This window comes from Marinomonas epiphytica, from assembly GCF_054780655.1.
The window spans coordinates 1-57,671 of sequence record NZ_BAAGVX010000039.1; the positions used below are offsets into that span (position 1 = coordinate 1).

At 43.7% G+C, this 57,671-nt stretch carries 59 protein-coding genes (1 of these 59 running past the window's edge); 18 read left to right on the plus strand and 41 right to left on the minus strand.

Features of this window, described 5'->3' with window-relative positions:
* Window positions 1–293: 293 nt before the first annotated feature.
* The 5 genes from ACYVGZ_RS14450 to ACYVGZ_RS14470 all read right to left on the minus strand — a co-directional run bounded on the left by ACYVGZ_RS14450 (window position 294) and on the right by ACYVGZ_RS14470 (window position 5,881).
* A complete protein-coding gene (locus ACYVGZ_RS14450; RefSeq protein WP_460757084.1) occupies window positions 294–896 on the minus strand; it encodes a protein-methionine-sulfoxide reductase heme-binding subunit MsrQ in 603 nt (200 codons plus the stop codon).
* Between the two features lies 1 nt (window position 897).
* Window positions 898–1,884: a protein-methionine-sulfoxide reductase catalytic subunit MsrP gene (msrP, locus tag ACYVGZ_RS14455; protein ID WP_460757087.1), complete on the minus strand. Its 987-nt coding sequence runs from the start codon at window positions 1,882–1,884 to the stop codon at window positions 898–900.
* A gap of 112 nt (window positions 1,885–1,996) precedes the next feature.
* Window positions 1,997–2,770, minus strand: a complete 774-nt coding sequence (gene pssA, locus ACYVGZ_RS14460) for a CDP-diacylglycerol--serine O-phosphatidyltransferase (RefSeq protein WP_460757089.1) — start codon at window positions 2,768–2,770, stop codon at window positions 1,997–1,999.
* Window positions 2,771–2,785: 15 nt separating this feature from the next.
* Complete coding sequence (hemL, locus tag ACYVGZ_RS14465) at window positions 2,786–4,081, minus strand: glutamate-1-semialdehyde 2,1-aminomutase (RefSeq protein ID WP_460757091.1); 1,296 nt, start codon at window positions 4,079–4,081, stop codon at window positions 2,786–2,788.
* Window positions 4,082–4,147: 66 nt separating this feature from the next.
* Complete coding sequence (locus ACYVGZ_RS14470) at window positions 4,148–5,881, minus strand: chloride channel protein (protein WP_460757093.1); 1,734 nt, start codon at window positions 5,879–5,881, stop codon at window positions 4,148–4,150.
* Window positions 5,882–6,005: 124 nt separating this feature from the next.
* Here ACYVGZ_RS14470 and argC point away from each other — a divergent pair, with 124 nt between their 5' ends.
* Window positions 6,006–7,037 carry an N-acetyl-gamma-glutamyl-phosphate reductase gene (gene argC, locus ACYVGZ_RS14475; protein WP_460757095.1) on the plus strand — a complete coding sequence of 344 codons (1,032 nt, stop codon included), beginning with the start codon at window positions 6,006–6,008 and terminating at the stop codon, window positions 7,035–7,037.
* 38 nt (window positions 7,038–7,075) lie between these two features.
* Here argC and ACYVGZ_RS14480 read toward each other — a convergent pair whose 3' ends face one another.
* Window positions 7,076–7,507, minus strand: coding sequence for an Lrp/AsnC family transcriptional regulator (locus ACYVGZ_RS14480; protein ID WP_460757098.1), 432 nt, complete (start codon window positions 7,505–7,507; stop codon window positions 7,076–7,078).
* Window positions 7,508–7,662: 155 nt separating this feature from the next.
* Here ACYVGZ_RS14480 and yjeH point away from each other — a divergent pair, with 155 nt between their 5' ends.
* Complete coding sequence (gene yjeH, locus ACYVGZ_RS14485; protein ID WP_460757101.1) at window positions 7,663–8,937, plus strand: L-methionine/branched-chain amino acid transporter; 1,275 nt, start codon at window positions 7,663–7,665, stop codon at window positions 8,935–8,937.
* Between the two features lie 70 nt (window positions 8,938–9,007).
* Window positions 9,008–9,520 (plus strand): S-ribosylhomocysteine lyase, encoded by a 513-nt coding sequence (luxS, locus tag ACYVGZ_RS14490; RefSeq protein WP_460757103.1) that lies wholly within the window; start codon window positions 9,008–9,010, stop codon window positions 9,518–9,520.
* A 76-nt stretch (window positions 9,521–9,596) separates the two neighbouring features.
* Here luxS and ACYVGZ_RS14495 read toward each other — a convergent pair whose 3' ends face one another.
* The 6 genes from ACYVGZ_RS14495 to ACYVGZ_RS14520 are packed head-to-tail and all read right to left on the minus strand — an operon-like array spanning window position 9,597 to window position 14,924.
* Window positions 9,597–10,232 (minus strand): LysE family translocator, encoded by a 636-nt coding sequence (locus ACYVGZ_RS14495; RefSeq protein WP_460757106.1) that lies wholly within the window; start codon window positions 10,230–10,232, stop codon window positions 9,597–9,599.
* 41 nt (window positions 10,233–10,273) lie between these two features.
* Window positions 10,274–11,485, minus strand: coding sequence for an MFS transporter (locus ACYVGZ_RS14500; RefSeq protein ID WP_460757108.1), 1,212 nt, complete (start codon window positions 11,483–11,485; stop codon window positions 10,274–10,276).
* Window positions 11,486–11,494: 9 nt separating this feature from the next.
* Window positions 11,495–11,935 carry a pseudoazurin gene (locus ACYVGZ_RS14505; RefSeq protein WP_460757111.1) on the minus strand — a complete coding sequence of 147 codons (441 nt, stop codon included), beginning with the start codon at window positions 11,933–11,935 and terminating at the stop codon, window positions 11,495–11,497.
* Window positions 11,936–11,946: 11 nt separating this feature from the next.
* A complete protein-coding gene (locus ACYVGZ_RS14510; protein WP_460757113.1) occupies window positions 11,947–12,765 on the minus strand; it encodes an ABC transporter ATP-binding protein in 819 nt (272 codons plus the stop codon).
* Between the two features lie 3 nt (window positions 12,766–12,768).
* Window positions 12,769–13,824: a FecCD family ABC transporter permease gene (locus ACYVGZ_RS14515; RefSeq protein ID WP_460757116.1), complete on the minus strand. Its 1,056-nt coding sequence runs from the start codon at window positions 13,822–13,824 to the stop codon at window positions 12,769–12,771.
* On the minus strand, window positions 13,824–14,924 hold the full coding sequence (locus ACYVGZ_RS14520) for an ABC transporter substrate-binding protein (RefSeq protein ID WP_460757120.1): 1,101 nt from the start codon (window positions 14,922–14,924) through the stop codon (window positions 13,824–13,826). The genes ACYVGZ_RS14515 and ACYVGZ_RS14520 overlap by 1 nt, the downstream gene beginning before the upstream one ends.
* Before the next feature lie 146 nt (window positions 14,925–15,070).
* Here ACYVGZ_RS14520 and ACYVGZ_RS14525 point away from each other — a divergent pair, with 146 nt between their 5' ends.
* Window positions 15,071–16,153 carry an ABC transporter substrate-binding protein gene (locus tag ACYVGZ_RS14525; protein ID WP_460757123.1) on the plus strand — a complete coding sequence of 361 codons (1,083 nt, stop codon included), beginning with the start codon at window positions 15,071–15,073 and terminating at the stop codon, window positions 16,151–16,153.
* A gap of 177 nt (window positions 16,154–16,330) precedes the next feature.
* On the plus strand, window positions 16,331–16,768 hold the full coding sequence (locus tag ACYVGZ_RS14530) for a DUF417 family protein (protein WP_460757126.1): 438 nt from the start codon (window positions 16,331–16,333) through the stop codon (window positions 16,766–16,768).
* A 54-nt stretch (window positions 16,769–16,822) separates the two neighbouring features.
* On the opposite strand, the gene ACYVGZ_RS14535 is transcribed toward ACYVGZ_RS14530, so the two are convergent.
* Complete coding sequence (locus ACYVGZ_RS14535) at window positions 16,823–17,197, minus strand: DUF2306 domain-containing protein (RefSeq protein ID WP_460757129.1); 375 nt, start codon at window positions 17,195–17,197, stop codon at window positions 16,823–16,825.
* Between the two features lie 14 nt (window positions 17,198–17,211).
* Window positions 17,212–17,556, minus strand: coding sequence for a winged helix-turn-helix transcriptional regulator (locus tag ACYVGZ_RS14540; RefSeq protein ID WP_460757132.1), 345 nt, complete (start codon window positions 17,554–17,556; stop codon window positions 17,212–17,214).
* A 107-nt stretch (window positions 17,557–17,663) separates the two neighbouring features.
* On the opposite strand from ACYVGZ_RS14540, the gene ACYVGZ_RS14545 reads away from it, so the two are divergent.
* The 5 genes from ACYVGZ_RS14545 to ACYVGZ_RS14565 all read left to right on the plus strand — a co-directional run bounded on the left by ACYVGZ_RS14545 (window position 17,664) and on the right by ACYVGZ_RS14565 (window position 22,964).
* Entirely contained in the window at window positions 17,664–18,425 is a 762-nt protein-coding gene (locus ACYVGZ_RS14545; RefSeq protein ID WP_460757135.1) for an SDR family NAD(P)-dependent oxidoreductase, read from the plus strand.
* A 147-nt stretch (window positions 18,426–18,572) separates the two neighbouring features.
* Entirely contained in the window at window positions 18,573–20,747 is a 2,175-nt protein-coding gene (locus tag ACYVGZ_RS14550) for an esterase-like activity of phytase family protein (protein WP_460757137.1), read from the plus strand.
* 190 nt (window positions 20,748–20,937) lie between these two features.
* Window positions 20,938–21,447 carry a DUF2938 domain-containing protein gene (locus ACYVGZ_RS14555; protein WP_460757140.1) on the plus strand — a complete coding sequence of 170 codons (510 nt, stop codon included), beginning with the start codon at window positions 20,938–20,940 and terminating at the stop codon, window positions 21,445–21,447.
* A 159-nt stretch (window positions 21,448–21,606) separates the two neighbouring features.
* Entirely contained in the window at window positions 21,607–21,852 is a 246-nt protein-coding gene (locus ACYVGZ_RS14560; protein ID WP_460757142.1) for a type B 50S ribosomal protein L31, read from the plus strand.
* A 233-nt stretch (window positions 21,853–22,085) separates the two neighbouring features.
* On the plus strand, window positions 22,086–22,964 hold the full coding sequence (locus tag ACYVGZ_RS14565; protein ID WP_460757145.1) for a DMT family transporter: 879 nt from the start codon (window positions 22,086–22,088) through the stop codon (window positions 22,962–22,964).
* Here ACYVGZ_RS14565 and ACYVGZ_RS14570 read toward each other — a convergent pair.
* The 3 genes from ACYVGZ_RS14570 to ACYVGZ_RS14580 form a co-directional block, all read right to left on the minus strand.
* Window positions 22,959–23,402 (minus strand): Lrp/AsnC family transcriptional regulator, encoded by a 444-nt coding sequence (locus tag ACYVGZ_RS14570; protein WP_460757148.1) that lies wholly within the window; start codon window positions 23,400–23,402, stop codon window positions 22,959–22,961. The genes ACYVGZ_RS14565 and ACYVGZ_RS14570 overlap by 6 nt on opposite strands.
* 75 nt (window positions 23,403–23,477) lie before the next feature.
* Window positions 23,478–23,969, minus strand: a complete 492-nt coding sequence (gene ilvN / locus ACYVGZ_RS14575; RefSeq protein WP_460757150.1) for an acetolactate synthase small subunit — start codon at window positions 23,967–23,969, stop codon at window positions 23,478–23,480.
* Between the two features lies 1 nt (window position 23,970).
* Entirely contained in the window at window positions 23,971–25,683 is a 1,713-nt protein-coding gene (locus tag ACYVGZ_RS14580; RefSeq protein ID WP_460757153.1) for an acetolactate synthase 3 large subunit, read from the minus strand.
* Window positions 25,684–26,105: 422 nt separating this feature from the next.
* Here ACYVGZ_RS14580 and ACYVGZ_RS14585 point away from each other — a divergent pair, with 422 nt between their 5' ends.
* The 5 genes from ACYVGZ_RS14585 (at window position 26,106) to ACYVGZ_RS14605 (ending at window position 30,372) form a co-directional block, all read left to right on the plus strand.
* On the plus strand, window positions 26,106–26,366 hold the full coding sequence (locus ACYVGZ_RS14585) for a hypothetical protein (protein WP_460757155.1): 261 nt from the start codon (window positions 26,106–26,108) through the stop codon (window positions 26,364–26,366).
* Window positions 26,367–26,427: 61 nt separating this feature from the next.
* Window positions 26,428–27,507, plus strand: a complete 1,080-nt coding sequence (queG, locus tag ACYVGZ_RS14590; protein WP_460757692.1) for a tRNA epoxyqueuosine(34) reductase QueG — start codon at window positions 26,428–26,430, stop codon at window positions 27,505–27,507.
* Between the two features lie 122 nt (window positions 27,508–27,629).
* A complete protein-coding gene (moaA, locus tag ACYVGZ_RS14595) occupies window positions 27,630–28,622 on the plus strand; it encodes a GTP 3',8-cyclase MoaA (RefSeq protein WP_460757693.1) in 993 nt (330 codons plus the stop codon).
* A gap of 12 nt (window positions 28,623–28,634) precedes the next feature.
* Window positions 28,635–29,174, plus strand: a complete 540-nt coding sequence (moaB, locus tag ACYVGZ_RS14600) for a molybdenum cofactor biosynthesis protein B (RefSeq protein ID WP_460757158.1) — start codon at window positions 28,635–28,637, stop codon at window positions 29,172–29,174.
* Between the two features lies 1 nt (window position 29,175).
* Window positions 29,176–30,372: a molybdopterin molybdotransferase MoeA gene (locus tag ACYVGZ_RS14605; RefSeq protein ID WP_460757161.1), complete on the plus strand. Its 1,197-nt coding sequence runs from the start codon at window positions 29,176–29,178 to the stop codon at window positions 30,370–30,372.
* Window positions 30,373–30,391: 19 nt separating this feature from the next.
* Here the strand turns inward: ACYVGZ_RS14605 and ACYVGZ_RS14610 are convergent, their stop codons facing one another.
* Window positions 30,392–31,303, minus strand: coding sequence for a LysR family transcriptional regulator (locus ACYVGZ_RS14610; RefSeq protein ID WP_460757163.1), 912 nt, complete (start codon window positions 31,301–31,303; stop codon window positions 30,392–30,394).
* Between the two features lie 86 nt (window positions 31,304–31,389).
* On the minus strand, window positions 31,390–32,307 hold the full coding sequence (gene serB / locus ACYVGZ_RS14615; protein ID WP_460757166.1) for a phosphoserine phosphatase SerB: 918 nt from the start codon (window positions 32,305–32,307) through the stop codon (window positions 31,390–31,392).
* Window positions 32,308–32,491: 184 nt separating this feature from the next.
* Between serB and ACYVGZ_RS14620 the strand changes: the two genes are divergently transcribed.
* Window positions 32,492–33,919, plus strand: a complete 1,428-nt coding sequence (locus ACYVGZ_RS14620; RefSeq protein ID WP_460757168.1) for an AhpA/YtjB family protein — start codon at window positions 32,492–32,494, stop codon at window positions 33,917–33,919.
* Window positions 33,920–33,972: 53 nt separating this feature from the next.
* On the opposite strand, the gene rpoS is transcribed toward ACYVGZ_RS14620, so the two are convergent.
* The 13 genes from rpoS to ACYVGZ_RS14685 form a co-directional block, all read right to left on the minus strand.
* The gene (gene rpoS, locus ACYVGZ_RS14625) at window positions 33,973–34,956 is read right to left on the minus strand and encodes an RNA polymerase sigma factor RpoS (RefSeq protein WP_460757171.1); all 984 of its coding nucleotides are present in this window, start codon (window positions 34,954–34,956) and stop codon (window positions 33,973–33,975) included.
* Window positions 34,957–35,000: 44 nt separating this feature from the next.
* Window positions 35,001–35,801, minus strand: a complete 801-nt coding sequence (locus ACYVGZ_RS14630; RefSeq protein WP_460757174.1) for a peptidoglycan DD-metalloendopeptidase family protein — start codon at window positions 35,799–35,801, stop codon at window positions 35,001–35,003.
* A 65-nt stretch (window positions 35,802–35,866) separates the two neighbouring features.
* Window positions 35,867–36,796 (minus strand): DUF368 domain-containing protein, encoded by a 930-nt coding sequence (locus tag ACYVGZ_RS14635; protein WP_460757175.1) that lies wholly within the window; start codon window positions 36,794–36,796, stop codon window positions 35,867–35,869.
* Entirely contained in the window at window positions 36,789–37,454 is a 666-nt protein-coding gene (locus ACYVGZ_RS14640; protein WP_460757178.1) for a protein-L-isoaspartate(D-aspartate) O-methyltransferase, read from the minus strand. Before ACYVGZ_RS14640 ends, ACYVGZ_RS14635 begins: the two co-directional genes overlap by 8 nt.
* Complete coding sequence (surE, locus tag ACYVGZ_RS14645; protein WP_460757180.1) at window positions 37,454–38,197, minus strand: 5'/3'-nucleotidase SurE; 744 nt, start codon at window positions 38,195–38,197, stop codon at window positions 37,454–37,456. Before surE ends, ACYVGZ_RS14640 begins: the two co-directional genes overlap by 1 nt.
* Window positions 38,175–39,269 (minus strand): tRNA pseudouridine(13) synthase TruD, encoded by a 1,095-nt coding sequence (gene truD / locus ACYVGZ_RS14650; protein ID WP_460757182.1) that lies wholly within the window; start codon window positions 39,267–39,269, stop codon window positions 38,175–38,177. The genes surE and truD overlap by 23 nt, the downstream gene beginning before the upstream one ends.
* Window positions 39,266–39,757 (minus strand): 2-C-methyl-D-erythritol 2,4-cyclodiphosphate synthase, encoded by a 492-nt coding sequence (gene ispF, locus ACYVGZ_RS14655; RefSeq protein WP_460757185.1) that lies wholly within the window; start codon window positions 39,755–39,757, stop codon window positions 39,266–39,268. The genes truD and ispF overlap by 4 nt, the downstream gene beginning before the upstream one ends.
* Window positions 39,758–39,781: 24 nt before the next feature.
* On the minus strand, window positions 39,782–40,474 hold the full coding sequence (gene ispD / locus ACYVGZ_RS14660; protein WP_460757186.1) for a 2-C-methyl-D-erythritol 4-phosphate cytidylyltransferase: 693 nt from the start codon (window positions 40,472–40,474) through the stop codon (window positions 39,782–39,784).
* On the minus strand, window positions 40,467–40,745 hold the full coding sequence (locus tag ACYVGZ_RS14665) for a septum formation initiator family protein (RefSeq protein ID WP_460757189.1): 279 nt from the start codon (window positions 40,743–40,745) through the stop codon (window positions 40,467–40,469). The genes ispD and ACYVGZ_RS14665 overlap by 8 nt, the downstream gene beginning before the upstream one ends.
* Before the next feature lie 89 nt (window positions 40,746–40,834).
* Window positions 40,835–42,130 (minus strand): phosphopyruvate hydratase, encoded by a 1,296-nt coding sequence (gene eno, locus ACYVGZ_RS14670; protein ID WP_460757191.1) that lies wholly within the window; start codon window positions 42,128–42,130, stop codon window positions 40,835–40,837.
* 52 nt (window positions 42,131–42,182) lie between these two features.
* Window positions 42,183–43,817: a CTP synthase gene (locus ACYVGZ_RS14675; RefSeq protein WP_460757194.1), complete on the minus strand. Its 1,635-nt coding sequence runs from the start codon at window positions 43,815–43,817 to the stop codon at window positions 42,183–42,185.
* A 133-nt stretch (window positions 43,818–43,950) separates the two neighbouring features.
* Window positions 43,951–44,667, minus strand: a complete 717-nt coding sequence (locus ACYVGZ_RS14680) for a sulfite exporter TauE/SafE family protein (RefSeq protein ID WP_460757196.1) — start codon at window positions 44,665–44,667, stop codon at window positions 43,951–43,953.
* A gap of 185 nt (window positions 44,668–44,852) precedes the next feature.
* Window positions 44,853–45,107, minus strand: a complete 255-nt coding sequence (locus ACYVGZ_RS14685) for a type II toxin-antitoxin system Phd/YefM family antitoxin (protein ID WP_460757198.1) — start codon at window positions 45,105–45,107, stop codon at window positions 44,853–44,855.
* Window positions 45,108–45,505: 398 nt separating this feature from the next.
* Between ACYVGZ_RS14685 and ACYVGZ_RS14690 the strand changes: the two genes are divergently transcribed.
* On the plus strand, window positions 45,506–45,721 hold the full coding sequence (locus ACYVGZ_RS14690; protein ID WP_460757201.1) for a hypothetical protein: 216 nt from the start codon (window positions 45,506–45,508) through the stop codon (window positions 45,719–45,721).
* Window positions 45,722–45,770: 49 nt separating this feature from the next.
* Here ACYVGZ_RS14690 and ACYVGZ_RS14695 read toward each other — a convergent pair whose 3' ends face one another.
* The 3 genes from ACYVGZ_RS14695 to ACYVGZ_RS14705 form a co-directional block, all read right to left on the minus strand.
* Complete coding sequence (locus ACYVGZ_RS14695; protein ID WP_460757203.1) at window positions 45,771–46,229, minus strand: hypothetical protein; 459 nt, start codon at window positions 46,227–46,229, stop codon at window positions 45,771–45,773.
* 218 nt (window positions 46,230–46,447) lie between these two features.
* A complete protein-coding gene (locus tag ACYVGZ_RS14700) occupies window positions 46,448–47,044 on the minus strand; it encodes a hypothetical protein (RefSeq protein WP_460757206.1) in 597 nt (198 codons plus the stop codon).
* Window positions 47,045–47,126: 82 nt separating this feature from the next.
* Complete coding sequence (locus ACYVGZ_RS14705; RefSeq protein ID WP_460757209.1) at window positions 47,127–48,728, minus strand: RNA-directed DNA polymerase; 1,602 nt, start codon at window positions 48,726–48,728, stop codon at window positions 47,127–47,129.
* 702 nt (window positions 48,729–49,430) lie between these two features.
* On the opposite strand from ACYVGZ_RS14705, the gene ACYVGZ_RS14710 reads away from it, so the two are divergent.
* Window positions 49,431–49,586, plus strand: coding sequence for a hypothetical protein (locus ACYVGZ_RS14710; protein WP_460757212.1), 156 nt, complete (start codon window positions 49,431–49,433; stop codon window positions 49,584–49,586).
* Window positions 49,587–49,674: 88 nt separating this feature from the next.
* Here the strand turns inward: ACYVGZ_RS14710 and tilS are convergent, their stop codons facing one another.
* From tilS to lpxA, 6 genes are all read right to left on the minus strand, one after another.
* Window positions 49,675–50,967 (minus strand): tRNA lysidine(34) synthetase TilS, encoded by a 1,293-nt coding sequence (tilS, locus tag ACYVGZ_RS14715; RefSeq protein ID WP_460757214.1) that lies wholly within the window; start codon window positions 50,965–50,967, stop codon window positions 49,675–49,677.
* A gap of 72 nt (window positions 50,968–51,039) precedes the next feature.
* Complete coding sequence (gene accA, locus ACYVGZ_RS14720; protein ID WP_460757217.1) at window positions 51,040–51,987, minus strand: acetyl-CoA carboxylase carboxyl transferase subunit alpha; 948 nt, start codon at window positions 51,985–51,987, stop codon at window positions 51,040–51,042.
* 96 nt (window positions 51,988–52,083) lie between these two features.
* Window positions 52,084–55,560, minus strand: coding sequence for a DNA polymerase III subunit alpha (dnaE, locus tag ACYVGZ_RS14725; RefSeq protein ID WP_460757219.1), 3,477 nt, complete (start codon window positions 55,558–55,560; stop codon window positions 52,084–52,086).
* Between the two features lie 4 nt (window positions 55,561–55,564).
* Window positions 55,565–56,167 (minus strand): ribonuclease HII, encoded by a 603-nt coding sequence (gene rnhB / locus ACYVGZ_RS14730; RefSeq protein ID WP_460757222.1) that lies wholly within the window; start codon window positions 56,165–56,167, stop codon window positions 55,565–55,567.
* On the minus strand, window positions 56,161–57,330 hold the full coding sequence (lpxB, locus tag ACYVGZ_RS14735; RefSeq protein WP_460757225.1) for a lipid-A-disaccharide synthase: 1,170 nt from the start codon (window positions 57,328–57,330) through the stop codon (window positions 56,161–56,163). Before lpxB ends, rnhB begins: the two co-directional genes overlap by 7 nt.
* Before the next feature lie 74 nt (window positions 57,331–57,404).
* Window positions 57,405–57,671, minus strand: partial view of an acyl-ACP--UDP-N-acetylglucosamine O-acyltransferase gene (lpxA, locus tag ACYVGZ_RS14740; RefSeq protein ID WP_460757227.1) — the final stretch only. The gene runs 510 nt beyond the window's last position; 267 of the gene's 777 nt are visible here — the last part of the coding sequence; its start codon lies beyond the right edge, outside the window — the gene reads right to left on this strand; its stop codon occupies window positions 57,405–57,407.

Consider the following 57,671-nt stretch of genomic DNA (forward strand, 5'->3'; position numbering starts at 1 on the left):
CGCCAGCGTTCAATCTGAGCCATGATCAAACTCTTCAGTTAAAAAAGTTTGCTTACTCAAACATCGAAACACTAACAATTTACTTAATAAAGCGAATTGACGTGTTAGACGTCTCGTAAGACTTCAGTATTTTTTGAAGCCTCCAGCGAGCGCCCACACAAATTATCTGATTATCTATTTTAAAGAGCGTTGCCGTGCCACTTAAGCGTCTCAATCTCTGTAAGAGTTTAAAGCCCTGTCCGTGTCAGCGAGGGCGTATATTAAGGATCTACAGATTTAGTGCAAGTACTTTTTTAACTTTTTGTAAAAAAGATTTTAAGAAGGGGAATTTGCCGAATTCTCAGTATTAACAAGGGGGCTAAGAACACACTTACCCACAAGGCAATAGTAATGTCGCTTTTAATTTGCCACCACAAATGCGCCAGTACCGCCATACCGACATAGTAAACAAATTGATGTAGCTTTTTCCAACGCCCACCCAGCCGTTTCATCATACTTTTCGTGCTAGTTAAAGCCATTAGGGAAAGTATGGCAAAGGCGAAAGCTCCCACATACATGTAGGGACGTTGTAATAAGTCTTGAATAATCCATTGCCAGCTTAATCCGGCATGAAATACTAGGTAGATAACCAAATGCAAAAAACTATAAAAGTAGGCAAACAAACCAACAAAGCGTCGATAACGGTTTAACACTTTAATGCTTGCAAACTTAACCAAAGGAGAAACAGACAAAGATCCGATCAAAAACACACAAGCCCATATACCACTTACTGTCATTAAAGGCTCAGCAGGATCAGGAAAGTAGCGACCACTGAATAGTGAAAGCACCATCCAATACAAAGGTCCTAAAGCAAGGATTAGTATGTATGGTTTTTCTTTCCTATCCCAAAACATCATATTAATAGAACTTCCTTAGATCCATTCCTGAATATAAGCCTGCCACTTCCTCGTAGCCGTTAAACATTTCGGTGGGTACGACATTGGGAAAAATAACGCCACCTGGTAATCGACGTTCCTGACTTTGAGTCCAACGCGGGTGATCTACCGTTGGGTTTACATTCGCATAAAAACCATATTCTCCTGGCGCAAGCATATTCCAAGTTGTTTGAGGCATGGTTTCCATAAAGCGAATCTTAACAATGGATTTAATACTCTTAAAGCCGTACTTCCAAGGCAGTACTAAACGAATGGGGGCCCCATTTTGGTTTGGTAATACGCTTCCGTACATACCTACAGCCAAGAATGCGAGTGGATGCATTGCCTCATCAATACGTAATCCTTCGCGGTAAGGCCATTCAATATTGCCACCTTTTTGCCCGGGCATTTGTTGCGGATCATATAGAGTTTCGAAATACACATACTTGGCTTTCGATGTAGGCTTAAACTGCTTCAGAACATCTGCTAGAGAAATCCCAACCCATGGAATGACCATAGACCAAGCTTCAACACAGCGTAGGCGATAAATGCGTTCCTCTAATTGCGCAGTCTTAATAATATCCTCTAGGAAAAATTCTCCTGTACGCTCCGCTTCACCTTCTACACGAATGTTCCACGGCGTTGTTGTTAAGCCTGCCGCCCTCTCTGCTGGGTCGCCTTTACCATAGCCAAACTCATAGAAATTATTGTAACTACTAGCAACATCAAATGGTGCTACTTTTTCATCTTGGCCGTAGACCGTCTCCTTAATGTTAGAGAAGGCATTCACTAAATTGACTGGCGGTTTCAGCCCATTACCAGATTGAATAGCGGCAAGTGCATTACCCGTAAGGCCAACGCCTAGCGCAGCTCCAGAAGCTGATAAAAACTGACGCCGGTTTAAATATATTTTTTGATCTGTGACTTGATGCTCAAAACTATCAGAACGCTTTTTACTTCGAATTATCATGCTCTGCCTCCATTTAGGTTACAGCATAGACTATTCCCATAAAATTTAGTTCAAAAAAAACCCTAATCGAAATTAGGGCTTTATGGTTAATTTGTCGACTTGATTTGAGCCATTATCTAAAACGTTTGGACACCAATCCTAACAAGCCCCACCCACCATAGGCACAAAACAAAACCATTAACACTAGCGCAGGTTCTAAGGCAATCAGCACTAGGGAAAATACGGATATGAGCAATACAACAAAAGAGACACGACCTTTCAGATTCAAGTCTTTAAAACTACGATACTTCACATTGCTGACCATCAGTAGGCCAACGATAGGAACCAATAAAGCCATAAGGCTAGACAAGCTTTCTGCCGCCACGCCTTTATCATTTGCCACCCAAATAATACCAGCAACAATGGCAGCCGCCGCTGGACTCGGCAGTCCAGTGAAGTAACGTTTTTCTTCCACACCGACCATGGTATTAAAACGTGCTAAGCGTAGCGCCGCACCCACGGCATAAATAAAGGCGGCAATCCATCCAACTTTGCCTAAAGGCGCCAACGCCCAAGTAAAGGCAACCAGTGCAGGGGCAATACCAAAAGACACCATATCTGCAAGGGAATCGTACTCGGCTCCAAATGCACTTTGGGTACGAGTCATTCGCGCTACTCGACCATCCAATCCATCAAACACCATGGAAATAAAGATGGCGACAGCGGCGTTGGAAAATTCACCATTCATTGCCGCAATGATGGAATAGAACCCAGAAAATAATGCTGCCGTCGTAAAAAGGTTTGGAAGTAAATACACTTCACGTCGCGGTTGCTTTTTCATACTCTCGCAGCTTGAGCCAGACTCGGATTCACCTTCAATTTGTTTTTCTTCAGTCTCAGTCGACATAACATAAATCCTTAATTATTCGCTCTTGCTCACTAATTTCGCAAAAGCACGCTTCGCAGCAGCAATAGTATAATCAATATCGGCATGGGTATGCGCTTGAGAGATAAAACCCGCCTCAAATGAAGCCGGTGCTAAATACACACCCTCTTCTAGCATGTAGTGGAAAAATGCTTGAAATTGATCAAGACGACATTCTTGTACTTGTTCAAATCGAGTGACCGATTCCGCTTCTGTGAAAAAGAATCCAAACATTCCTCCCACGTTTGCTACACAAAGAGGCACACCGGCTTCGTCTGCGGCTTCTTTCAAGCCTGTTACTAAGCGTTGTGCTTTCTCTGCCAATTGTTCGTGAAAGTTTGGCTCACTGATTTTATTTAAAACACTCAGACCAGCAACCATGGCCACAGGGTTCCCAGACAGAGTACCAGCCTGATAAACAGGACCTAGTGGCGCGATATGTTCCATGATCTCACGCTTGCCTCCAAATGCGCCAACTGGCATACCAGCACCTATCACTTTACCTAAGGTGGTTAAATCTGGAGTAATTTTGTAATACTCTTGGGCGCCGCCTAGCGCAACTCGAAAACCTGTCATGACCTCGTCGAAAATCAGTACGGCCCCAGATTGATCACAGGCATCACGCAAAGCTTCTAAAAAACCATCAACGGGTGGAATGCAATTCATATTACCCGCAACCGGCTCAACGATAATACAAGCTATTTCACTGCCTAATTCAGCAAAACACTGCTTAACACCTTCAATATCATTGTACTGAAGAGTAATAGTATGTTGAGCAAGATCCGCAGGAACTCCCGGCGAATTTGGCACGCCTAAAGTAAGCGCTCCAGAACCAGCTTTTACCAATAATGAGTCCGAGTGGCCGTGATAACAACCTTCAAATTTTACTATTTTGTCTCGCGAGGTATAGCCTCTTGCCAAACGAATAGCACTCATGGTCGCTTCTGTGCCTGAATTCACCATGCGAACCATATCCATAGACGGCACAAGCTCACACACCTTCTCCGCCATAGTAATTTCAATTTCAGTAGGCGCACCAAAACTCAACCCAAAATTCAGTTGTTGACGCACTGCGGCCAAAACATCTGGATGAGAGTGTCCTAAAATCATTGGCCCCCATGAGCCAACATAATCAACGTATCTTTTATTGTCTTCGTCATAGATGTAGGCCCCTTCTCCTTTTTGGAAAAATACTGGGGAACCACCTACACCATTAAAAGCACGCACTGGGGAGTTTACTCCGCCTGGAATACGGTGCTGTGCTTTTTTATATAAATCTTCTGATCGAGTCATTTTGTCTCATCTTTTCTGTCACACGTTTAAAGAGCCTGCACTTTCACCTTGAAAAATACAACATCTCTACTTTCGATAAACACTGCCTTCTAATAACGCCTCGTCTAATTGACGTCGGGATAATAAGCACATTGTAGAGTCTTTCGACAAGATTAACACCTGTGCCGAGGCATGCTGCTGAAACCACGCCAGCATGGTTTCTAAAGACTCTGGTTCTTCTATACAGGTAATGGTCTGCACTTGCGTTGCGAGTCCAATATCAACACCTAAAGAGTCATCGACCGGCGCTAACCAAGGCTGAGGCCCGACCGCCAAGGATTCCAAGACCTCTAGCAAACTTGAGCGCTTAACGATGTGCCAACGCCCATCTTTTTCATAGGCACAATATTCTACCATAGTTGCCGCTAAACTTTTCATTCGCTCTAAGGGCAGCGGACACTTCAGTTTTTGTACAGGGTCAGAAAGAGGCGCAACGGCTTGATGCCTTAAGTAACGGCGAATAGACGTAAATGTACCTGATAACCCCATATAGGATAACCGAGATACAAAAATGGACTCTTGCTTCAACATGAGTTTGGACAATAAGCAGGAAAGGACGATAACAAACAAAGCGGGAGCAATCACTTCCGAAGTATGGGTCATTTCGACAACGGTAAGTAACGCAGTTAAGGGGGCCTGAAAACAGGTTGCCATCATGGCAGCCATACCTAGCAAGGCAAATAATACAACGCCACCTTCTACCGAGTCAGCCACATTAAAAAATAAAGCGACTTGAATTCCTGCTAGGGCCCCAATCACAAAAGCCGGTCCAATCATCCCCCCAGGAATACCCAACCCTAGCGTCAACGCAGATAAGCCCACTTTTACTAAGATGAGAATAAATAAAGAAGCCGCAATGGCTTCACCCGATAGCAGATGATCGAGGGAGTCAAAACTACTACCTAATGCTTCTGGTATATACACGGCGACCAAGACGGTTGCTAACATTACTAAGCTAAAGCGCAACCAGATTGGCAAACCTTCAAATAACCATAACTTTCGCTGTGTTTGTGAAAACACGCCCGCCACAAAAATAATAAAAACGACTAAAGATAGATAGGCTCCAAATAACTCAGGAGTAATAAAGGATAAGCTTAGGCCACTGACGGAAACAACGGCAATAGAGCCAATCAACAATTGACTTAAATGCGTAGCAACAACCGCAGACAATAAAATAGGGAGCACATAGCGAGTACGGTATTCCAATAAAATGACTTCAAAAGCAAACAGAACCCCCGCCAAGGGCGTTTGGAAACAAGCGGCAATACCACCCGCTACGCCACAGGCTAAAAGAGTTTCGACACCATGTTGCGGAAGCTTCTTCCAACCGGCTAATTTAGCACCAAGGGTTGCGCCTATATGAACGGTTGGCCCTTCTTTACCTATTGATAGTCCACCCACCAAACCAATAATGGCGCCAAAGAATTGCACCACGGCATTGCGCCAAGGTAAGTTGCCTTGGTGGTAATTAAACCTTTCTACCACGTAGGGGATGCCTACTTTTCGCACATGAGGCGGTATCTTGCTAAATAGCAACATTAGCAAGATACAAGAAGCAACGGGTAACGCAACTCGCCACTCAAGAGATAAGGATTCAAAATCCTCACCTCCCTTAATCATTATTTGCGACAGAGGTAGATACACTAGAAAATACAGCAATGCGATGAGGCAACTACTTACGACACCACAAACCGCACCAAGTAAGGACAGCAAATACAAGTCATCACTCTGATAAAAGCGGGAAGACCAGTAACCTTTCATTAAAATTCCTTTGCCAAGCTCACCTAAACTTTCAACCTAAGGCGAAATGGGGCACTATTAATAGATAGTTGAAACATAATCCCTAAAATTACCATTTAATTGGTCAAAACAGTAGGAAAAGAAAGTGTACAAGATAGGCATAGTTGGCGGAACAGGTTATACCGGAGCAGAGTTATTAAGGTTACTTGCAAATCACCCGGAAGCAGAAGTAGTTGCAATCACTTCACGTAGCGAAAAGGGCAAGCTTGTTGCTGATATTTACCCAAACCTTCGAGGCCACTATGACCTTCGCTTCACAACGCCCAGTGTTGAAGAACTTAGCCAATGCGATCTCGTTTTCTTCGCAACACCTCATGGTGTCGCTATGGATCAGGTGCCAGAGCTAATTGATCGTGGCGTCAAGGTTGTTGACCTAGGAGCTGACTTTAGAATTAAAGACACCGTTGAATGGTCTAAATGGTATGGCATGGAACATCGTACGCCAGACTATGTGGCACAAGCGGTTTATGGTTTACCAGAAATAAATCGTGCTGCAATTAAAGGCGCACAACTTGTTGCTAACCCGGGTTGCTACCCTACAGCTACCCAACTGGGTTTAATTCCCCTACTTGAAGCTGGAATAGTGGACCCTGCACACCTAATTGCTGACGCTAAATCAGGCGTCAGTGGTGCAGGACGAGGCGCCAATGTGGGAACGCTATTGTGCGAAACGAGCGAAAGCTTTAAAGCATACGGAGTAGCCGGACACCGGCATTTACCCGAAATTAAGCAAGGCCTTCAAGCCGTAAGTAATGAGCAGGTTGAGCTCACTTTTGTGCCGCATCTGGTACCTATGATTCGTGGGATCCACTCCACCATGTACGCGACCCTTACGGATACCAGTGTAGACTTACAAGCCTTGTTTGAAACCCGTTATAAAGATGAGTTTTTTGTTGATGTGATGCCCCCTGGCAGTTTACCAGAAACCCGCAGCACCAAAGGGGCAAACTTTTGTCGTATCGCCGTTTATCGCCCTCAAGGTGGCGATAAGGTGGTTATCTTATCTGTGATCGACAACTTGGTAAAAGGGGCCTCGGGACAAGCCATCCAAAACATGAATATCATGCTGGACTTACCTGAGAATCTGGGCCTTACTGCTTTAGGCATGATGCCCTAACCAAACAATCAAAGCGAGCCTAAACGGGCTCGCGCTTTTTATCCCAAACGATCAACGCGCTTTGTTAAGCACATATGAGTAACGACCTTATCAAGGTTAGGCCAAGACTCCATATTCTCTCTAATTTCATTCAAACGCTCCATTGAAGGGGCTTGTACTAACAAGAGTAAATCTAAATCCCCACTAATAGAATGCGCCAGTACCACTTCTGGAATCGCCTCAATAAGCGGCACAACAAGGTCGCAAGATAAGGGCCGAAAAGTCAAAGCGATATAAGCATCTACCCCACCCACTTTAGGAACAGCCAGTTTAGCGTGATAACCTGTAATCACACCTCGCTCTTCCAAACGTTTTATCCGTTCTGATACCGCAGAACGCGATAAATTAACCTGCCTGCTAATATCTGAAACAGACAAACGCGCCTCTTTTTGCAGTAGCGCTAAAATGCGCTGATCGTATTGATCTGCCAACTTACCTTCCCCATGTTAACCGAACCATCAATTTAACGGACAAACCGACAAAATGCATTATATTCCCGTCAGATTGTATAGAGCAATTAGCAACAGAGCATTTTATATTTAACTTTCTTGATCGTTAGTTACAACCCATTATTAAAGAGCTCACCATGTCTCAATACCAAAAAACACTTGGACCGATCCAAGGCATCGCCATGACTGTTACCACCTTTATTGGTACCGGTTTGATGATTCTCCCCGCTATCTCAGTAACTCAAGCTGGCTCCTTTGCTTTTTATGCTTGGCTGATCACCGCGGTTATGATTATCCCAATTGCCTTTATATTCGCCTTTCTTGGTGCCAAATACCCATCAGCGGGAGGCGCCTCTCACTATATCGGTAGAGCGTTCGGCCCACTCGCAGAGAAAGCCATCGGTTGGTTATTTTTGAGTATTTTATTATTTGGTCCTGCCGTTGCCATTAAAGTCGCTGCCGCCTATTTAGGCGTCATAATCAACCAGCCCGACGGTAACCTAGTCCTGCTGAGCATTGTTACCACCCTAGGCCTTGCTCTTTTTGCTGTGGCAGGTATTCAAGCTTCGGCCAATTTTCAAACTGGCGTCGTCATCGTAATGATCTTGACCATTATTTGGTTAAGCATCATTGGCGACCTTAACGCCAGCACTGGGGTCATTCGCCTGCCAGAAACACTCGCTCACTGGCAGACCACCCTCTATGCAACAGGAGTCATTTTTTGGTGTTTTCTTGGTATCGAGGTCATGGCTCATATGGGAGCCGAGTTTAAAAACCCTAACCGGGACTTTCCTATTGCTCTGCTCGGCGGCATTGCTCTTGTGATACTTGCCTATTTAAGCCTGGTTTTACTCATCGCCTTTCATCACACCTATGGAGACGAGATCACAAACAGCCAGTCTCTCGCCCTGCTGGTCAACAAATTTGTAGGCCACACTGGTAGCCGCGTGTTTGCCTTTGGTGCTTATATTATCGCCTTTGCAAATGTTGCTATTTACATACTCGGTTTTTCTAGAATGGTGCAGTCACTTGCACAACAGCATGCCCTGCCAAGCAAGCTGGCTGGTTTAAACAGCAAGGGGACCCCTGCCAATGCAGTCTTGTTTGTCTGCTCTCTGACTTTATTATCGATTCTGTTTTCAGAACTCTCAGAATGGGAAATGGCATGGTTCATTGAGATGACCAACAGTAATTTCTTGCTCATTTACACCCTAACTTGTATTGCCGCCTACAAGTTGCTCAACGCGGCTTTCAAAGTACTGGCTGTAATGGCTCTATTGAGTTGTCTGTGTATGGCATTTTTCATTGGTTTGAATATGCTGTTTGCCATCAGCATTCTATGTCTAGCCGTCATTTATGAAGCTTGGCAAAGCCATAAAATTGCCAGCAAACACAACAAACTTAATGTATAATGCCATCACTTTATAAAATATATTTTTCGGTGCCAGACTTAGTCAGCCTAGCACCCTGCAGGAGACCAATATGCCATTACTAGATAGCTTCCGTGTTGACCATACTCGCATGCATGCCCCAGCAGTACGTGTAGCCAAAACCATGTCGACGCCGAAAGGAGACGAGATCACAGTTTTTGATTTACGCTTTTGCATTCCTAACGAAGAAATTCTATCTGAAACTGGCATTCACACCCTAGAGCACTTATTCGCAGGTTTCATGCGTGACCATCTTAATAGCGACCAAGTTGAGATCATTGATATTTCCCCCATGGGCTGTCGCACAGGCTTCTATATGAGCTTGATCGGAACCCCTTCTGAAGACAAGGTGGCGGCGTCTTGGAAAGCGGCCATGTCTGATGTACTTAAAGTACAAGCAAAGAACGACATCCCAGAGCTGAATGAGTACCAATGCGGTACCTACGAAATGCACTCTTTAGAAGAAGCACAAAAGATTGCCGCCATGATTCTAGAGCGTGATGTGAAAATAAACAGCAATGAAGAACTTTACCTTAGCGAAGAGTTCCTAAAAGAACACAGCTAAGCATTACTCACAACGAGTTATAAAAAAGGTGGCTACGATGCCACCTTTTTTTTATAGCTAATTGATGACTGCTGCATTAACTGGCGCTTTTGACTCCAAACAGACTGATCCCCATACCCACAAATAAGCCTCCACTGATACGCTGGAACCATTGTACCCGCCTATTATCTGATAAAAAGTGTTTCGCTTTTTTGCCAAGATACCCATAGGTAAATAATGATAAGAAAGAAAACAGCATAAACATACCAGTCATGATCATAAACTGAGGAAGAATTGCTTGCTCGGTAGTCAAAAACTGTGGGAATAACGCCGCAAAGAAGATGATGGGTTTAGGGTTAGTCACTGCCACAACAAAGCCTTCTCTAAAGTAACGCCCCATAGAGTGACTCACCTGACATGGCGAAGACTGAACACCAAGCATTGCATTAGGCTTAGCACGAAATTGCTTTATGCCAAGATAAACGAGATAGACTGCTCCCACCACTTTGACCAGAGTAAACAAAGAGGAAGACGCCATTAACACAGCACTCAGACCACTGATCGATAAGCTAGACAATATGAGTAAGCCGAGAATATTACCTAGCGCCGCCGCCACGACACGTCGAGTACCGTGCAAAGCGCCATTGTAAATAGCCAGAAATACCGCAGGGCCTGGGCTAATAATATAGAAAAAGGCTACCGCGCAATAAACAATAAATATCTCTACACTCATGTCTACCTCCCTAATGACAACACTCAAGCATTAGCTTTACTTTAAGATAATTTTACGACTTGACGATACAAGCCCTGACCTGTGAAAAGACCAATAATTGCAAAACCACACCAAATCCATTGACTATTCAGTGAGTCTAATGAAAGTAACCAACCAACTCCTGAATTGCCGAAAAAAGCAGCCAAACCACCAACACAAGAATACAGCCCATAATAACTTCCTAGCTCTGCTTTACAGCAAAATTTTGCCACATGCGAACCAAGCAAGGGGAGCAGTATCATAGAGCCAAGACTAAAACATATGGCAAACAGAATAAAACGTCCCCATGCTAGTAATTCTGACTCTAACAAAAAGAATAGAAAGGACACTCCCATCAATATCATGCCCGCCCGCATTGCCTGCGCACTTCCAATGTTTTTCTCAATCCAACGAGAAATCGGCAGTTGCATGCTAATGGCTAGCACAGAAGATGTCATAAACACCCAAGTAATTACCTCAGCTCCTTGACCGCTCACTCTTACTTGATAAGGCAAAGCTAGGTATAACTGGTGAAAAAACAAATGAAAACCACAGGCAAAAGCAACAAATAGCATAAAGCTTCGATTAGCAAACATAGAGAGCCATTGTTGCCAAAACAAAGACTTTTTGCCCGTCCGTTTTTCTTGTTCAGACAGATCTGGCAAATACCGCCACTGAGTAACAAACAGAAGTAAAAACAAACCGGCAGCGAGAGTACCAACCCAGGCAAAGCTAATCGAAAAAAGTGCCACGCCCAGTAATGGACCTAAGAACATCCCTGCTTCACTAGTCCAGTTTTGCATTGAAAAAATTCGGTCACGAGCACGTTGATTTGGCGCTTCATGAGCCAAGTAAGCATTACTTGAGGGCGTAAATAGAGCCCCTGCAAACCCTGTTAAAAACGCACCTAACAGAATCATAGGAAGACTCGTCGCCACTCCCAAAGCTAAAAAGCCAGCGACTCGAACCAGACAACCAAGCAGGATCAAACGCTTATAGCCAAGGTAGTCACCTAAAGTGCCCCCCACTAGAAACAACCCTTGCTGACTAAGAACACGAAGACCGATTACTAAGCCTACGTGCCATGGACTTAGCCCTAGTGACTGTTGCAAGTGATCAGCCAAGTAGGGCAACAACATGTAAAAGCCCAGATTAAAGGTAAAACCGTTGATCACTAAGACTCTACTACCAGTAGAAAGGCTTGACCAATCTTTGATCAAATGGCGAACTTTCATAACTCTAACTTACAATTTATCTAAAATTTTATCCGCACGAGCTGGATTCAATGAAATTTTTGATCGCAGGCGGGGGTATTTTTGCTCGATAACCTGTTGGTTAAGGGCTTCCCCTACCTTGATAACACCTATCATCCCCATGATTAAATGCGGGGGGCAATAATACAAATGCACGCCTTGTTGATTAAGGCTCAAGGTATACTCTTGGTTTAATTTAGAAGACCAAGCTTGCTCTCCTTCTGGCACTACGTAAGATTTTGCATTATGTCCTGATTGGGCTGGTATAAAAGTTACCGTATCCCCTACTTGAGCTTCAATATAAGAAGGCTCAAATACCATAGACCCCTCTTCACCATAATTGAGCATTTTAATTTGCCAATCTTTAGCAAACACAACAGAAGGAACAAATACAGCCAGTAGTGCTGCCATCTTAATCATTTTTATCAACATGTTTAATGCCTTTATGCAGGGACTTTAACATTTAATGAGCCTGAACCCGTTACTTGTGTAGACAAAGAGTGTCTGTGAGTTCGTACAAATGGCACACCAGTAGCATCTAATTGCACATCGCCAGCCACACCATAAACATCTTGAACCAGTTGTGGAGTGAGAATATTTTTTGGGCGCCCCTGGGCAACCAACTGGCCATTTTTAAAAACCAAAAGGTTATCTGCATATTGCGCAGCCAAATTCAGATCATGCAAAATCATTAGCGAGACCCAGTTATTACTCTTAGTTTGCAGGTCTAAATGATTTAACATAACTTGCTGAAAGTGAAGATCTAAGGCACTGACAGGCTCGTCTAACATTAAAATACGTGGCTTTCTCATTAAGGCCTGTGCAAATAACACCATCTGGCACTGCCCGCCACTTAATGTTCTGACATCACGATTTGCAAGATGTAATAGCCCTATTTGCTCTAAGGCGTGTAGCGCTTCTTCTAGCAAGCTGTCACCAAGCTTTAAGGACAAAGCATTAAGTTGCCCTAATAACACTACCTCTAATACACTTAGCCCCACATCTAAACGAATGTCTTGGGGCATGTAACCGAAATGACTGCGCCACTCAGTGGTATTTTGCTTGGTAAGCGGTGTTCCAGAAAAAAGAATCTCACCTTGCTGGGGCCGAATATCGCCAAATATGGTTTTTAATAAGGAGCTTTTTCCTGTCCCATTAGGACCTATGATCACGTGAGTTTGACCTTGTGGCAGGGTAAAACTCATGTTGTCTGCCAGTACTAAATCATCAAAGGCTAATGTTAATCCTTTTACTTCTAACATATGTTATCTTCTCTTCCCAATAATCAGCCAAAAGAAAAAAGGCACACCAATGATGGCTGTAACAATGCCGATGGGAAACAAAGCTCCTGGAACGATTGATTTAGATAATACAGAGGCACTAGAAAGTAAGAACGCACCCACTAGAAACGATAGAGGCAAAAAGAACCTTTGATCCTCACCAACCAACATACGCGCTATGTTTGGCGCGACAATACCAATGAAACCAATAATTCCCACAAAACTTGTTGCGGTGGCTGTCATCACGGCGACAATAATCAAGGTTTTTAGCCTTAACCTTGTTACATTGACCCCTAAACTCTTAGCTCTCTCCTCTCCTAAGCGTAAAGCGGTTAACTTCCATGCGTCTTTTAATAAGATAGCGACGCACAGTAAAGTAACGACACAGGTAATAGCAACATTATTCCAGTTGGCTTTCGTTAAGCTACCAAACAACCAAAATAGTATTTGCTGGCTTAGCTCCGGAGAAGAAACAAACTGCACGAGAGATAATAAAGACTGGAACAAAAACAGTAGCGCAATCCCCGCGAGAATAAGTTGTCCGGAAGTAATATGCCTCATCATTGCAAGCCCAAACAGCAAGCTGGCGGACAACATACAGCAGAAAAACGCCCCTATCGGCACGGCAAGCTGAGCATTCAATCCTAAGCTTCCTAAATACAGCATTAATGCTGCACCAAAACCCGCCGCTGCAGCCATACCCAAAGTATATGGGCTAGCCATTGGGTTATTTAATAGGGTTTGCATTTCAGCTCCACCAACGCCTAATGATCCCCCAACCACGAGCGCCATAATAGCGATAGGCAACCTTAAATTGGTGACGATTACGTCCGTTGTTCTAGACACTTCGAAAGTCAATCCGACACGGTTTAATAACGCTTGGGATACCTCCCCAAGCCCTAACATAGACGGACCTGTTGCAATATCTAGTACGAAGGAAATCGCCAATAAAAAAAGTAGAATGCTCAATACAACCCAACGCCGCTTTTCATAGCGACGCTGGGCTTTAACGGCATCATTTATCAAAGTAGCTTGAGTCATTAGTCCGTGATTTTTACAGCGAAAGTGCCTTTCGGCGTTACTGGAAGGTATTTATGATAGAAGTTCAAGTAGTTTTGCTCTGGTTGCAAGTCTTTAAACAAGTTGGGGTACATAGCTTTAGCTACATATTGGAACATACTTACATCTAAAATAGAACGTGAGGCTCCTTGATAAATACCAAATACACGATCGTTTTGAACTGCTTCCAATTCGTCCCAGCCCGCCCGTTTGGCAAAGCCTTTAAGCCGTGCGATGGCATCTTGTCTATTTACCCCTTGCCCCATAATCATGGCATCGGATTTCTTACCTGTCTCGGTTCCAGAAATAAAAATTACTTGTGGATTGGAAGCCAGTACTTGCTCAGGGTTTATCGGCCCCCACCACTCAATAAATGGCGCAGCAATATTATCGCCACCAGCACTAGTGACCATAGCCCCCCACATATTTTTACCGTAGGTGAAAGAATATTCACTTGGCCCTTGATTACCAAACTCTACGTAAGCGCGGGGTTTAGGAAGGTTGGCCTTGGTGATGCTATCACGTATGTACATGACGGCCTCTTCATACTCTTTGGCGATAGTATTAGCACGCTCAACTTGACCTGTTAGCTCGCCAATTAGCTTGGTACTTTGTAAGTGGCGTTCCAGTGTTTGAGCATTATAGTCAACCACGACAATAGCAATACCAGCGTCTTCCAGTACGTCAGCATCCATCCCCAAGCCTTTGTATTGCCAGTCGGCCAACAACACGACACTTGGGTTCAAGTTAAGTACCTTTTCCACAGAGAAAGTTTGAGATTCTACATCTCCTACATCAGGAATATTTTTCAACGATGGGCGGTAATTCGTATACAAATTCCAGCTAGCAGGTCTCCATGCTTGCCAAGGGTCTTTTGAAATACCCACTACATGATCAAAAGCTTGCTCCGTTCCAATTGCCATATAGTCTTCAGCGTAAAAGCCCAGCACGACACGTTTGGCTGGTACCTCGACGTTTACTTCCCGGCCCAGCACATCGGTCAGAGTGACTTCATGAGCATAGCTCGGCAAGGCCATAATCATAAGGCTAAGAACAACCACTCTATGGATGAAAGTTACCATATTATAATCCTTATTAAATAATACAAATGGGAATGATTTTCATGTGCATTTTAATGTTTTTTCCCATAAAATAGAATCACTTTCTACTAACTTTCTACCCCATAGAATTTTCATCATTTAAATAAGTATTTATGAGGACATACAGCATGTTTAAAAACGGAATTACTATTATTATGGTGTTTCTGGCAACCCACTTATATGCAGAACAAGTGACCGTAACCGATGTACTAGATCGACAGGTAACTTTTGATGCCCCAGCTAAAAGAGTCATAGTGGGCTTTTACCCTGAAGACTATATGGCCATTGGCACTGAAGCAGCCTTTGATAAGGTTGTTGGAATGTCTAAATATATTTGGCAAGCTCGATCAGCTAACTGGCAAATGTATTTACAACACCGCCCCTCTTTAGATGACATACCTGGTATTGGCAGAGTCGATACCAAAACTTTTTCCATTGAGAAAGTCATTGCACTTAACCCTGATCTCATCATGCTTGCTGACTGGCAATATAAAGGGCTTGGTAGCGATATTGAGCGTTTAGAAAGCGCGGGCATAAACGTATTAGTGGTAGACTATAATGCACAAACATTAGAGCGACACCTCAAAAGCACTCGACTCATTGGCACCATTACGGGCCAAGAAGATCGCGCTAACAAAATAGCTGAAGAGTATGAAAAAAATTTATTAGAGATCGAGCAACGCCTGAAAGAAGCTAACTTACCAAAACCAACTATTTACACAGAATATGGTGCAGCGGGTGTTAATGAAATTGGTTACACATTTGGTAAAAACATGTGGGGGGCTATTTCCACTATGGCCGGAGGCGATAATATTTCTGCCCCTTATATAGAGTGGTGGGGGAAATTAAATCCTGAACAAATTATTGCCGCAGATCCTGATGTTATTTTTATTACGGGCTATGAAACAGGTAGTAGTGATGATGCCATGGTAATGGGTCAAGGGGTGGATACCTCACTGGCAAAACAACGTTTAGCAGGTTTCAAGCAACGTACAGGCTGGTCAAGTATCAAAGCAGTGCAACACAACCGCATTTTTTCTGCCTACCATGGAGCCTGTCGTACTATTCTGGATAGCGCCATGATCCAGTTTTACGCAAAATCCCTCTATCCTGAGCTGTTTGATGACTTAGACCCAGAGCAAACCTACTTTAACTTTTATAAAAACTATTTACCTGTTACTCCGCAAGGCACTTTTACCACCCAACTATAGCAACAGTCGCCCCGTGGCTGTCGCGGGGCTATATTTTATGTGAAACCGTATCTATTTCTCTTTATTGGGGATAAACCATGCAAACAAATAGCAAAAACATATAAAGAGTTTTTTTAAGAGAACTTTTAGTTCTACTACCACTCCTATCTGGGTTATTAATTTTTAGAGAACTTAGATATGAATCAAACACTTCAGAATAAAACACCTCAAATTGGCTACTTGGTTGGCGTATTTGGAGTTGCCCTAATATTGGCTTGGATAGGTATATATAAATTCACGCCCACCGAAGCGAAACTGATCGAGCCACTAATTGCGAACCATTTTGCTATGTCTTGGCTATATAGTATTTTTTCCGTGCAAACTGTCTCAAGCTTAGTTGGTACGGCCGAAATCATTGTTGCAATAGGGTTACTCGTGGGTCTAAAAAACAGTAAAGTTGGCTACTATTCCGGCATCGCCTGTGTGGTTATCTTTATCACCACGCTCAGCTTTTTAGTGACAACACCAAATGTCTGGAAGGTGTCAGACGGCATTCTTATTACCAACTTCTTCCTTGTTAAAGACATTTTATTCTTAGGGGTTGCCATCAGCGTCATTGAGCATAACAAGCCCTAATTAGCTTTGATCTATAACCCATTGCTTTGCAAAAACACCAGATTACATTCGAGTTTACATAAATAACAAAGAGTGCAATTCTCGTCCCGGCATAAGTAATGCAGCAACACCTGCGCCAACAGCGCCAAAATAGGCTCCTATATTAAACCTTTTATGGGAGCCTATTTTTCCGCATTTCGCGCAATGAGCACTCATAAACACACAAAAAATGATCCATAAAGAAAGAATATGCAAAGGCCCATAACCTAAAAACCACTGCATGGTATTTGGCATAAAAAAGGAGCTAATAGCAACGATTAGCATGGCTACAAGCCAAGACCAACCCAAACGTTTATGAGTATGAGTCCCCTTCTTACCGAGCAATTGGAGGGCACCGACAACGATTACCCAACATGCAGCTAATGTATGCAACAAAACACTGGTCGCCATTCGTTTCCCCTTAATTAGCCCTTGTGATCTTCCAGTTCACTTTGCAGCTTTTCTAATTCGTCTAGAATTGCCATAAATTTCTGTCCAAAATCAGTAACCTGATACTCAACTCTAAGCGGTACCTCATGAAACGTAATTTTTTTAAGGATACCAAACTGCATATTCTTACGAAGGCAGTCATTTAACACCTTTGTTGTAAGCCCCTCTACAGAACGCACCATTTCTCCTGGTCGATGCACTCCTTGAGCTAATAGCTGATAAATAGTTAGGGACCATTTGCAGCCATAAATACTTTCTACCATGCGCACCGTTTTGTCTGGGGCTTTTTTCCTTAAAACTTTTTTCTCTTTATTTATCATGAAGTTGTACCTAAATGTACTTAGGGGACCAAAAAGTATCTACTATTTTTAGCCTTTTTATAACCGTAAATTATTCGCATCACATTAACACAAAAAAGGCATGAAATATGACACATTCAAAATTTGCATTCATTATTGGCGGGTCCAGCGGTATTGGCTTAGCGTGCGCAAAACAACTTTTACAACAAGGTTGCGATGTCATGATTCTTGGGAAAAATGCGGATAAACTAGCTCAAGCTAAAACGAGCCTTGCAAGCCTAGGAAAGATAGAAACCTTGCAAGCTGATTTATGTAACCCTAAGCAAGTATCTAAGGCCATTACCAGTGTTCAAGAATCAAATAGAAAGATTGATTTTCTAGTAAATGCTGCGGGCTATTTTAACCCCAAGCCGTTTTTAGACCACAATGAAACTGACTATGATATCTATGCAGATATTAACCGAGCCAGTTTTTTCCTTTCTCAAGCCGTTGCTCGAAATATGGTACAGCATGGAGGTGGTGCTATTGTCCATATTGGCTCAATGTGGGCGAAGCAAGCCATCAAAGCTACACCATCTTCGGCATATTCAATGGCAAAAGCCGGCTTACACGCTTTAACTCAACACATGGCTATGGAGTTGGCTGACCATAATATTAGAGTTAATGCTGTTTCTCCTGCTGTGGTAAAAACACCAATTTACAATGCTTTTATAAAGGAAGAAGAGTTAGAGCAAACACTCACTAGCTTCAATCCATTCCACCCTATTGGCCGTATTGGCACACCTGACGATATTGCGAATAGTGTACTATTTTTACTGTCTAATAAGGCCAGCTGGACAACGGGAAGCGTAATCGATGTCGATGGTGGCATCATGTCGGGCAGGAATTGACACCCGTTTTTTAGCAGAGCTATGTTACTTGGCTCTGCTTATTGCTTGACACCAAACCATCATAAAAGGGAAATATATTAGCAATAGATTTGTCACCTATCTGTCTTAAGGTGCTATCACCTAAAACGATTCACTGCGGAGACAATAATGCCAACAACTTTCTTTCGTCGTACGTTACTTACTAGCAGCCTAGCTAGTATCGCTATTTCAGCATCTGCAGACTCATTTAATCGAGTGTCTAGCTTTCCTGTTGCTAATAACCTTAGCGACTTACCTATTGCCACAGAAACATCTGCTGAAATTATCACAGCTTCGGAAGATGGTAATACGCTAATTTACTCCGATAGCCCACTTGGCGGTGTAGGTTTTATCAACATTAAAGACATTCACAACCCAAAGCCTGCTGGTTTTCTTACACTAAACGGTGAACCTACTTCTGTGGCTACGTTTGGTAACTGGTTGGTTGCAGGGGTAAACACCTCTGAAGACTATATAAACCCTAACGGCTACCTTGCGATTATTAATCTAGCGACTCAAAAAGTCGCTCATCAATGTGAATTGGGCGGTCAACCAGACTCAGTAGCTTTTTCAAAAGACGGCAATTTTGTAGCGGTGGCCATTGAAAACGAGCGAGACGAGGATCTTAATGATGGAGACATTCCACAGCAACCAGCAGGTTTCTTATCGATTATCGACTTTGATACTGATCAAGGTAAATGCTCGAAAACTCACAATGTTAGCTTGACTGGTCTTGCCGATATTGCAGGCAGTGACCCTGAGCCTGAGTTTGTTGACTTTAACGATCAAGATGAAGTTGTCGTTACATTACAAGAAAATAACCACATCGTCATTGTAAATGCGCAAAACAAAAGCATTATAAAAGACTTTTCGGCAGGCACTGTCGACCTTAAGATGATTGATACAGTGCGTGATGGCGCATTAATTTTTAGTGGTAGCCAAACCGGGGTTAGACGCGAACCCGATGCCGTAAAGTGGCTTGATAATGATCGATTTGTGATTGCTAATGAAGGTGATTACAAAGGTGGTGCTCGTGGCTTTACCATCTTTAGCAAGCAGGGAGATGTGCTGTTTGAGAGCGGTGCAAGCTTTGAGCATGCAGTGGTCAAAACTGGTCATTACCCTGAAAAGCGTTCTGGTAAAAAAGGCGCCGAACCTGAAGGGCTTGAGGTGGGTAAGTTTGGAGATCAGACTTATATTTTTGTAATGTCAGAACGTGGTTCTATTGTCGGAGTATACCAAGACACTGGTGCAGCACCTAAGTTAGTTCAAATGCTGCCTTCTGGCATAGCGCCTGAATCGGCAGTCGCTATTCCATCGCGCAATATCATTGCAACAGCAAATGAAAAAGATCTAGTTGAAGATAATGCTCCCCGCTCCCATGTTATGTTGTTCGAAAAACAGGATGCTAGTGCTCAGTATCCACAAATCGTATCTCAATCCAATGCTGCTGGACAACCTATTGGCTGGGGAGCGCTATCTGGCTTGGCAGCAGACCTTTCGCAAACTGGCAAACTATATGCTGTAAGCGACAGCTTTTACTCCCATCAGCCTGCTATCTTCACAATTGATAGCAATCAATATCCTGCACGAATCACTCACAAGTTAACAGTAACTCGCCACGGAAAGCCTGCCGAGAAACTCGATTTAGAAGGGATAGCGGTAGACCCTCAAGGGGGGTTTTGGCTGGCATCTGAGGGGCATCCTGGAAAAGACGTTCCTCATGGGATTTATCATGTCACCGAATATGGTGAGATTGACCAAACCATTCCTTTTCCAAAACAACTGTTAGAGCACCAGCTACGTTTTGGCGCTGAAGGGATAACCCAAATTGACAATACTCTTTGGGTGGCTATCCAGCGACCTTGGAAAGATGACGGTCAGAACCTAACAAAACTTTTGAGCTATGATCTTAATAAGCAAACATGGCAAGCGGTACACTATCCATTGGAAATTTCTCAAAAAGGTTGGGTGGGACTTTCTGAAATTACTGCTCACGATGGTAATTTATACGTATTAGAAAGAGATAACCAGTTTGCCTCAAGTGCAAAAATAAAGCGCCTATATAAGGTTGCATTAGAAGACCTAGCACCTGTAGCACTAGGTGAAGAATTGCCTACTGTAACTAAAACACTGGTACATGACTTCTTACCTGAGTTGATAGCCGGCAACGGTATTGTGGTGGATAAAATTGAAGGCTTTACCTTCGATAACCTAGGGCAAGCTTACGCGGTTACTGACAACGACGGTGTTGATGACAGTACTGGTGAAACCTACTTTATTAAGTTAGGCCAAATAAAGTAATCAAGGATAAAGTGATCTAAAAGACTCTAGTTCCAAAAAACTAAACGGCCCCTATAATTGGACTTTGCAATTTCTGGGGCCTTTTTTTATCCCCTTGTTAATTTCCACTTGACCTAAAGTCGACTTTAAGTGTGATCCTACTGGTTAAATCTGATTTAACCATCATTCAAAAACCAATTAGGAGATCACCATGTTTAGTACAACATTCATTAACGACCTTTTATTACCGGCAACCTTTATTGGCTTTGGTGCTACCGCAATCATTGACCTATGGAGCTTTTTTTTAAAGAAAACATTTGGAGTTCCATCATTGGACTTTGCTCTCGTTGGCCGCTGGGTAGGCCATATGAAACACGGAGTCTTTCGCCACACTGCCATTAGCAAGTCCCCGCAAATAGCGGCAGAAGCTATAATTGGTTGGACACTGCATTATGTTATTGGCGCAATTTTCGCTGCCGGTTTATTGCTTTTAGTTGGTCACCATTGGCTAAGCAGCCCTACTCTTCTACCAGCTGCCTTATTTGGGCTAGTAACGGTTATTTTTCCCTTCTTAATTCTTCAACCTGGACTAGGCCTAGGCATAGCCGCCAGAAAAAGCCCAGCCCCCTTGGTTGCCAGAGTGCGTAGCAGCACCACTCATTGTCTATTTGGAGTTGGCATGTACCTATGCGCTTACCTATATCAATACTGGGCTCTTTAATAGGACGGGCATGCTTAACCCCTTAATAAGACAGGCATGTCAGGGGACAAGAACCTCCTACATGAGAGAAAACGTAAATAAAAGGGTCTGTATTGAAATACAAAATGTTATTATATAACATAATCTAATAATATTCATTATCATTAAAGAGAATTTAAGATGAAAGCAAATATCCACCCTGAATACAGAAAAGTACTGTTTCACGATACCGTCGCTGATACTTATTTTTTAATTGGCTCAACTGTTAAAACCCAACAAACAGCTGAGTATAAAGGAGAAACTTACCCCTACATGACTCTAGATGTGTCCAGTGCCTCACACCCTTTTTATACTGGTAAACAAAACGTTTCCCAGAAAGATGGTCGTATCGCTAAATTTAACAAACGCTTCAACCGTAAAAGCTAGCAATCACCTAATGCACACTTTCTTACGAAAGTGTGCATCCAATAGGCGAGATTCCTACAAGTTTTCTTTTTAAAGCCTTCGCCTTTATTTCATAAAAAATACATACCATTTTCTTTGGAATCGAAAGTTAATGCTTTTGTTTCCTTTATAATCCTTATGTAACTTCTCATCAAAGCCACCTACAATCTTTTCCTATCAATCAACCCAGATTTTTTAGACGTAGGGCTAACATTATGACAATTTCACATGCTTTTTTATGGCTAACAGCAGCAATATGGGGCTTTGCCTTTGTGGCACAAAGTGTTGGTATGGACTTACTTGGCCCCTATAGTTTCAACGCAACTCGCTTCACTTTGGCGGCCTTATCAATGTTGCCACTTGCTTATTGCTTCGAGCGGCATAGAACAGGGGATCTAGCCTTAACCTTAAAGGCTGGCTGCTTAGCTGGCTTAGTATTATTCGCTGGTGCCACGCTCCAACAAGTCGGACTACTTTACACGACTGCGGCTAATGCTGGATTTATCACCACCATGTACATGCTTTTTGTTCCCTTAATAGGTTTGTTTTTAAAGCATACAATTGAACGCAACACCTGGTTTGGCATCATCCTCGCGCTAACAGGCTTATATACGTTAACTGTTGGACCGAATCTGACCATTCAAAAAGGCGATGGTATCGAATTGATAGGAGCTTTTTTCTGGGCAGGACACGTTCTGATCGTGGGTTACTATTCTCGCAAAGTGCCTATTATTAGCTTTTCTATTGTTCAGCTTATCGTGGTTGCTGCTCTATCTTGGATATTAGCCTTGAGCTTTGAAACGATCACCTGGCAAGCCGTAAAAGCGAGCTGGTTACCGCTAGTCTATGCAGGTATTGCTTCTTCAGCTATTGCTTATTCATTGCAAACACTTGGTCAGAAGAATGTAGCCCCAAGCTCCGCTGCCCTTATTTTATCCACCGAAGCGGTATTTGCTGCGTTAGGTGGCTGGTGGTTAATGGGAGAGGTACTATCTGGACGCGAATTAGCAGGGTGCGCCTTAATCTTTATCGGTATGATGGTTAGCCAATGGCCGACTAAGCGCCGACCAGACGCTGCTCAAGCAGCCTTATAACGAGCCCATGCCTAGTGGCATTCCGCGCTTCACTGGATGAGCAAGAATCATCATAGTGCGGGTGTCACTTAGATCGATTAGTCGTTCTAACAGCTCGTCAAGCTTTGACATGGAATCAACAGCAACACGAATAACAAAAGCCGAAGGGCCTGTCACGTTATAGCAGTCGATCACCTCATTAATACTCATAACTAAGGCTTTAAATTCACGCTCTTTTGTACGATACACCTCACATTCGACCAATGCGGTAATAGGTACTCCCACTTTTTCTAGGTTAATGTCTGCGTGATAGCCCTTTATTACTCCTTGCTCTTCAAGCTTTTTGATTCGCTCGGTTACGGCAGGTGCAGAAAGGTGTACAAGTTTACCTAACTGGGCATAAGACATACGAGCGTCGCGCTCTAAAGCCTTGATCAGTTTCAAGTCAATTTTGTCCATAAAAACCTCTATCTTGTACCTACAAAAATGCCGCTAAGATAGTATCTTAGCGGCATTTATTAAGCCGTTTGCCAATTACAAACTGAGCACTTTCTCGCCACGTGCAATGCCGGATACACCAGTACGAACCACTTCTAAAAGATGTGTTCCACCGAGAGCTTGCAAGAAGCCATCAAGTTTGTCTGATTCACCCACAATTTGTACGGTATATATTGAAGGTGTCATATCAATAATGTTGCCTCTGAAGATATCCACAGTGCGCTTCACTTCAGCGCGTTGCGCCCCCGTTGCACGAACTTTTACCAACATTAATTCACGCTCAATGTGGTGCCCTTCGGTCAGATCGACCAACTTAACCACATCAATTAGTTTGTTAAGCTGCTTTGTGATCTGTTCAACCACTTGATCTGAACCGTGGGTCGTTAGCGTCAGGCGTGACAAGGTTGGGTCGTCCGTCGCCGCTACGTTTAATGATTCAATGTTGAAGTTACGTTGAGAAAACAAGCCAACAACGCGAGACAAAGCGCCTGGTTCATTTTCCATTAGTACAGAAATAATGTGTCTCATGTTAAGTTCGCTCCGTTTTGCTCAAGAACATATCGCGCATAGAGCCACGAGGCACTTGCATTGGGTATACGTGCTCTTCTGGGTCCACGTAGCAATTAATGAAGACCAATTGATCTGTCATCGCAAACGCTTCTTCCATTTTTGCATCCAACTCATCTTTACTGCGGATTTCAACATACTTATGACGATAAGCGTCCATTAGTACTTTGAAGTCTGGTAATGAATCTAGGTACGAGTTGGAATAACGTCCTTCGTAGTTCATATCTTGCCACTGGCGAACCATGCCTAAGTAACCATTATTCAAACATAGAATCTTCACCGGTAAGCCGTACTGTAAACACGTAGACAACTCCTGAATGTTCATTTGAATACTACCCTCACCCGTAACACACACTACGGTTTCTTTCGGGAAGTTCATTTTCACACCCATCGCTGCTGGTAAACCAAATCCCATGGTACCTAGGCCGCCTGAGTTCACCCAACGGTATGGTTTATCAAACTTATAGTACTGGGCTGAAAACATTTGGTGCTGACCAACATCCGAGGACACAAAAGCGTCTCCTTTAGTTGCACGCCAACAGGCTTCAATAGCGGCCTGAGGTTTGATCTTTTCACTGCTGGTGTCATAACGGCCACCATGCACAGCGCGCCATTCATCAATTTGCTTCCACCAGCTAGCTAGAGCGTCTGCGTTGCCTTTTTGACCCTCAATGAGACCTAGCATTTCATCTAATACTTGATCAACTGGTCCTACAATTGGCACATCAGCACGAATGGTTTTAGAAATCGCTGCAGGGTCAATATCAATGTGTACTATTTTGGCGCCAGGGCAGAATTGGTCTGGGTCATTCGTTACCCTATCATCGAAACGTGCACCTACCGCTAGAATAAGGTCACTGTGATGCATGGTCATATTTGCTTCGTAGCTGCCGTGCATCCCTAACATACCAACAAACTGCTTATCAGTACCTGGATAACCACCAAGACCCATTAGAGTGTTAGTCACGGGAGTATTCAATGCTTGAGCAAGTTGCACCAGTTGCTTAGATGCACCGCCCATGATGACACCACCACCAGCATAAATAATTGGACGCTTAGCAGAAAGTAACAGTTCAACCGCTTTCTTGATCTGACCACTGTGGCCTTTCGTTGGCGGCGTGTACGAACGCAAAGAAACCGACTCAGGGTAATGGTACTCGAACTTTTCCCCAGGCATGGTCATGTCTTTAGGCACATCAACCAACACGGGGCCAGGACGGCCTGAGCTGGCAATATGGTAAGCCTTCTTCAAAATAGTCGGAATTTCAGAAGGATGTTTTACCGTAAAGCTGTGCTTAACAATAGGTCGAGAGACACCAACAATGTCTGTTTCTTGGAAAGCATCTTCACCAATCAGGTAACTCATCACCTGACCACAAATAACGACCATGGGAATAGAGTCCATGTAAGCCGTCGCAATGCCTGTTACAGTATTTGTTGCACCAGGACCGGAAGTCACCAACACAGTACCCGCTTTGCCTGTTGCTCGGGCATAGCCATCTGCCATGTGTGTTGCAGCTTGCTCGTGTCTTACCAGTATGTGTTTCACATCCGTTTGACGATGCAAAGCATCATAGATATGAAGTGCGGCACCGCCTGGGTAACCGTAGATATATTCCACTCCCTCATCTTTGAGGAAACGTGCAATCATTTCACCGCCGGATAATAACTCCACCTTAATTCGCCTCTATAATTATTTATGTCACTGCTTTCAGTATGGTCCTATTGTAACCGCATACGTAAGGCAGATTAAAGTTTGTATAACGAAGTTTGCTAAAACAAATGAGGTAACCTGAAACTAAGGACACTCAAACGCAAGAAATCGCAGTGTTTACACTGCTCGCGTCTTTTCGCGAGGGGAAGTAAAAGAAGGCAGACTTCACGCTTTCTAGTACTTGTGTTTTCAGCAAAATGCCGATTGGAAGGGCTGATGGCCCCAAAAAGAATGCTTCGACAGGGTGACGTCGACAGTTAACAAAGTATATTGCTTTCTAAGCCGTATCTTGTCAACACCTGAAACGCTATTTGCATCATAGAACTTGCTCTTATTGTCACTTCATGGTGTTATACTCGAGTTATTATTTTAGGAGTTATAAAATGGCTAATGAGCTCAATCAACAACGCATTATTGATGAATTTCTACGCTGTTTCCGCAAAATGCTAATGGACCCAGAATTGTCTGGCGAGTTAGTACGCATTGCTAAAGAAAACATCAACGAGCCAAATGCTTATGAGCGTATAGCAGAAGAAGTGTCTAACCAAACGACCATTAAAATCCTAGAAAACCACACAGAAGCTGACCGCATGTTTGTCAAACTGTTAATGGATGTGGTGAAAGGCGACTCTCTTCTTTACTAATCCTTATTACCTATGACGCCAAACTCAGCCTGAGTTTGGCGTGTTTAACACGGTATTTATTGTGCTCCCCTCCTCTTTGTCTTCCCCTGATGAGCTGCAACAGTTATCTGCTCAAATTAAACTTTGGGCACAAGAACTGGGCTTTGCAGAAGCAAGAATTGTTGCCCCAGAACTTGAGCAATATCGTGAAGATTTTAACCAATGGCTGAGTGCAGGCTATCACGCTGGCATGGAATATTTAGCTAACCATGGTGATCTTCGTTTTCAGCCAGACCAACTTCACCCAGGCACTCGAAGAGTCATTTCTTTACGAATGAATTACCTTCCTCAATCTGTTGCCACAGTTGAGCGCCTGCAAACCAAAGATAAAGCGTATATTGCGCGGTATGCATTAGGGCGTGACTATCACAAACTGATTCGAAAGCGCCTCACACAATTGGCCAAGCGAATTGAAAACGCCGTGGGCGAACATGGCTATCGAGCCTTTGTTGACAGCGCTCCTATTTTAGAAAGACAAGTAGCAGAGCAAGCTGGTATGGGATGGATTGGCAAAAACACTCTGCTATTGACTCCCAAAGGGGGCAGTTGGTTTTTACTCGGCGAAGTGTTTACAAATTTACCCTTGCCCGTTGACCCACCAACCAAAACAAAGCACTGTGGTAGTTGCTCAGCCTGTTTAACACAATGCCCCACTGATGCCTTCGTAGAGCCTTGGGTGCTAGATGCAGGCAAGTGCATATCTTATTTAACCATTGAACATAAAGGCCCCATCCCTGAGCCATTACGTGCAAAAATGGGCAATCGAATTTTCGGTTGTGATGACTGTCAATTGGTTTGTCCTTGGACTAAGTTTGCCAAACATACGAACGAACAAGATTTTCAGCCCCGTCATCAATTAGACGAAGCCGACCTTATCACCTTATTTAAATGGGACGAAGCGACTTTTTTAAAAAACACGGAAGGGTCTCCCATTCGTCGTACCGGTTATGAGAACTGGCGACGCAACATTGCCGTCGCTCTTGGCAACGCCCCGACCCAAGAAACAGTTCTTACGGCTCTCAAAGAAGCACTACCGACTGCCAGTGAGCTCGTAAAAGAACATATTAAATGGGCACTCAAACAGCACCTAAAAAGCGAATAGACTAAGCACATTGAACCTATTACTTTCGAAATACTCAAAGTTTTGTATCGAGTCTGTTAGGGGCTTTGCCAAACGCGCAATTTTTTGCTTTGATAGAAGGTCCAGAACTAGAGGTATTTTTCTTGAGTGCTCCCGAGTTAATCGACCCTTTTGGTCGAAAAATCGACTACCTGCGCATTTCAGTGACGGATCGTTGCGACTTTCGCTGCACCTATTGTATGGACGAAGACGCAACCTTTTTCCCTAAATCTCACATTCTCTCGTTAGAAGAAATCATTACCACGGCGAAAACTTTTATTGGTTTAGGCACCAAGCGCATTCGTATTACAGGGGGAGAACCTCTGGTCAGGAAAAACATTCTTTGGGCCATTGAGGAAATAGCCAATACCCCGGGTCTTGAAGAGCTGACCATAACCACGAATGGCTCTCAACTTGCTAAAATGTCCCATGACTTGCTTAATGCAGGCGTCTCTCGGATTAACATCAGTTTAGATACATTACGTGCTGAGCGATTCTTAAAACTGACGCGTCGTGATAAATTCCAGCAGGTGATTGATGGTATTGAGATTGCCAGCCGTTTACCCTTTAAGAGAGTCAAACTAAACAGTGTGATACTTAAAAACCACAACCATGATGAACTGTTCGATTTAGCTCAATTTGCATTGCAACGAAACATGGACATCAGCTTTATCGAAGAAATGCCTCTAGGCCAGATTAGCAGCCATGATAGAGCTGCCACGTATTTATCCAGCGATGAAGTAATCGACACGCTAGGGCAAAAGTACCAACTGAGCCCAAGTTCGAACACCACAGGTGGCCCAACTCGCTATTATAATGTGGCAGGGTTTAAACATCGTATTGGCGTTATTTCGCCCCACAGCCATAACTTTTGCGATACCTGCAATAGAGTACGAATGACTGTCGAGGGCCGTTTATTACTCTGCCTTGGCAATGAACACTCTAAAGATTTAAAACCCTTTATTCGCGGCCTAGATACTTCCCAGACATTAGCAGACGCTATCATAGACGCATTGGCACTAAAGCCACAAAAACACCACTTTAATTTAGACGAAGCCCCTCAGATATTGCGTTTCATGAGCGCAACAGGAGGCTAATAAGGAAGCCACATGGCCAAACAACCAACACCATTTCGCCCGTTAAAAATCAGCGTTCTCACCGTTTCAGACACTCGCACTTTGGCCGAAGACACCTCAGGAGATGCCCTTGTTGAGCTTCTTCAGCAAGCAGGACATAAATTAGCTGATCGCCAAATCGTCAAAGATGATGTGTACGACATGCGTGCCGTTGTTTCTCAGTGGATTGCCAGTAAAGAAACACATGTAGTGTTAATCACAGGTGGGACTGGATTCTACTCTCGTGATAGCACGCCAGAAGCTATGATGCCATTGTTTGATAAAAGCATTGAGGGCTTTGGTGAGCTATTTCGCCATATTTCGTATCATGAAATAGGGACTTCTACCATTCAATCGCGAGCTCTTGGCGGCCTAGCGAATCAAACCTTAATTTTTTGCCTACCGGGTTCTACAGGCGCTTGTAAAACGGCCTGGAACGGTATTTTAAAAGAGCAGCTCGATGCAACACATCGCCCATGTAACTTTGTTAATATGCTGATCGGACCGTATCAAGCGCCTAACGAGGTGAACTGATATGTCATCTCTCATGCCATTTGCAGCGGCCCTGCAGCACATTAAAGAAACCGCATCGATCAAGGTAGAAACTGAAACCATTGCAACACAAGACGCTCTCAATCGAACCCTTGCCAGTAATATCGTCGCTGGGCTCGATGTACCACCTTGGGATAACAGTGCAATGGACGGTTATGCCCTTGCCCTAGATGACTGGCAAGCAAGTAAAGCGTTACCCGTATCAGAGTACATTACCGCTGGTAGCCAACCCAGTCATTTAGAAGCGGGCACCTGTGCGCGTATCTTCACAGGTGCCCCTATTCCAATAGGCGCTGACCTAGTTATTATGCAAGAAAATGCCCAACTGACAGAACAGGGCGTTTTATTTAACCAGCAACCTGAGCGCTCACAAAACATTCGCCCTCAAGGCCAAGACATCGCTAAAGGGCAAATGATTTTAAGCCAAGGTAAACAATTAACGCCAATGGACTTAGGACTACTCGCCAGCATTGGAGTCGACCAAGTTGAAGTCTATTGCCCTTTAAAAGTAGCCATTCTAACAACCGGTGACGAATTGACACCGGCCGGCACCCCATTAGCAGACGGTCAAATATACAATTCTAACGGCCCGATGCTGGCAGCACTTGTCGCCCAACTAGGCCATCAGGTGGAACATCAAACACATGTAAAAGACGAACCAGAAGCCACAATGCAAGCGCTGCAAGAGCTCGCGAAAACATCGGATATTATACTTAGCTCTGGCGGTGTCTCTGTTGGTGAAAAAGACTATGTCACCCAAGCACTAGAAGAGCTGGGTACTGTCCACTTATGGAAAATAGCCATGAAACCAGGAAAGCCTCTCATGCATGCCAGCATCAACGGCATTCCTTTTCTGGGTCTGCCTGGTAACCCCAGCTCCACCTTAGTGACGTTTCATTGGTTTGCTAGAACCTTGTTAAACTACTCAGCGGGTAGACAAACTAACGACCCTAAAAGCTACCCCGTAGCGGCTGGGTTTCAACGGGCAACGGCAATTAAGCGTGATGAGTTTATTCGAGTAAGCATCGACTCTCAAGGACAAGCACAAGCACATAAGCAACAAAGCTCAGGCGCTTTATTGGCCGCTTGTGAAAGTGACGGGTATTTACACATAAAAGCCGGAAGCGAGATCAAGCAGGGGGAAGAGTACGATTACTACCCTTTTGACACTTTTAAGTAATAGGCTAAGCCTTTATCAACTATTTGATAAAGGCGTCTTCTAACAAACCTCGAAACCATAAATGCGCTGCGTCATGCTGAAAGCGTTCGTGCCAAACCATAGAGTAATCGAACGTTTTGTCTAAAAAAGGAAGCTCGAAAATAGCCAATTCTGGGTTACTTTCAACCATATCTTTAGCAAAGAGTTCAGGCACTGTCAGCAGTAAATCACTGTCCATTACGACCCTCGCGGCAGGTACGAAATTGGGTAACTGAACCGCCACATGACGGCGCGCGTTCATTTTCTCAAGTTCTCGGTCTACGGCAAAGTACTCTCGTTTCCCCAATACAACTTGTACATGACTGGCGGCCAAATAGGTCTCCAAAGTGAGCGTGTTTTGTACACTAGGGTGATCTTTACGAACCAAACAAACCACTCGATCACTCATTAAGCGCTTAGAACGCACAACATTAGAGGTTTCTTTCGATAAAACCGCCACAGCAACATCAACATCTAATTTATCCCAGGCTAATGCGGTATCTTCGCTCCAAGCCTTTACATCGAGAGTGGCATTTGGTGCAGATTGCCGAAAAGGCTCTAAAATTTTAGGCAGCACCGTTAAAATACCAAAATCGGTGGTCGACAAGGTAAAGCGTCGCTGGCTTGTGGCTGGCACAAACTGTTTAGGCTGCACAAGGTTTTCAAGAGACTGTAATGTCGTGGCAAGAATGGGACCAAGTGACTGTGTTTTCGCGGTTGGGGACAAGCCGTGAGACGTGCGAACAAACAATGGATCGTCAAAAATTTCCCGTAGTCGTGATAAGGAGCGACTTACCGCTGGTTGAGACACTTCCAAACGCAATGCGGCTTTGGTTACATTCAACTCTTCGGTTAATACTTGCAATATATACAACAAGTTTAAATCGATGTCTGATAGCTTGATTTCTGACACAAGCCCTCCACTGTTATTATCTTTATATGTTATGACTACTGATCATAACAGCTTTTATCACGACGTACGGATTTCAGCACAAAAAATTACGCAAGCTGAGCACGGATCTGACTTGATGATAAGCCCATTAAGTATAAAACCCCCTCTAACCCCAGCTGACTCATAGGGCAAGGAGCCTGTTGACGGACTAAAGGCTTAGCATGTAAAGCCACGCCTAGAGCGGCCTGATTTAACATTAGAAGGTCGTTTGCGCCATCACCGCAAGCGATGGTTTGTGACCAATCAATATTTTGTTCTGAGACTATTTGACTTAATAGCAGCTTCTTTCTCTGTGCATCTACAATCGGCCCTAAATGCTTACCGGTTAACTGACCATCGGTAATCTCTAGCACATTGGCATGCACCTCACTCATACCATAAGCCTCTTTTACTCGATCAGCGAAGTAGGTAAAACCACCGGATAAAATAGCCGTATGCCAACCATATTGATGCAGCACCTTCATCAAGGTCGAGATTCCATCCATATGGACAATACGCTGATAGACCCCATCCATCACTTCACTGCTTAGGCCATTAAGTAACGCCAGCCTTTGCACAAAGCTTTCCACAAAGTCGATCTCCCCACGCATCGCACTGGCCGTGACTTTGGCGATTTGCTCACCAATGCCTGCTTCAACGGCCAACTCATCCATCACCTCTGCTTTAATTAGGGTCGAGTCCATATCAAAGACCGCCACTCCTGGCTGCTGAATATCAACCAAACGATCTTGATACACATGATCTATGCCGGTTTCATCCGCTAAGGCCAACAGGTCTAGGCGCAACTGAGTCGTATCTGTGTTTTGAGGGACGTGTTTTAGTGAAATTTGTACAACATCAAAGCTGTCTTGATCATCACTTAAGAATTGGCTGTTTCCATCTAATTGGCGTGCTGATAACCAAGTGTGAAAAGTGTCAAGATAGTTCGCTGGTAGCGAACCCATAAGCGTAATACAAGCAGACATAGGATTACCTCAATACTAAAGAGGCCGCTACTATATCAAATCTTGTAATCGAAAGGACAACCATAATGTTTTGAAGGGCTATATTATTGGCGAATAAGCCCTTTTCTCTTAAAGTATCCTGATAACCGCCGTTATGATAGGTATACTTAGTAAATCGACTTATGAGTTCCCCTACAGGATGTCAATGAACAACAGCTTCAAACAGTTACTCGCCCAACTGCATGCCAAAATAAACGCCTCAGTTGTCATGGTTATTAGCTTCATTTCCATGATTTTTTTAACTGTTTGCTTGTTTCTCTATACTATTAGCCACGCCTTAGAAAACCACCTTGCTCAGCAAACGGAAGTATTAGGTAGCAGCCTAGCGACTCAAGCCGCCTTCAATGCGACTCAATCCATTCTCACCAATGATTTACTGAGCCTCAATGTATTATTAAACCGCTTGGTGCTCGATGAGAATATTTTAAGCGCCCGTGTGTACAACAGAAAAGACGAATTACTTGCTGAAGCAGACAGTAGCAATGCAAATTTAGCTGGTGATTTAGAGTTAAGACCGGACGATAAACGTAGAATCTACAGTTCCAGTGTAAAATTTCGTGATGAGGTAGTTGGTCACGTTTTAATCACCCTAGATAAGACGCCTGCCCAAGCAACCATAGAACACTTAAATAACTTACTTATTGGTGTCGCCATTTTTAGCTGCACCATTTTCAGCCTAATTATGTTGTTTATTAGCCGTTGGCTGTTCATCCCAATTAAAGATGCAACGCAGGCCCTAAAAAACCTTCAGCTAGGCCATCGAGACACCCCATTGGACAATGGCAACTATGTAGAAGCAAGGCAGTTATTTGATTCCATTAAAGCCGTACAGTCTCTAGACTTTGAGAATACTATTAAGGAAGAAGAGCAAACAAAAGAAAACACTGTCGATTTACCTGTGCTTCAAGAAACGCAGATCGAATTTAATTTTGATGCTATTTTTGAGGAATCTCAAAAGCGTAGCTGTGTCTTGCATATAGATATTGCGAACTTGGCGGACTGGCAAGACGCTATGTCTGAGCTGCAAGTTGCTAACTTACTCACTCCTATCTATCGGGCTATTTTCCAAGCCAGTGACATTTACCTTGGCACCGTTTATCAGCACAAAGAACACTCCGTCATGATCGTTTTCCATGCTGCTGACTGTGACGACCATTTGTACATCAACGGAGTGAGTACGGCACAGCTGTTTTTAGGCTTGGTGAAAAAACTGTTCGAAGCCGAGCTCTATCAGAATGCCCCGACGTTGGATTTCCACTTATCTCTTCATAAGGGGAACGAGGAGATTTCCAAAGCAGGTAACAGTGAAGACATAACACCTGAGCAATTAGCCAGTATGAGCGCTGACATTGATTTCCTTGCTCGCTGCAGTACCTTAAACGCTCTTTTATTATGTGGCGATGTGTTTAGTTTGCCGAACATCCAACACAGAGTGTTCACAGGCCTACCTGAGATTATAGAGGAGCAAGAAAAAGAAGTTATGGTGTATGAAGTGAAAGGACTCTCTGACAAGTATCAAGCCCAAGTACAACAGCATATTCTCGAAATAAGCTCAGAAAGCGAAACAACTTAATAAAAAAGCCCAACCTAGTTCACTAGATTGGGCTTTTTTGTACCTAGCTATAATCAGTGTTCTTCAATACGAATCACATCATCTAAGCATAAACCTTGTTTGTCTAGTATCACTCTCAGCTTACGTAAAGCCTCCACTTGGATTTGTCTCACTCTTTCACGAGTCAGCCCTATTTCTAAACCAACGTCTTCAAGCGTACTAGGTTCGTAGCCACGCAAGCCAAAGCGGCGCGCTATTACTTCTCTTTGTTTTTCGTTCAGCTCTTCTAGCCAGCCATCAATGTTATTCAGAACATCTGTGTCTTGGCGGTCTTCTTCAGGCCCCTGATGCTGTGTATCGGCTAAGATATCCACTAGGGTATTATTTTCGCTAGCACCACCTACCGGAGAATCAATTGAGCTGATTTTCTCATTCAACCCCAGCATTTTTTGAACGTCTTTTACTGGCCTATCCAGCATGTCTGCGATTTCTTCTGCACTTGGTTCATGATCAAGCTTCTGAGTCAGCTCACGGGCAGCTCTGAGATACAGATTAAGTTCTTTCACCACATGAATAGGAAGACGAATAGTACGAGTTTGGTTCATGATCCCCCGTTCAATGGTTTGGCGTATCCACCAAGTGGCATAGGTTGAGAAGCGAAAACCACGCTCTGGGTCAAACTTTTCAACCGCTCGAATGAGGCCAAGATTCCCCTCTTCTATTAGATCAAGCAGGGACAAACCACGATTCAGGTAGCGACGCGAGATTTTAACCACTAAGCGCAAGTTGCTTTCTATCATGCGTTTGCGGGCTGCTTCATCGCCCTTTAAAGCCAAACGAGAGAAATACACTTCTTCCTCTGCCGTCAGCAGTGGGGAAAAGCCTATTTCACTTAAATATAACTGAGTTACATCTAAACTTTTAGTATTAGTTTCGTCAGCGTACATTGCATTAACAGCGGATTCAAAATCTTCCGCCTCTAGGTCTTCCTGTAGCAGTTCTTCCTCCTGAATAGTTAGATCACCAGTATCCAGCTCTTTCTCACTCGTCTTGCTCATATTGGTTAACTCCATACTGCCTCCCCTCTCCAATTTCTTACTTCTTATTGTTTTGGTAGAATTTTTAGCGGATCAATTGGTTGACCATCACGACGGACCTCAAAGTGAAGCACCGGCTTATTACTGCCTTTTCCTCCTATCACGGCCAAGGAATCACCGCTTTTTACGGACTGCTGCTCTTTAACTAATATTCGCTCGTTGTACGCATATGCACTTAGGTAAACATCATTGTGTTTTACTATGACCAAATTTCCATAACCAATCAAGCCATTACCTGCATACACTACAATGCCATCCGCGGCCGACTTAACCAATGCACCTTTACTACCTTTTATGTCTATACCTTTACTACTTACGCCGGCATTTGAAAACCCCTTGGTGACCGTACCTGTAACAGGCCAGCGCCAAGAAGAGACAGGTTTACTGCTATTCGAGCTTTTTGTAACCACTGGAACAGGCTTAGCAGCGGTGCTTTTTGTCACTGTTTGAGAGGAATTAGAAGAACTTGTTTTTGGCTTACTCGCCGTATCGGATGCCTTGCTTTTTGCGACAATGGGTGCACTACCCGTAAGGCGAATTTTTTGGTTAGGATAAATAATATAGGGTTCCGCTATGCGATTTATTTTAGCCACTTCTCTGTAATCCAAACCATAGCGAAAAGAGATAGAGAATAGGCTTTCACCGCTTTTAACGCGGTGAATTCCTGAAGCGGGAATACCACTTTGAGAACCTTGTCTTTGAGCACTAGAGGAGCTTTTTCCATCAGGATAATGGAGGATTTCGTAGGAGCAACCAGACAGCAAAATACACAGCAAACATAGACCAGACAGGGTCTTATTTGTCACCGTGTTGACCATCTTCATTAAGCTCAACTTAACGATAATACACTCCCTAACACCCGACACTAGACTCAGCTTTTCCTATTTGTCTCTTTTCGTGAAGATTTGTAAGATAAACTCATTACACTGATAAAACCGATAAACATAAAGCTCAAGGGTATCAAAAAATCATCAACCATAATGAAGCCAACCTGCTGCCAAGGAAGGACCAATGCCTCTTCTAAAGGCAGTTTTTTATCCCCCACTTGCACCCAACTCTGAGCTTCTTTCCAAGGCCATACTTTAACAAGGGCACCTAACATGACACCTGTTAGCGTGGCTAAAGTAGCTGACCTTGCTTTAGTTAATAGGTAATTAAGACACTTAGAAAAGCTCAGTAGCCCCACTAAAGCACCGCAAGAAAATACCACTAATATAGGTAAATCAAAGCTCTTAATTGAAGTGATGATGAACCCATACATTCCCATCATCAGCAATAAAAAGCTGCCAGAAATACCAGGCAAAATCATGGCACAGATCGCAATCATGCCCGATAAAAACACCATCAAATACGATATTTCTAACTGCACCGGAACCAAACGAGAAAGCGCAGCGCCAATGATTACTCCAAATACAAGCAAAACCAAATGACTCCATTTAAGCTCTTTTATTTGGGTCATTAAAAAATACGCTGACGCCAGTATCAACCCAAAGAAAAAGCTCCATAAAGGGGTAGGATGATTGACGAGTAAATAGCTAACCAGCTTAGCTAAAGCCACAATACTCGTTACTATTCCAAGCCCTAGAGGTAACAAAAAAGCTCCGTCAAAATGACGCCAAAGGCCTTTAAAATCACCTTTCAACAAAAGCCTGATACTCTGTTTGTTAACACCACTAAGCGCTCGAATCAGTCGATCATAAACGCCCAAAATAAACGCCATTGTGCCACCTGATACACCAGGTACCACATCCGCCGCCCCCATTACCAGGCCACTTAAATATATTTTTAGCCAGTTAGGCATATTCTAAACCTTCTACTAACGGCACAAACTGTGCTACTTGCGTTCCTAAACACTTCCATTTATCTCCCTCTTTACGCCAGCACCCTATATGAGGAGTAGGTTGGTTAATCGGCATAATGATAACCCCTCCCTCTTTAAGGCATTCTGTGAGTGCTAGAGGGACTTTGCTTGCCATCGCGGTAATAATAACGGCATCCATGGCGATATCATGAGGCCAGCCTAAATGGCCATCACCAAAATGAAATTCGACATTGTTAACCTGCATGAGTTTAAGACGCTCACAAGCTCTTAAATGTAATGATTCCTGTCTCTCTATGGTGTGAACTTTATTGAAAAAATGAGACAAAATGCGGGTTTGGTAGCCAGATCCTGTGCCTACTTCTAATACTCTACCAAGCCTTGCATGCTGCAAGAGCCATTGCGTCATGCGAGCTACGGTTAGTGGCTGGCTAATTGTTTGGTTTTGGCCAATCGGCAGAGGCGTGGCTGAATAAGCTAGATGTGAAAAAGCAGACTCTACAAAATCATGCCTTGGCAAACTTCCCATGAGTTCCAAGAGCTCTTTATTATCAATGCCTTGGTCCATTAAATATTGAACCATTTTGGATGCTTTCGGTTCGGTGTTTTTCACCAACCAAGCAAGATTCTTTTGTGTCATCACGAAATATCTTTCACCCACTCTTGTAGATTAGACTGAGCGCCGTAACAGGTCATGTCAGTATGAATCGGGGTGATGGATACCTTGCCTTTCTCTATAGCCCAGAAATCCGTGCCCGGGCTGTTGTCGTTGGCCTCTGATAAAGGACCAATCCAAAAGCTAGGAATACCACGCGGATGGTGTGCAGAAATAGGCGGCTGCGCTCGGTGACGATGGCCCAAACGAGTGACTTCAAACCCCTTCAGCTCATCATAGGAAACATCGGGAACATTGATATTAAGTAGCACTCCTGCAGGAACCTGCAAACTGTGAGCGTCCTTCAGTAGCTGCTCAGCGACCCGAGCCGCTGTATCAAAGTGCGTACCGCCAACTAGAGAAATCGCTAAGGCTGGTCGATCCAGATGGCGGGCTTCTAATGCCGCAGCAACCGTACCGGAATAAATCACATCGTCACCTAAGTTGGCGCCATGATTAATCCCAGATACAACAATATCAACAGGGCCATCGATGACCCCAGCAACGGCAAGATTGACACAGTCAGAAGGTGTACCGTCAACGCTGTACACCTGTTCTTCCAGCTTCTTAGGTTGTAGCGGACGAGTTAGTGTTAAGGCACTACTCGCTCCACTGCAGTTACGGTCTGGGGCAACAACTAGGGTACGATACGTTTGTTTTAATCTTTGCGTTAACACCTGGATGCCTATGGCATCCACACCATCGTCATTGGCGATCAGTACTCTCATGAAAATTCTCTGCTGACTTGTCATTAACGACCAGCATTTCTCGCAATACACTAGTCGCAAAACACCCTTTAGGAAGACTAAACTCCACAATCAATTGCTGCTCTTTAGCCTCAGAGCCAAGCAATTCCCAGGCCATATCTTGAGGCACTAAGCGCGCTAAGCGACTATCCCGAGACAAGCCGAATGTCATGAGTCCCGCCAGCAAATGAGTTTGTTCAGACAGCGAGTGTTTTATGAGCGCTTCGCGCTCAGAACCTGTCCCCTTCTCCCAACCCTCACTAACCAAAGGCAACACAGGACTCACCCTTGTTTGCAAGGTGTCTAGTATGATTTGCGGAGTGATACTTTTAACCCTGAACTGTTCGTTAGCGTGTTGCTGCTGGGCAATATCATCAAGCAAAAGGCGATTCCATGAACCATTGGCGACCTGATCACTTAAGCTTTGGTTAAAGCACCAAGAACGGATCGCTGACAGCCAGAAAGATTCTGTTTTAGACAATTTACGTTTGCTTTGCCGCCCCTGAGAGACAAAAGTGTTGCCATTATGCAAGTTGTTGCCGTTTATCCCAAAACGTTGAGGGCCATAGTAATTCGGCACCCCCGCTTGCTGAATCAGTTGCAAACGAGATTTCAATTCCGCCTGATCGCCTACTAGATTACGTAAGCGAATAACAAAACGATTTGCTCTGTGATTGCCTGTTCGCAACTTTTTGGAGTGACGAACCTGTTCGATCAAACGAACACTCTCCGGTGCTCGAAATGCTTCACTGATACTGGACAAATCAGCTTCTTGCCCCATCATGTGTAAGCAGAACCATTGGCGTGTACAGGCGTGTCTATCTTTGACACCACTGTAAGTCACTTTTTGTGGCGATATGCCAGCTAGCTGCGCCAACCTCTTTGCAAGATAGTCCGTATTGACACCCTGCTTTTCAATGAATAAATAGCAAAATTCTCCTTTGCCATCTGCTGCAAAGTCTAAGAGCTCTTCTACATAAAAATCTTGTACGAAGGTTTTTAAGTCACCAGTGATATTTGGCTTAGTCCAGGCATATTGCCAATCTGTTTTCATACTTGATCACTTTTACATAATAAGGCGACGGCTTCGACTGCGATCCCTTCTTTACGGCCCGTGAAGCCTAGTTTCTCAGTCGTGGTAGCCTTCACATTGACGCAGTCCATTGGTAAGTTCAAATCTTGGGAAATATTCGTTCTCATCGCATCAATATGGGGGCGCATTTTCGGAGCTTGGGCCAATATGGTCACATCAAGATTCACTGCAACAAAACCTAGCTGGTTAATTTCTTGATAGGCTTTTTTTAACAGGACTCGGCTATCTGCACCTGCAAAGCTAGCATCCGTATCAGGAAAATGCTTACCGATATCTCCTAATGCTGCCGCTCCAAGCAAAGCATCGGTCAAAGCATGCAGCACGACGTCTCCATCGGAATGGGCAATGAGCCCTTGCGAATAAGGAATCGCCACTCCGCCTAGGATAATCTCATCCCCTTCACCAAATTTGTGAACGTCAAAGCCATGACCAATACGAAACGGCAACATACAGTGTGTCTCCTAAATTAGTTATTAACAGAGGCCTTTAGAAAGTAAGGCTTCTGCAATCAATATATCTTCTGGCAAAGTGATTTTAATGTTTCGGCTTTCGCCTTCTATTAATTGAGGCTGCCACCCCATAAGCTCCATAGCTGAACTTTCATCAGTAATTGCTTGATTCTGTTGCCGCCCAGCAAGTAAAGCCTGCTGTAACGCTCTGGCCGGAAATTTTTGTGGCGTCTGTGCCAACCAAATGTGGTTTCTATCAACCGTACTCATCACTTTATGTTGGTGTGAAGATTGTTTTACAGTGTCTCTTGATGGCATCGCTAATAACGCTCCTTGTTCGCCCTCATAATCTGCTATTCGGGCTAATGCAGCTTGGCTTAGTAAAGGGCGCGCAGCGTCGTGAACCAATACCGAGGCGCCTTCTTCTAATGTTGCTTCCAAAGCCATTAAACCATTCAAAACGGTGTCACTGCGCTCTGCACCACCTTTAAACACCTTTACTCGAGCGTCTTGATACCATTGAGACTGAGGCCAGTAGCCGTCGTTATCACTCAAACCTACCGCAACACCCGCTATAGACTCGCTGCGAAGAAAAAGCCCAATAGTACGATCCAAAATGGTCTGGTTTTGTAACTGTAAATATTGCTTGGGGGTATGAGATTGCATTCTTTTTCCGACGCCTGCGGCCGGAATGATGACCCACAATGGATTAGTCATTGTCTACCATCCGATAAAACACTTCGCCTTCTTTTATGTATTGCAGTTCAGTTCGAACATGCTCCTCAATGGCTTCTTCACCTTGTCGAAGGTCATTAACTTGGGCTCTTAAAGCGTCGTTTCTATGCTTTAAACGTCCATTTATACGCTCTTGATATTCTATCTGTTTTGCTAGTTCTTCATGACGCTTTACACCTTGCTCACCATAATAATAATGGTAAGACTGGTAACCAACCGCCAGCACAAATACCAACAAGAATAAGCGATTCATAAGCGCCTCAAAGAAATTCACACAGTCCCGTGTTTTACTATCAACAAAAAAGGGAGAACTAAGTTCTCCCTTTCGGCTTGCCTCTAAGACTAGCCTTGACCCTTGATCTCTGCAAGACCATTGTAAGGTGCTTTACCACCTAATTGCTCTTCAATACGTAGCAATTGGTTGTACTTAGAAACACGGTCAGAACGGCATAGAGAACCCGTTTTAATCTGGCCTGCAGCAGTACCTACAGCAAGATCAGCGATGGTCGCATCTTCTGTTTCACCAGAACGGTGAGAAATAACCGCTGTGTAACCAGCCGCTTTCGCCATACGGATCGCTTCTAGTGTTTCAGTCAAAGAACCGATTTGGTTGAACTTGATAAGGATCGAGTTAGCGATACCTTCGTCGATACCACGCTTCAGAATCTTAGTGTTGGTTACGAACAAATCGTCACCTACTAGTTGGATCTTGTCGCCTAGGATCTTAGTTTGGTAAGCAAAGCCTTCCCAGTCAGACTCGTTCAAGCCGTCTTCAATGGATACGATTGGGTACTCTTCACATAACTCAGCCAAGTAGTCAGAGAAACCTTCCGATGTGAAGACTTTACCTTCACCTTTCAGATTGTAGTTACCTTCCTCAAAGAATTCAGAGGCTGCACAGTCCATGGCTAGAGTGATGTCTTTGCCAAGCTCGTAACCAGCATTAGCAACAGCTTCTTTGATTACTGCAAGTGCTTCAGCGTTAGATGCAAGGTTAGGTGCGAAACCACCTTCGTCACCTACTGCAGTATTCAAGCCACGAGCGCTAAGTACTTTTTTCAAGGCATGGAAGATTTCAGCACCGTAGCGCAGAGCTTCACGGAAGTTAGGCGCCCCAACAGGCTGGATCATGAACTCTTGAATATCGACGTTGTTGTCCGCGTGCTCACCACCGTTGATGATGTTCATCATTGGTACTGGCATAGAGTAAACACCTGACGTACCGTTTAGATCAGCAATATGTTGGTATAAAGGTACTTTTTTAGAGACTGCAGCTGCTTTAGCTGCCGCCAAAGACACGGCCAAAATGGCATTCGCACCAAAAGTTGACTTGTTTTCAGTGCCATCAAGGTCGATCATGATTTTATCTAGAGCGGTTTGATCTTGAGCGTCTTTGCCAACTAAAGCATCACGGATAGGGCCATTTACAGCAGCAACCGCTTTTAATACACCTTTGCCTAGGTAACGGCTTTTATCGCCATCACGCAATTCTAGTGCTTCACGAGACCCTGTAGACGCACCAGAAGGTGCACATGCGGAGCCGAAAGAACCGTCTGACAAAATAACATCAGCTTCCACTGTTGGATTACCGCGGGAATCTAGTACCTCACGACCTTTAATATCTACAATCTGACTCATAACAAACCTCTTTGTTTAAATTTAAATGTCTTTAACGTGTAACGCCTATAAACTATTTTTCCTTTCCTGCATTTTTCAGTGCCGCGTGTACAAAGGCACTAAACAGGCCATGCCCGTATCTTGGGGTAGAAGTAAATTCTGGGTGGAACTGACAGGCCACGAACCATGGGTGATCTGCAATTTCTACCATTTCAACCAAAGAGTTGTCTTCCGATAGACCAGAAATGGTCAACCCAGCCTCTTCTAAGGCAGAAACATAATAATTATTTACTTCGTAACGGTGACGATGACGCTCTTCAATAACAGCTTGACCATAAGCTTCAAAGGCTTTGGTGCCCTCTTTTAGGTTACAGTTTTGCGCACCAAGACGCATCGTACCACCCAGATCGGATTCCTCTGACCGGATTTCTTTGGAACCTTCAGTGTTGACCCACTCAGTAATCAGGCCAACAACAGGATTCTCTGCTTTTAAATTAAATTCTGTACTGTGAGCACCAGCAAGTTTGGCAACGTTACGAGCAAATTCAATTACCGCAACTTGCATACCTAAACAAATGCCTAAATAAGGTACTTTCTTTTCACGAGCATATTGGGCTGTAAGGATTTTACCTTCAACCCCGCGCTCTCCGAAACCGCCAGGCACAAGAATCGCATCCATACCATCAAGTTGGCTAGTGCCGTTCTCTTCAATGCTTTCTGAATCAATATAATGCAGTTTCACCTTGGTACGAGCGTGAATACCAGCATGATCCATGGCTTCGATTAAGGACTTGTAAGCATCCAATAATTCCATGTATTTACCTACCATGGCGATATTGATTTGCTTCTCTGGGTTCAATTTAGCGACGGTTACCTTGTTCCAGATTTCAAGGTCTGGGGTATTACAATCTAAGTTGAAGTAGTCCACGATTAGGTTATCAAGACCTTGATCGTTAAGCATTTGCGGGATGCGATAAATAGTATCTGCATCAGGTAAAGAAATAACCGCTCGTTCTTCAACGTTAGTGAATAAAGCAATTTTCTTACGCTCAGGTGCTTCAATAGAAACTTCTGAACGACAAATTAGAATATCTGGTTGAATACCAATTGAGCGCAACTCTTTAACCGAGTGTTGAGTTGGCTTGGTTTTCGTTTCACCTGCTGTACTAATATAAGGCACTAGGGTCAAATGCATAAATAAAGCACGACGGTTACCTAACTCAACTCGCAACTGGCGAACGGCCTCTAAGAAAGGCTGAGATTCGATGTCACCAACGGTACCGCCAATTTCTACTAAAGCAACATCTGCGCCTTCAGCACCTGCCTGAACACGGCGTTTAATTTCGTCGGTAATGTGCGGAATAACTTGCACCGTACCACCTAGGTAGTCACCACGGCGCTCTTTTTTCAAAACGTGTTGATATACGCGACCACTGGTAAAGTTATTACGTTGACCCATCTTAGTAGAGATGAAACGTTCGTAATGGCCTAGGTCAAGATCGGTTTCTGCACCGTCTTCGGTTACAAATACTTCACCATGTTGGAATGGACTCATGGTACCTGGATCTACATTGATGTAGGGATCCAATTTCAGCATAGTGACTTTCAAACCACGAGATTCAAGAATGGCCGCCAGAGATGCAGACGCAATCCCTTTACCTAGTGATGAAACCACGCCGCCTGTGACGAAAATGTATCGTGTCGCCATGAGTGTTTAACCCGCCTTAAAATAGAAAAAATGAGATTTGATGGTACGTAAAAGAGTACCTTCAGGACGGATGAGAATACTAACATTGCAAGGCTTTTTGCTCAATGTAAAAACACGTTGATTTGAGCCTACCTTAGATAAACACAGCTAAGACCATTCGGATGGCCAAAAGACTAAGCAGCACTTTCATGATTTTTCGCCAAAGTTGATCATTTGCAGCAAACCTTAATTTGGTTCCAATAAACGACCCCAACACTGCACCAACCAGCATCATTCCGATCAAGAGACCATTGTCTACTAAACGTTCTGTGATTAAAGCGAAAACGGGCACCTTAGCAAGGTGGCTAATGGTCATAAACATTGAACTGGTTGCTATGATTTCATCTTTCGATTTCAGTTGTTTGGTCAATACAGATAATGACAAGGGGCCTGTCGCTCCTACGATTAACCCCAAACCAGTTTGTAGACCACCAATCAAATAGTAGTTTTCAAATTTGTTAAACAGCTGGGAAAAATGAGGACTCCAAAGGTTGAGCAGGATATAGATACCAATAAATAATGGTACATAGTCAGTCGGTATACTGAGCAAGACATAGCCAATCAGCAGAACACCAACCATAGACCCAATAAAAAATTTTGGAAAAAGTCGCCATTGAACATAGCCTAGTGAAAATGCCATACGAGATGAGTTGCTAGCGATCTGGGTAATACCGTGAATCGGTATCACCAAACTTGGGGCGAGAAAGGCAGGCAAGATAGCAATTAGCAGCATACCTCCACCAAAACCAATTACCGCAGCTACCACGGAAGTTGAGAATGCCAATAGACCTAACAGTAGTTCGAAAGCCACGTACTTTCCTTAGCATTAAAAAAAACGATTATAACGACTCCTCGGCTCTCAATGTTAAAACCTCATAGCCAGATTGAGTCACCGCAATGGTGTGCTCCCTAACGTCACCTTATAAGTTCCGCTTCAGCGGGAAGAAGAAAGGATGCCGACAGTAAGAAAGGGGATGTTTTTTATACTGACCTGAATTATCCATCAATAAGTTCTCGCTCGGTGTTTTTTGCCGCTTTAAATTGTGCAATTGAACGATTTAAGTGTTCAGCATTCGCGGGAGAACGAAGTAGATAAACGGTTTCCATGAGGCTGTTGTAATAATCCAGTGACATTACAACAGCATCTTCAGAGTCACGGCGAGTGATTATGGTAGTATCAGCATCGTTAATGACATCGTCCAAAACGGCTTTTAGATCATTTTGCGCTTCAGTAAAAGAGACTATTCTCATGTCGCACCTCACTTGTACATTATATGGAACAAGTCTAGCTCGAAAATAAAAACATCTACAGGATGTTGTGCATTTCTGCCAACGCACAATATGTGGGTCAGAGTGCAACTAAAAGGAAGATTAATAAGTCTTTAGAGTATTTTAGTGATGGGGAAACCGAATGGTATAGCCTTTAAGTACACCTCTTTCCCCTTGTAAGTCCCGCTTCAGCGGGATGCGGAAAGGATGCCACCGCAGGAAAGGGGAGGTTTTACAATGACCTGAAATTTCTTATGGTAATAAGGGGTATCAGATAAGCACACTTCCTCTTCCTTGAGAAAACATGAATTCAGTATAGAAAAGATCACCAAGAAAACCTTAGAAAATGGCTAAAACCGCGGATTCACCGACTTTTAGAGGTGCATGGCCTAGTTAATCCTATTGGGAAAGTTAAGCGCTTAGTGAATACAGGCGTTTTGAAAGATGTCGATGTAGAAGCCGCATCAAGTTTATTAAATGGCGCTGCGCTTAACACCGCGCTTTGGGTTGCCGCAAGCGATAAACCAGAAACAGTATTACCGAAAGCAATAGAAGCCTTCAATGATCTGTGCAGTGGGTTGGTTAGGGAATCATAAGGGGCTATAGGTCAGAGGCAAATTTAAGACGCTAACTGACCCGATTTTATTATTCATTTAAGCCAGCTATTTCTTTAAGAAAGGCTTGCTCTTTTTTCCTATATCCCCATGAGAAACCAGAGCCTTTAAAATACGAGTCATTATTATCAAAATAGATTATATCTGTAGATGCTGATGACATATTTTCGGATGAGGTAGATAGTATAGTTTCATCATGTTTTAAGTGATATTCCCACCAAGAATCAGCATCATAAAATACATTTTCAAACATGTAGGTATACGTGCTAACTCTATCAGTAATATGAGCACGCTGTATTCCCATTCTTGGAATTCTCTTAAAGTCAGATTCAATAAATTTTTGAAGTGCTGATTTTGTTATACCAATAACTCGCCACCCATCGTCATATTGACCAAACAATTCGGTGAGCAATCTAACTTTTCTTTTTATCGGCATTTTCATTTTTGATATAAGTAAATAGTCGTGATGAAGATCATCTATAGAGATCATTTTTTCGCCTTAAAATATAGCACTTCAATAGTACGTATACGCGTCACTTTTCCTAAATTAAAGAGTATCCACTGCACGTTTTTTATCCCGCCCCCCTATCACTTGATAATAGAGGAGGCTTGATATTTAAAAGGGCTGTGAAAACAGAGTAAGAGAAAATTTTACACTGCCCCTAATTATTGACCCTAATTATTCTGGCTTTGTTAGGTGTTTTCATTTTACACCGGAGCAAAAGCATTGTAACTCGGGTTGTTTTCACCCGCCCCCATCTGGAAAAGGTATAGATTTTTATCTCCGACGAGCTTTATAGTATGGGCGTTTAGAAGATTTACCAATTCATTCCGCCACGTTGGTAAAGCCGACTGGTAGTAGTCGTAGTCCACTTTTGATCCGAATGGATTGTCAGAGTGTAATATTGCTCCGCATTTCTCGTACACCTTTACAAATTTTTCCTTTGTCAGATAGTCGTTGGGCCGATCATCCCACTTCATATGTATGCCCGACTCTTTGCTTTTCCTCTGAATTATTGGTTTAGGATAAAATTCTGGATTAACTCGCTCCATATCTCTGAGCATTAATGATGCGTTCCAGTATTTTGAGAATTTCTCATGTTGTTTGGAAAATTCATCAAAATTTGCTACCAATGATCCAAAAGCCACGAGCTCTAGAATTTTTCTAATCTGCAAACAGGAGCTTTCGATTGTCGTCGGGACAAAAATGGCATGCGCTTGTTGAGACATAAACGCATCTACAACTTTTGTTCGGCGCTTGATTTCGATTAAAAGCGCTCGGTACTTATCCTGTGCTTGATCCATGTGTACACCTAACGCCGCGCTCTGCGGCAAATTTGGAGCGCAGCGGAAAATTTATCCGACAGCAGCGCTTTGTTACAACATTTTAGTAAGGGCTACTTTGATTCTTCGTTTTTTCTAACAGCTCATTGAGGGTACTATTTTTCTTGCCCCTAAGCTTCAAGCCACCCTTATATGTAGACGTCCTATCTTTATTATAAAAAGTAACGTTGTTATCTTTCAAAAATTTAAACTCTTTTTGCGTATCTAGATAATTCTTAGCGCCTGCCGAGGGCAGCCAGCCTTTGAACAAAGCTTCATAAGCCAATATCCAAAATGGTCCTTTTAATTCCTCAGCCACCATAATAGATGCCCATAATGACGCGTCGAAATCCGAATGTAGCAAACCCGTATTATTTGCATCTAGGCATATTAATGCGACTACAGGGTCTTTCACTCGACAAAGGGCTTTCGTGACTTCAGAATCGAGTTTTATTTCAAAGCACAAGCAAGCCCAAACAGCCCAAGAAAGCTCACTAGAATGGAGTTTCGCTGCATGCTCCAGTATTGTTCTCGAAAGAGCTTCTTTGAGCAGATCCTTGTTGATTACAAAACCTGCATCTTCATGGTATTTCAAAATATCTATAAGAACGGGAATCGTGCCAGATTCCGCAACGAGAAAGTTATACAGTATATTCTGATACAAATCCCAGTTTTCACTTTTGATTTCACACTGCGTTGTTCGCTGGAGTGCGTACTTTATTATCGCCTGACTACTGTCCTTCGCTTGAAGTTCAATGGCTTTGTTAAATAAAGAAATTAGGCCATTCTGTTGAGCCGATTGAGAGGCTCCAATTTCGATAGACTTCAGATCAGTTACCCATGACTCCTCAATTAATCGAGGCAAACTAAGTATGCTTGTTTTCTCCGACGATAGATCAAGCTCATATTCGTTGAATATCTCGGATAGAACCGCTAGGGCTCTTTCCGCATCAGTATATGTGTCAAAGGCGAACTCGTAATCATCCATAAATCTGAAATAGTTGTTACCAATTTCACTGGAAATTGAAGAATCAACATTCGTCAATATGACTTCCGCTATTGCATGGGATATATCTGGACCAATAGGAACGCCTTTAGTTTGTCCGTCTTGTCCATTTTGAATTACTCTGTCTAACTTATTGCCAGCAAGGTCCGAAAAGGCTCTCTTGGATTTTGCGACAGGTTTTCCGTGTAGCGCCCACGGTATGCTATGGGTATAGAGGGTTGGGTAGAATTTACTTATATCTGTTTTAAGGACATACCGTTTAGAAGCTCTTATTCTAAGCCTTTCAAGGTTTGCCACTTCAAATCCTTTTGCCCAATTTAATGCTCTAGCCTGTGTTTTGCTAAATTCGGGGCGACTGAGTGATTTATTGCTAGTTAGATAGTGCGCTTCTAGATCTGTCCAATTTTCCGCAACTACTTTTGCTTGTTGGAATGAATTCACTGGATTAGGAATTGACAATTTTCTCCTTAGGTCACCATTCCTTGCCAAATTAAATATTGTCGGTCGACTGATGTAATTTGGCTTTTTCATACCGGTCCAGTCATATTCATTTGGAAGTGAAGCTATGTTTTTCTGTATTAGCGCGGAAAACATACCACTACCAAATGGCGGAGGTAGCTCTCTAGGGAAGTATCCTTTCTTCAGAATTGTCTCGATCATTCTCAGTCTTCTAGTGGTTGTAACATTATAATAGTGCGCACGCCCGTTTACACTTTTTAAAAACGCTCTAAATATCTCGATAACTAATTGAATTCACAGCGTTTTATAAAATTATCCACAAATTTTAAAACTGGCAAAATGAGCGTGCGCGTTATTCCTTTTATTCCCTGCGCACTATATCTTTGCAGGAAATCTTTATTACTTGATATTAAAAGACTTTTTATTTGACGACCAGTATAAACGCGCAAATCCGTGATTATTTTTTAGGCAAAACAGGTAAGAGCTTACGAAGTACAAAAATAAACTGTGTATTTATACAGACACCTCACAAACAAGCCAGACATATTTGAAACGGACAAACAGAAAGAACGATAGTGCCCATACGCTTTATGGGAGCTTCGCTCCCAACGGTGCATTACGGCCTTCGACCCAACGGCCCCCTACGTTTGGTTGTTTAAAATATGGTATCAATTTGTTTTAACAAGTCAGGCATGTTTGAGCATTTGAAAGATGGCATTCCAACGAGGTAGGCGGCAGTTGCGAGGAGGGATGCCATTTTCAAATGGTGGCAGAATTTGGTAGGGCAGGCATGTTTTGGCGGTTTGGTGCGTATTATTTTCGTCAGTAGTTTTAACAAGACAGGCATGTTTAGGGATTTGAAAAATGACACTCCAACGAGGTAGGCGGCAGTTTCGAGGAGGAGTGTCATTTTCAAATGGTGGCAGAATTTGGTTAAAAATGCATGTAGAGGCGGGCCCATTGGTGGGTGATGGTGTGTTTGGTTACGTTATGGGAGCTTCGCTCCCAACGGTGCATTACGGCCTTCGGCCTAACGGCCCCCTACGTTTGGTTGTTTAAAAAATGGTATCAATTTGTTTTAACAAGTCAGGTATGTTTGAGCATTTTCAAATGCCACCAATATGGGAAAGGTTCGTGTTTATCCGTTTTAGATTGGTAGTTGTGGTGAGGGTTGCCATTCGACTGAGCCTTGCCAGTCTGGATGTGCCCATAGGTTGGCGATGGCGATAAGTTGGTTGTCTTGATAGATGTAGGGTAAATGCTCTCGCCACCAGCTGGGGATGCTTTGATCATTGAGCCATTTTTTCAATTTGCGAGTATTGCCATTGGCGAGGGTAATGCTTACCCCTTGCGGGCGTACTTTAAGCTCGCAGTCTGCCGCGTCTAATACTCTTACGCTATCAAAAGAGCGAGCCAGCCACTGTCCTTCTATTAGCTTACCAAGCACTACCGTGTTTTCTTGTGGTAAAACATACAAACAATCTTGATGCCGCTGTAAGCGTTTATCCGCTAGCAGAACTTCTGGCTGTTTGTCCTCAGCACTGGTGAGCATGGTATCTAGATTCATCAGTTGTCGGTGGGGCAAGGAAACATCGTGCTGAGCTAAGAAATGGCGTAACCAAAACTGCCTTTCTTCTGCAGGCCGTACGGCCATTGCAGTGAGCATTAAGCCGCCTTGTGAGTTATACCAGTTTGCTAATTGCTGTTCTGCGAAGCGCGCCAGCATGGTGTAATCGGTCTGGATACGCTGAGCAGTTGAGGCAATGTTTTCCTGCATTTTGGGAAAGCGGGAGACAAGCGGAGGAATGACACTTTGCCGTAAAAAATTGCGCGTATAGTGTTCGTCAAAGTTGGAGTCATCCTCCACCCAACTTAAAGCAAAACGTTCTGCATAACCTTCTATTTGAGCTTTGCTCACAGACAGCAATGGCCGTAACAACCGCGCACCAGTCTCTCCAAGAGACCTTTCAACAGGCATGCCAGATAGGCCTTTGCCACCAGTACCACGCATTAATCGAAACAATACCGTTTCGGTTTGATCCCCTTGATGATGGGCAAGCAGTAGCACATCCTTAGCCTTTAAATGCTGTTCAAAAACTTCGTATCGAGCTTTACGGGCGGCATCTTCAATGGAGGCTTGCGTCTGTAAACAGACCTTTTCTGCGACGAAACCCACGCCCCAGTCTTGGCAAAGCTGCTGACAAAATAACAGCCATTCATCCGCCTTAGCACTCAACCCATGGTGTATGTGAATCGCGGTTAATTGCTGCCTTTGCTGTGGGGAGACTTGATTAACAAGCGCATGTAACAGAACACAGGAATCCACCCCGCCACTTAACCCTACCCACACGCGTCCGGCGTCGACAAACAAAGCCTCAAGCCAGGCAGGAGAAAAGGTTAATGCATTGGTGTCGTCCATAAAGCGATCTGTTCGCGTCATTTATTACCCTAAAATCATGATTTTCAAAACAAAAAAGCCCCCATAAAGGAGGCTCTTTGTTACTCGAAAAGCTTACAGTCCGTAAGACATAAGACGCTTGTAGCGACGCTCAAGTAATTCTTCTTCAGAAAGAGCATCCATACGATCCAGTGCCGCCAAGACATTTTCTTTCAGACTCTGAGCCATTTGCTCGTGGGAGTTATGTGCACCACCCATTGGTTCTTGAATAATGTTGTCTACAAAACCCAATTCTTGCAAGCGCGGTGCTGTAATGCCCATGGCTTTCGCTGCGTCAGACGCTTTTTCTGCACTCTTCCAAAGAATTGACGCACACCCCTCAGGAGAGATAACCGAGTAGGTACCGTATTGAAGCATCATCAGTTCATCACAAACACCAATAGCCAATGCCCCACCAGAACCACCTTCGCCGATTACAGTAGAAATAATCGGTGTTTTCAAGCGCGACATAGCAGCCAAGTTAAAAGCAATCGCTTCACTTTGACCACGTTCTTCCGCACCAATACCAGGGTATGCCCCAGGTGTGTCAATTAAGGTAATAATCGGCAGCTTAAAACGCTCTGCTGTTTCCATGATGCGTAGCGCTTTACGATAGCCTTCAGGGCGAGGCATACCAAAGTTACGCAATACTTTTTCTTTTACTTCGCGACCTTTTTGGTGACCTATCACAACGACAGGACGGCCATCAATGCGGGCAATACCACCAACAATGGCACGATCATCAGCATAATGGCGATCACCGTGCATTTCTTCAAAGTCGGTAAAAGCATGCTCGATGTAATCAAGGGTATAAGGACGACGTGGATGACGCGCAAGTTGCGACACTTCCCAAGCACCTAGATTACTGAATAGGCTTTGAGTTAGTGTAACTTTCTTCTCTTCCAGACGGCTAATTTCATCACTAATATTTAGCTCGTTGTCGTTCCCGACAAGGCGTAACTCTTCAATTTTTTGCTCAAGTTCCGCAATCGGCTGTTCAAATGGTAGATAGTCTAAATTCATGTTTCAATTCACTGCCGTTTAATAGTCATAAATTCTAAGGCAAAACCCTTTTGCCTCATCTTGCTCTGCGCGAGCGTTTAAAATCTGTAAATGGTGTTAAGTATACACCAACTGAACATTTTGTTTACCGTATTGTTTCCGAAGTTGATGAATTAATTCATCATCTGGGCGAATTCGCCAACTGGTGCCCAATCTTACATCACCTTGCGCTTTAGGTGTATCAAAGCCGATCACCACATCACAGCCATCCCCTTTGAAAGGAGACATAAGTTCCGCAAGCTGTTGAATCTCTTCGGGGCGCACGTCATCCGCTTGCCAATTAATACGCAGGGCCTCCACATAACGAATACGCGCCTGAGGCATACTAAACATGTTACGGGCAATCACTTTCTGACCACCACGGAACTCGTCGACGTTAATTTCACCCTCCACGACGATCACTTCATCTTTAACAATTACGTCTTTGAAGTTTTCATAATTATCTGGGAATACTGTCACTTCAATGCGTGCAGAGCGATCATCAAGAGTCACAAAAGCAATGTTACCGCCCTTCTTACTCTTAGTAATGCGTAGATCCACAATTAAGCCAGCCATCACCTGAGTATCTCCCCGCTTAGGCTGCAAATCCACGATTCTAGAGCGCACAAAGCGGCGTAGTTCTTTTTCGTACTCGTCTATCGGGTGACCAGTAACATACAGACCCAGAGTGTCTTTTTCTCCGTCCAGTCTTTGTCTAGGCGGCCATTCATGCTGAACTCCTATTTCGTCGTAGGCGTTTTCCGTGCTTTCCTCTACCGCAATACCAAAGAGGTCCATCATTCCGGCATCTTGGCTTTTTGCATCTTGCGCAGCACGCTTTAAAGCGTCATCAATACAGGCGAATAAAGTGGCACGATTAGGGCCTATACGATCAAATGCCCCAGAGCGAACAAGAGCTTCCATTACACGCTTATTTACCTTACGCCCTACCCGCTGACAAAAATCAAAGATATGCTCAAATGGTCCATCTTTACGTGCTTCAACGATGGCCTCTATCGGCCCTTCACCAACCCCTTTTATGGCACCTAGGCCATACACAATGGCACCTTCAGCATTAACGGCAAACTTATACTCAGACTCATTAACGTTGGGCAGCTCTAACGCCAGCTTCATATCACGACATTCTTCAATGAATATCACGATTTTGTCGGTATTCTGCATATCTGCAGACAATACTGCCGCCATGAAAGGCGCAGGATAATGATTTTTCAACCAGGCCGTTTGATATGATACTAGTGCATAGGCCGCAGAGTGAGATTTGTTAAATCCATAACCTGCGAATTTCTCCATCAGATCAAAGATGTTGCCTGATAAATCTTTATCGACGTTATTTTTTAAAGCGCCTTCCATGAAAATCAAGCGCTGCTCAGCCATAACCTCAGGCTTTTTCTTACCCATAGCTCGGCGTAATAAATCAGCCCCACCGAGCGAGAATTTTGCAAGCACCTGAGCGATCTGCATTACTTGTTCTTGATAAAGGATAATCCCGTAAGTAGGCTCCAACACAGGTACGAGATCTTCATGTTGGTAATCTGAATGCGGGAAAGCCAGCTCGGCACGGCCATGCTTACGGTTAATAAAGTCATCTACCATGCCTGACCCTAACGGGCCAGGACGATACAAAGCCACAAGGGCGATAATATCTTCAAAGCGCGACGGTAAAAGCTTTTTGATCAACTCTTTCATGCCACGAGATTCCAGCTGGAATACCGCAGTAGTTTCAGCACGCTTTAATAGGTCATAAGTGGATTTATCTTCCAGATCGATGAGCGAAATATCCAAAGGGGGCTTACCTTCTCTGGCATTGATGGTGTCGATGTTTTTCACCGCCCAATCCACCACTGTCAGCGTTTTTAAGCCCAAAAAGTCAAACTTAACCAGACCCGCTTCTTCTACATCATTTTTATCGTATTGGGTCACAAGACCCGAGCCATCTTCTTCACAGTAAAGAGGGGCAAAGTCCACAAGCTTAGTGGGTGCAATAACAACACCACCTGCGTGTTTACCAAAGTTACGAACCACCCCTTCAAGAGACATGGCCATTTCCATTACTTCGGCGGCATCTTCGTCACCGGCTAAGAACTCAGGCAAAGCAGGCTCTTCTTCCAAAGCTTTCGAAAGGGTCATACCAATTTCAAAGGGAATCAGTTTGGAAAGCTTGTCTCCTAAGCTATAAGGCTTACCTTGTACACGAGCAACATCTCGCACTACCGCTTTAGCCGCCATAGCACCGAAGGTAATAATTTGGGATACCGCGTCACGACCATAGGTTTGAGCTACATAATCAATTACTTTATCACGGTTATCCATACAGAAATCGATATCAAAGTCTGGCATGGAAACCCGCTCAGGGTTCAAGAAGCGTTCAAATAGCAGGTCGTATTCGAGGGGGTCAAGGTCGGTAATTTTTAAGGCATAGGCCACCAAAGAACCTGCACCGGAACCACGCCCAGGCCCAACCGGAATATCGTTATCCTTAGCCCATTGTATAAAGTCCATAACGATGAGGAAGTAGCCAGGAAACCCCATCTGATTAATAATATCTAGCTCAAAGTCTAATCTATCCCAGTATTCTTGGCGTTTCTGGGCAATTCGATCACCGTACTTTTTAACTAGAAAATCAAATCTTTCTTGCAAACCATCAAAAGAAATCTTCTTAAAAAAGCTTTCCATGGTCATGCCTTCCGGCACAGGAAAATCGGGTAAAAAATATTTACCTAGTAACACATCAACACTGCAGCGTTTGGCAATTTCGACGGTGTTTTCAATGGCTTCTGGCAGATCTTCAAACAAGGCTTCCATTTCGTCAGCCGTTTTAAAATATTGCTCTTCTGAATAGCGCCGAGCACGGCGAGGATCGTCCAGTGTCACACCATCATGAATACACACTCGAGCCTCATGAGCCTCAAAGTTTTCTCGTTGCAAAAAGCGCACATCATTGGTTGCAACAACAGGACAGCCCAGCTCTGCGGCAATGGGCACTACAGCGTGAATGTAGTCCTCTTCCCCTGGGCGGCTGGTACGCTGTACTTCAACATAAAAACGATCTGGAAACACCGACATCCAATGGGATAAACGCTGGGAAGCTTGGGCGGTTTTGTTTTTTTTCAGTAAAACGCCTACATCACCATATTGGGCTCCAGATAAAGCAATGACATCTTCACTGCACTCTTCAACCCATTGCGGCTGAATAATAGGACGCCCCTCAACTTGGCCAAGTTGGTAACCACGGGAAATGACTTCAATAATATTTTTATAGCCCTTATTCGACATCGCAAATAAGGTCATGCGAGTACGGCTTTCTGTGTGCTCATCTTCCGCTAGAACAATATCTGCACCACAAATAGGTTTGATGCCCTTGTCCATTGCGCCTTTATAAAAGCGTACAAAGCCACATAAATTGTTTTCATCAGTTATAGCGACCGCTGGCATAGACTGACTTTCGGTAGCGCCAAGCAGACCTTTGACTTTAACTAATCCGTCCACCAACGAAAACTCGGTGTGAACGCGTAAATGAATAAATGATGCTGACAAGAGTTTAATCCTCTATGAGCTTTTTAATTGGGCCAAAACTGCGCCTATGAATAGCAGTAATACCGTGTGTTTTAATGGCCTGTAAATGCACCGCTGTCGGATAACCTTTATGCTTTTCAAAACCATAATCAGGGTACTTCTCTGACATTTTTATAATGTCTTGATCACGGGTTACTTTTGCCAAAATGGATGCAGCCGCTATTGCCTGATGCCGCGCATCCCCTTTGACCACTGCTTCTCCAGGACAAGGCAAATGAGGAGGCAGTCGATTGCCATCAATCAGCACATGCTCAGGAACAGGGGTCAAACGTTCCACAGCTCTAGACATAGCCAGCATACTGGCATGTAAAATATTAAGTTGATCAATTTCTTCCACGGAGGCACTGGCAATACCATACGCTAAGGCTTTTTGCTTAATTTCATCAAACAAGAATAAGCGTTTTTTTTCAGACAGTTTTTTTGAGTCCGCCAGTCCATCAATAGGCTGATTAGGATCTAGGATAACCGCAGCAGCAACAACTTCACCAGCAAGCGGCCCTCTGCCAGCCTCATCGACCCCAGCGAGCAAACTGCCTTGATAAATATCACTTTCAAATGGCTCTAACATGACGACTCCGCTTGCTTGTTATCCAGCATCTCAATAATCGCTTGAGCACCCACTTTACCGGCATCTTTTTTTAGCATCTTGTGAAGAGCAAAATATTCTTGCTGAATATTGTCATCGTTCACAAAACCTCGCCAAGTATCAACCAGTTGCTGGGCAAGGTTTTCTGGCGTCGCCTCATCCTGAAGAAGCTCTGGCACGAGAGTCTGGTTAGAAAGTAAATTAGGTAAAGAAACATATGGCACCTTAATCATACGTTTCATAATAGCCCATGTAAGCTTGTTGACTCGATAAGAAACTACCATAGGTCTTTTTACCAGCATGGTTTCCAAGGCCGCCGTGCCAGATGCTAGCAATACGGCATCGGCAGCAGCCATCACAGTACGAGACTGGCCAGCAATTAAACATGCCTGAACCCCTTTCTCAGCCAGAATACTTTCTATTTGCTGCTGCCGCTCTGGGTTCGCTGCAGGGATTAAAAAACTCGCATTTGGAAGCTTATTTTTGATCTGCACCATGGTATCAGCGAATAAAGGGGCAAGCCGAGAAACTTCGCCTTCTCGTGAACCGGGTAGAATAGCGAAAACAGGCTCCTCTAATGCACTTAACCCCAAACTTTGTCGCGCTTTGTCTACATCACTTTCTAAAGGAATTTCATCTGCTAAGGTATGCCCAACACAAACCACAGGGATACCATGTTGCTGATAAATGGGCATTTCAAATGGAAACAGTGCCAGCATGAGATCTACTGACTTTTTAATTTTAAAAATACGTTTTTGACGCCAAGCCCACACAGATGGGCTGACATAATGAACGGTAGGGATGCCAGCTTGTTTTAATTTACGTGCAAGTGGCAAATTAAAATCAGGAGAGTCAATACCAATAAAAGCATTGGGAGGATTTTTAAGACAGTCTTGTAGAAGGCTTTTACGAATACCAAGTAACTCTCTTAAGCGCCCAAGTACTTCTACCAGCCCCATCACTGACAAACGATCCATTGGCACACGACTAACTAGACCTTGAGCGGCCATTAATGGGCCACCAATGCCTTCAAAAATAGCGTCGGGTTGCATGGCTTTGATGGAGGCCATAAGGTTAGCGCCTAGAATATCACCGGACGCTTCCCCTGCCACCAAGACATATCTAGGGGCTAGCATTGTACTCATAGTGGAAATCTCTAATAAAAAAACCCCGAACAATGACGAGGTTTCTATAAATTGGCGGTGCTAGATAACACCTATTAGCGAATGATACCGCGCGTTGAACGTCTGATAGAAGCGACAAAGCTCTCTACTTCAGACACTTGATAGATATCACTTTGCTCAATACTTTCTAAAGATGCTTCGAGCGTTAAGCTCTTCAGATAAACGGTTTTATAAGCCTGTCGTAGCGCTTTAATCACCTCATTAGGTACACCACGGCGGCGCATTCCCTCAAAGTTCATGCCATGAGCTTTAGATGGATTACCCGATACCATAATGAACATAGGCACATCTTTCGACACCAT

Bases quoted from the DNA above. Each gene is read 5' to 3' on its own strand.
- ACYVGZ_RS14565 (WP_460757145.1), top strand. From the start codon at position 22,086: ATGACAATTTCACATGCTTTTTTATGGCTAACAGCAGCAATATGGGGC.
- ACYVGZ_RS14675 (WP_460757194.1), bottom strand. From the start codon at position 43,817: ATGGCGACACGATACATTTTCGTCACAGGCGGCGTGGTTTCATCACTA.
- ACYVGZ_RS14500 (WP_460757108.1), bottom strand. From the start codon at position 11,485: ATGAAAGTTCGCCATTTGATCAAAGATTGGTCAAGCCTTTCTACTGGT.
- ACYVGZ_RS14535 (WP_460757129.1), bottom strand. From the start codon at position 17,197: ATGGCGACCAGTGTTTTGTTGCATACATTAGCTGCATGTTGGGTAATC.
- ACYVGZ_RS14495 (WP_460757106.1), bottom strand. From the start codon at position 10,232: ATGAGTGTAGAGATATTTATTGTTTATTGCGCGGTAGCCTTTTTCTAT.
- ACYVGZ_RS14545 (WP_460757135.1), top strand. From the start codon at position 17,664: ATGACACATTCAAAATTTGCATTCATTATTGGCGGGTCCAGCGGTATT.
- rnhB (WP_460757222.1), bottom strand. From the start codon at position 56,167: ATGTTAGAGCCATTTGAAAGTGATATTTATCAAGGCAGTTTGCTCGCT.
- ACYVGZ_RS14515 (WP_460757116.1), bottom strand. From the start codon at position 13,824: ATGACTCAAGCTACTTTGATAAATGATGCCGTTAAAGCCCAGCGTCGC.
- ispD (WP_460757186.1), bottom strand. From the start codon at position 40,474: ATGACTAATCCATTGTGGGTCATCATTCCGGCCGCAGGCGTCGGAAAA.
- ACYVGZ_RS14635 (WP_460757175.1), bottom strand. From the start codon at position 36,796: ATGCCTAACTGGCTAAAAATATATTTAAGTGGCCTGGTAATGGGGGCG.
- ACYVGZ_RS14505 (WP_460757111.1), bottom strand. From the start codon at position 11,935: ATGTTGATAAAAATGATTAAGATGGCAGCACTACTGGCTGTATTTGTT.
- ACYVGZ_RS14550 (WP_460757137.1), top strand. From the start codon at position 18,573: ATGCCAACAACTTTCTTTCGTCGTACGTTACTTACTAGCAGCCTAGCT.
- ACYVGZ_RS14560 (WP_460757142.1), top strand. From the start codon at position 21,607: ATGAAAGCAAATATCCACCCTGAATACAGAAAAGTACTGTTTCACGAT.
- truD (WP_460757182.1), bottom strand. From the start codon at position 39,269: ATGAAAACAGATTGGCAATATGCCTGGACTAAGCCAAATATCACTGGT.
- ACYVGZ_RS14700 (WP_460757206.1), bottom strand. From the start codon at position 47,044: ATGGATCAAGCACAGGATAAGTACCGAGCGCTTTTAATCGAAATCAAG.
- tilS (WP_460757214.1), bottom strand. From the start codon at position 50,967: ATGACGCGAACAGATCGCTTTATGGACGACACCAATGCATTAACCTTT.
- ACYVGZ_RS14640 (WP_460757178.1), bottom strand. From the start codon at position 37,454: ATGACACAAAAGAATCTTGCTTGGTTGGTGAAAAACACCGAACCGAAA.
- ACYVGZ_RS14685 (WP_460757198.1), bottom strand. From the start codon at position 45,107: ATGAGAATAGTCTCTTTTACTGAAGCGCAAAATGATCTAAAAGCCGTT.
- pssA (WP_460757089.1), bottom strand. From the start codon at position 2,770: ATGTCGACTGAGACTGAAGAAAAACAAATTGAAGGTGAATCCGAGTCT.
- ACYVGZ_RS14510 (WP_460757113.1), bottom strand. From the start codon at position 12,765: ATGTTAGAAGTAAAAGGATTAACATTAGCCTTTGATGATTTAGTACTG.
- ACYVGZ_RS14555 (WP_460757140.1), top strand. From the start codon at position 20,938: ATGTTTAGTACAACATTCATTAACGACCTTTTATTACCGGCAACCTTT.
- ACYVGZ_RS14605 (WP_460757161.1), top strand. From the start codon at position 29,176: ATGTCATCTCTCATGCCATTTGCAGCGGCCCTGCAGCACATTAAAGAA.
- ACYVGZ_RS14620 (WP_460757168.1), top strand. From the start codon at position 32,492: ATGAACAACAGCTTCAAACAGTTACTCGCCCAACTGCATGCCAAAATA.
- ACYVGZ_RS14585 (WP_460757155.1), top strand. From the start codon at position 26,106: ATGGCTAATGAGCTCAATCAACAACGCATTATTGATGAATTTCTACGC.
- ACYVGZ_RS14695 (WP_460757203.1), bottom strand. From the start codon at position 46,229: ATGATCTCTATAGATGATCTTCATCACGACTATTTACTTATATCAAAA.
- ACYVGZ_RS14665 (WP_460757189.1), bottom strand. From the start codon at position 40,745: ATGAATCGCTTATTCTTGTTGGTATTTGTGCTGGCGGTTGGTTACCAG.
- serB (WP_460757166.1), bottom strand. From the start codon at position 32,307: ATGTCTGCTTGTATTACGCTTATGGGTTCGCTACCAGCGAACTATCTT.
- moaB (WP_460757158.1), top strand. From the start codon at position 28,635: ATGGCCAAACAACCAACACCATTTCGCCCGTTAAAAATCAGCGTTCTC.
- accA (WP_460757217.1), bottom strand. From the start codon at position 51,987: ATGAATTTAGACTATCTACCATTTGAACAGCCGATTGCGGAACTTGAG.
- ACYVGZ_RS14450 (WP_460757084.1), bottom strand. From the start codon at position 896: ATGATGTTTTGGGATAGGAAAGAAAAACCATACATACTAATCCTTGCT.
- ACYVGZ_RS14470 (WP_460757093.1), bottom strand. From the start codon at position 5,881: ATGAAAGGTTACTGGTCTTCCCGCTTTTATCAGAGTGATGACTTGTAT.
- ACYVGZ_RS14530 (WP_460757126.1), top strand. From the start codon at position 16,331: ATGAATCAAACACTTCAGAATAAAACACCTCAAATTGGCTACTTGGTT.
- ispF (WP_460757185.1), bottom strand. From the start codon at position 39,757: ATGTTGCCGTTTCGTATTGGTCATGGCTTTGACGTTCACAAATTTGGT.
- ACYVGZ_RS14705 (WP_460757209.1), bottom strand. From the start codon at position 48,728: ATGATCGAGACAATTCTGAAGAAAGGATACTTCCCTAGAGAGCTACCT.
- lpxB (WP_460757225.1), bottom strand. From the start codon at position 57,330: ATGAGTACAATGCTAGCCCCTAGATATGTCTTGGTGGCAGGGGAAGCG.
- ACYVGZ_RS14525 (WP_460757123.1), top strand. From the start codon at position 15,071: ATGTTTAAAAACGGAATTACTATTATTATGGTGTTTCTGGCAACCCAC.
- surE (WP_460757180.1), bottom strand. From the start codon at position 38,197: ATGAGAGTACTGATCGCCAATGACGATGGTGTGGATGCCATAGGCATC.
- yjeH (WP_460757101.1), top strand. From the start codon at position 7,663: ATGTCTCAATACCAAAAAACACTTGGACCGATCCAAGGCATCGCCATG.
- ACYVGZ_RS14540 (WP_460757132.1), bottom strand. From the start codon at position 17,556: ATGATAAATAAAGAGAAAAAAGTTTTAAGGAAAAAAGCCCCAGACAAA.
- luxS (WP_460757103.1), top strand. From the start codon at position 9,008: ATGCCATTACTAGATAGCTTCCGTGTTGACCATACTCGCATGCATGCC.
- msrP (WP_460757087.1), bottom strand. From the start codon at position 1,884: ATGATAATTCGAAGTAAAAAGCGTTCTGATAGTTTTGAGCATCAAGTC.
- ACYVGZ_RS14520 (WP_460757120.1), bottom strand. From the start codon at position 14,924: ATGGTAACTTTCATCCATAGAGTGGTTGTTCTTAGCCTTATGATTATG.
- ACYVGZ_RS14570 (WP_460757148.1), bottom strand. From the start codon at position 23,402: ATGGACAAAATTGACTTGAAACTGATCAAGGCTTTAGAGCGCGACGCT.
- eno (WP_460757191.1), bottom strand. From the start codon at position 42,130: ATGAGTCAGATTGTAGATATTAAAGGTCGTGAGGTACTAGATTCCCGC.
- rpoS (WP_460757171.1), bottom strand. From the start codon at position 34,956: ATGAGCAAGACGAGTGAGAAAGAGCTGGATACTGGTGATCTAACTATT.
- hemL (WP_460757091.1), bottom strand. From the start codon at position 4,081: ATGACTCGATCAGAAGATTTATATAAAAAAGCACAGCACCGTATTCCA.
- ilvN (WP_460757150.1), bottom strand. From the start codon at position 23,969: ATGAGACACATTATTTCTGTACTAATGGAAAATGAACCAGGCGCTTTG.